The organism is Burkholderia sp. SCN-KJ, from assembly GCF_024656005.1.
GTDB lineage: Bacteria > Pseudomonadota > Gammaproteobacteria > Burkholderiales > Burkholderiaceae > Burkholderia.
Window position 1 is genome coordinate 621573 of the sequence record NZ_JANKOG010000001.1, and the last position, 56705, is coordinate 678277.

The 56705-nt window shown below is 67.3% G+C and carries 55 protein-coding genes (1 of these 55 only partly in view); 21 read left to right on the top strand and 34 right to left on the bottom strand.

What is annotated here, in order from left to right:
- Positions 1–171: 171 nt before the first annotated feature.
- Positions 172–945 carry an SDR family NAD(P)-dependent oxidoreductase gene (locus NQV17_RS02855; RefSeq protein ID WP_257768613.1) on the bottom strand — a complete coding sequence of 258 codons (774 nt, stop codon included), beginning with the start codon at positions 943–945 and terminating at the stop codon, positions 172–174.
- A gap of 162 nt (positions 946–1107) precedes the next feature.
- Between NQV17_RS02855 and NQV17_RS02860 the strand changes: the two genes are divergently transcribed.
- The gene (locus NQV17_RS02860) at positions 1108–1998 is read left to right on the top strand and encodes a LysR family transcriptional regulator (protein ID WP_257768615.1); all 891 of its coding nucleotides are present in this window, start codon (positions 1108–1110) and stop codon (positions 1996–1998) included.
- A gap of 79 nt (positions 1999–2077) precedes the next feature.
- Here NQV17_RS02860 and gap read toward each other — a convergent pair whose 3' ends face one another.
- Together gap and tkt are read right to left on the bottom strand one after the other, a co-directional pair.
- Positions 2078–3088: a type I glyceraldehyde-3-phosphate dehydrogenase gene (gap, locus tag NQV17_RS02865; protein ID WP_044844172.1), complete on the bottom strand. Its 1011-nt coding sequence runs from the start codon at positions 3086–3088 to the stop codon at positions 2078–2080.
- 87 nt (positions 3089–3175) lie between these two features.
- Positions 3176–5248: a transketolase gene (gene tkt / locus NQV17_RS02870; RefSeq protein ID WP_257768618.1), complete on the bottom strand. Its 2073-nt coding sequence runs from the start codon at positions 5246–5248 to the stop codon at positions 3176–3178.
- Positions 5249–5463: 215 nt separating this feature from the next.
- On the opposite strand from tkt, the gene speE reads away from it, so the two are divergent.
- The 3 genes from speE to NQV17_RS02885 all read left to right on the top strand — a co-directional run bounded on the left by speE (position 5464) and on the right by NQV17_RS02885 (position 7737).
- A complete protein-coding gene (speE, locus tag NQV17_RS02875; RefSeq protein WP_257768620.1) occupies positions 5464–6321 on the top strand; it encodes a polyamine aminopropyltransferase in 858 nt (285 codons plus the stop codon).
- 214 nt (positions 6322–6535) lie between these two features.
- The gene (locus tag NQV17_RS02880; protein ID WP_257768622.1) at positions 6536–6952 is read left to right on the top strand and encodes a glyoxalase/bleomycin resistance/extradiol dioxygenase family protein; all 417 of its coding nucleotides are present in this window, start codon (positions 6536–6538) and stop codon (positions 6950–6952) included.
- A gap of 17 nt (positions 6953–6969) precedes the next feature.
- Complete coding sequence (locus NQV17_RS02885) at positions 6970–7737, top strand: 16S rRNA (uracil(1498)-N(3))-methyltransferase (protein WP_257768624.1); 768 nt, start codon at positions 6970–6972, stop codon at positions 7735–7737.
- Between the two features lie 206 nt (positions 7738–7943).
- Here the strand turns inward: NQV17_RS02885 and NQV17_RS02890 are convergent, their stop codons facing one another.
- From NQV17_RS02890 to NQV17_RS02900, 3 genes are all read right to left on the bottom strand, one after another.
- On the bottom strand, positions 7944–8507 hold the full coding sequence (locus NQV17_RS02890) for a barstar family protein (RefSeq protein WP_044844247.1): 564 nt from the start codon (positions 8505–8507) through the stop codon (positions 7944–7946).
- 16 nt (positions 8508–8523) lie between these two features.
- Entirely contained in the window at positions 8524–8955 is a 432-nt protein-coding gene (locus tag NQV17_RS02895) for a ribonuclease (protein WP_006760307.1), read from the bottom strand.
- A gap of 375 nt (positions 8956–9330) precedes the next feature.
- On the bottom strand, positions 9331–11673 hold the full coding sequence (locus NQV17_RS02900; protein WP_308235092.1) for an NADP-dependent malic enzyme: 2343 nt from the start codon (positions 11671–11673) through the stop codon (positions 9331–9333).
- Positions 11674–11773: 100 nt separating this feature from the next.
- Here NQV17_RS02900 and thiL point away from each other — a divergent pair, with 100 nt between their 5' ends.
- From thiL to NQV17_RS02915, 3 genes are read left to right on the top strand one after another with little or no spacing between them, the layout of a single operon-like run.
- A complete protein-coding gene (thiL, locus tag NQV17_RS02905; RefSeq protein WP_257768629.1) occupies positions 11774–12808 on the top strand; it encodes a thiamine-phosphate kinase in 1035 nt (344 codons plus the stop codon).
- Positions 12798–13343 (top strand): phosphatidylglycerophosphatase A, encoded by a 546-nt coding sequence (locus NQV17_RS02910; protein WP_257768631.1) that lies wholly within the window; start codon positions 12798–12800, stop codon positions 13341–13343. The genes thiL and NQV17_RS02910 overlap by 11 nt, the downstream gene beginning before the upstream one ends.
- Before the next feature lie 31 nt (positions 13344–13374).
- Positions 13375–13875, top strand: a complete 501-nt coding sequence (locus NQV17_RS02915; RefSeq protein ID WP_257768633.1) for a CinA family protein — start codon at positions 13375–13377, stop codon at positions 13873–13875.
- Positions 13876–13917: 42 nt separating this feature from the next.
- Here NQV17_RS02915 and NQV17_RS02920 read toward each other — a convergent pair whose 3' ends face one another.
- The 18 genes from NQV17_RS02920 to mpl form a co-directional block, all read right to left on the bottom strand.
- On the bottom strand, positions 13918–14976 hold the full coding sequence (locus NQV17_RS02920) for a hypothetical protein (protein WP_044844181.1): 1059 nt from the start codon (positions 14974–14976) through the stop codon (positions 13918–13920).
- Positions 14977–15184: 208 nt separating this feature from the next.
- Complete coding sequence (pyrF, locus tag NQV17_RS02925; RefSeq protein WP_257768636.1) at positions 15185–16012, bottom strand: orotidine-5'-phosphate decarboxylase; 828 nt, start codon at positions 16010–16012, stop codon at positions 15185–15187.
- A 39-nt stretch (positions 16013–16051) separates the two neighbouring features.
- Positions 16052–17116, bottom strand: a complete 1065-nt coding sequence (locus NQV17_RS02930; RefSeq protein WP_257768638.1) for an aldose 1-epimerase — start codon at positions 17114–17116, stop codon at positions 16052–16054.
- A gap of 74 nt (positions 17117–17190) precedes the next feature.
- Positions 17191–18006: an SDR family NAD(P)-dependent oxidoreductase gene (locus NQV17_RS02935; protein WP_257768640.1), complete on the bottom strand. Its 816-nt coding sequence runs from the start codon at positions 18004–18006 to the stop codon at positions 17191–17193.
- Between the two features lie 23 nt (positions 18007–18029).
- Positions 18030–19046, bottom strand: coding sequence for an L-arabinose ABC transporter permease AraH (gene araH, locus NQV17_RS02940; protein WP_257768642.1), 1017 nt, complete (start codon positions 19044–19046; stop codon positions 18030–18032).
- Positions 19047–19126: 80 nt separating this feature from the next.
- The gene (gene araG / locus NQV17_RS02945) at positions 19127–20647 is read right to left on the bottom strand and encodes an L-arabinose ABC transporter ATP-binding protein AraG (protein WP_257768644.1); all 1521 of its coding nucleotides are present in this window, start codon (positions 20645–20647) and stop codon (positions 19127–19129) included.
- 67 nt (positions 20648–20714) lie between these two features.
- The gene (locus NQV17_RS02950; RefSeq protein WP_257768646.1) at positions 20715–21710 is read right to left on the bottom strand and encodes an arabinose ABC transporter substrate-binding protein; all 996 of its coding nucleotides are present in this window, start codon (positions 21708–21710) and stop codon (positions 20715–20717) included.
- Positions 21711–21812: 102 nt separating this feature from the next.
- Positions 21813–22592, bottom strand: coding sequence for an SDR family oxidoreductase (locus NQV17_RS02955; RefSeq protein ID WP_124520043.1), 780 nt, complete (start codon positions 22590–22592; stop codon positions 21813–21815).
- Positions 22592–23269: a 2-dehydro-3-deoxy-6-phosphogalactonate aldolase gene (locus NQV17_RS02960; protein WP_257768648.1), complete on the bottom strand. Its 678-nt coding sequence runs from the start codon at positions 23267–23269 to the stop codon at positions 22592–22594. Before NQV17_RS02960 ends, NQV17_RS02955 begins: the two co-directional genes overlap by 1 nt.
- Before the next feature lie 22 nt (positions 23270–23291).
- Positions 23292–24317 (bottom strand): 2-dehydro-3-deoxygalactonokinase, encoded by a 1026-nt coding sequence (locus tag NQV17_RS02965; protein WP_257768676.1) that lies wholly within the window; start codon positions 24315–24317, stop codon positions 23292–23294.
- A complete protein-coding gene (locus tag NQV17_RS02970) occupies positions 24314–25213 on the bottom strand; it encodes an IclR family transcriptional regulator (protein ID WP_044844190.1) in 900 nt (299 codons plus the stop codon). Before NQV17_RS02970 ends, NQV17_RS02965 begins: the two co-directional genes overlap by 4 nt.
- Positions 25214–25560: 347 nt before the next feature.
- The gene (locus NQV17_RS02975) at positions 25561–25965 is read right to left on the bottom strand and encodes a hypothetical protein (protein WP_044844191.1); all 405 of its coding nucleotides are present in this window, start codon (positions 25963–25965) and stop codon (positions 25561–25563) included.
- Between the two features lie 84 nt (positions 25966–26049).
- Complete coding sequence (locus NQV17_RS02980; RefSeq protein ID WP_257768678.1) at positions 26050–27660, bottom strand: S10 family peptidase; 1611 nt, start codon at positions 27658–27660, stop codon at positions 26050–26052.
- A 429-nt stretch (positions 27661–28089) separates the two neighbouring features.
- Entirely contained in the window at positions 28090–28827 is a 738-nt protein-coding gene (mtgA, locus tag NQV17_RS02985; protein WP_257768680.1) for a monofunctional biosynthetic peptidoglycan transglycosylase, read from the bottom strand.
- Positions 28828–28841: 14 nt separating this feature from the next.
- On the bottom strand, positions 28842–29708 hold the full coding sequence (aroE, locus tag NQV17_RS02990; RefSeq protein ID WP_257768682.1) for a shikimate dehydrogenase: 867 nt from the start codon (positions 29706–29708) through the stop codon (positions 28842–28844).
- Entirely contained in the window at positions 29705–31795 is a 2091-nt protein-coding gene (locus tag NQV17_RS02995; protein ID WP_257768684.1) for an RNB domain-containing ribonuclease, read from the bottom strand. The genes aroE and NQV17_RS02995 overlap by 4 nt, the downstream gene beginning before the upstream one ends.
- Positions 31796–31876: 81 nt before the next feature.
- Complete coding sequence (locus NQV17_RS03000; RefSeq protein ID WP_257768692.1) at positions 31877–32446, bottom strand: YqiA/YcfP family alpha/beta fold hydrolase; 570 nt, start codon at positions 32444–32446, stop codon at positions 31877–31879.
- Positions 32443–33828 (bottom strand): UDP-N-acetylmuramate:L-alanyl-gamma-D-glutamyl-meso-diaminopimelate ligase, encoded by a 1386-nt coding sequence (gene mpl, locus NQV17_RS03005; RefSeq protein WP_308235103.1) that lies wholly within the window; start codon positions 33826–33828, stop codon positions 32443–32445. Before mpl ends, NQV17_RS03000 begins: the two co-directional genes overlap by 4 nt.
- 233 nt (positions 33829–34061) lie before the next feature.
- On the opposite strand from mpl, the gene NQV17_RS03010 reads away from it, so the two are divergent.
- The 10 genes from NQV17_RS03010 to NQV17_RS03055 all read left to right on the top strand — a co-directional run bounded on the left by NQV17_RS03010 (position 34062) and on the right by NQV17_RS03055 (position 42338).
- Positions 34062–34706 (top strand): UDP-N-acetylmuramate--alanine ligase, encoded by a 645-nt coding sequence (locus tag NQV17_RS03010; protein WP_124488239.1) that lies wholly within the window; start codon positions 34062–34064, stop codon positions 34704–34706.
- Positions 34707–34713: 7 nt separating this feature from the next.
- Positions 34714–35268: a TlpA disulfide reductase family protein gene (locus tag NQV17_RS03015; RefSeq protein ID WP_124488238.1), complete on the top strand. Its 555-nt coding sequence runs from the start codon at positions 34714–34716 to the stop codon at positions 35266–35268.
- 194 nt (positions 35269–35462) lie between these two features.
- Complete coding sequence (gene aroQ / locus NQV17_RS03020) at positions 35463–35915, top strand: type II 3-dehydroquinate dehydratase (RefSeq protein ID WP_040143361.1); 453 nt, start codon at positions 35463–35465, stop codon at positions 35913–35915.
- Positions 35916–35979: 64 nt separating this feature from the next.
- Positions 35980–36453, top strand: a complete 474-nt coding sequence (accB, locus tag NQV17_RS03025; protein WP_044844199.1) for an acetyl-CoA carboxylase biotin carboxyl carrier protein — start codon at positions 35980–35982, stop codon at positions 36451–36453.
- A gap of 85 nt (positions 36454–36538) precedes the next feature.
- Positions 36539–37906, top strand: a complete 1368-nt coding sequence (accC, locus tag NQV17_RS03030) for an acetyl-CoA carboxylase biotin carboxylase subunit (RefSeq protein ID WP_044844200.1) — start codon at positions 36539–36541, stop codon at positions 37904–37906.
- A gap of 2 nt (positions 37907–37908) precedes the next feature.
- A complete protein-coding gene (gene prmA / locus NQV17_RS03035) occupies positions 37909–38811 on the top strand; it encodes a 50S ribosomal protein L11 methyltransferase (protein WP_257768705.1) in 903 nt (300 codons plus the stop codon).
- A gap of 45 nt (positions 38812–38856) precedes the next feature.
- On the top strand, positions 38857–40236 hold the full coding sequence (locus tag NQV17_RS03040) for a DUF3426 domain-containing protein (RefSeq protein ID WP_257768707.1): 1380 nt from the start codon (positions 38857–38859) through the stop codon (positions 40234–40236).
- Positions 40237–40308: 72 nt separating this feature from the next.
- Positions 40309–40812: a thiol peroxidase gene (tpx, locus tag NQV17_RS03045; RefSeq protein ID WP_044844203.1), complete on the top strand. Its 504-nt coding sequence runs from the start codon at positions 40309–40311 to the stop codon at positions 40810–40812.
- A 94-nt stretch (positions 40813–40906) separates the two neighbouring features.
- Positions 40907–41845 carry a carbohydrate kinase family protein gene (locus NQV17_RS03050; RefSeq protein WP_257768710.1) on the top strand — a complete coding sequence of 313 codons (939 nt, stop codon included), beginning with the start codon at positions 40907–40909 and terminating at the stop codon, positions 41843–41845.
- Between the two features lie 19 nt (positions 41846–41864).
- Entirely contained in the window at positions 41865–42338 is a 474-nt protein-coding gene (locus NQV17_RS03055) for a glycine zipper 2TM domain-containing protein (protein WP_257768712.1), read from the top strand.
- 215 nt (positions 42339–42553) lie between these two features.
- On the opposite strand, the gene NQV17_RS03060 is transcribed toward NQV17_RS03055, so the two are convergent.
- The 7 genes from NQV17_RS03060 to NQV17_RS03090 form a co-directional block, all read right to left on the bottom strand.
- On the bottom strand, positions 42554–43243 hold the full coding sequence (locus NQV17_RS03060; RefSeq protein WP_257768714.1) for a histone H1-like DNA-binding protein: 690 nt from the start codon (positions 43241–43243) through the stop codon (positions 42554–42556).
- A 28-nt stretch (positions 43244–43271) separates the two neighbouring features.
- Entirely contained in the window at positions 43272–43598 is a 327-nt protein-coding gene (locus tag NQV17_RS03065) for a hypothetical protein (protein WP_082088468.1), read from the bottom strand.
- Between the two features lie 83 nt (positions 43599–43681).
- Complete coding sequence (locus tag NQV17_RS03070) at positions 43682–44893, bottom strand: ribonucleotide-diphosphate reductase subunit beta (RefSeq protein WP_044844206.1); 1212 nt, start codon at positions 44891–44893, stop codon at positions 43682–43684.
- A gap of 363 nt (positions 44894–45256) precedes the next feature.
- Entirely contained in the window at positions 45257–48253 is a 2997-nt protein-coding gene (locus tag NQV17_RS03075; protein ID WP_257768718.1) for a ribonucleoside-diphosphate reductase subunit alpha, read from the bottom strand.
- 463 nt (positions 48254–48716) lie between these two features.
- On the bottom strand, positions 48717–49307 hold the full coding sequence (gene ampD, locus NQV17_RS03080; protein WP_124488232.1) for a 1,6-anhydro-N-acetylmuramyl-L-alanine amidase AmpD: 591 nt from the start codon (positions 49305–49307) through the stop codon (positions 48717–48719).
- Positions 49304–49612: a PP0621 family protein gene (locus NQV17_RS03085; RefSeq protein ID WP_257768722.1), complete on the bottom strand. Its 309-nt coding sequence runs from the start codon at positions 49610–49612 to the stop codon at positions 49304–49306. The genes ampD and NQV17_RS03085 overlap by 4 nt, the downstream gene beginning before the upstream one ends.
- A gap of 13 nt (positions 49613–49625) precedes the next feature.
- Entirely contained in the window at positions 49626–50519 is an 894-nt protein-coding gene (locus NQV17_RS03090; protein ID WP_257768724.1) for an inner membrane protein YpjD, read from the bottom strand.
- Positions 50520–50609: 90 nt separating this feature from the next.
- Between NQV17_RS03090 and ffh the strand changes: the two genes are divergently transcribed.
- Both ffh and NQV17_RS03100 read left to right on the top strand, forming a co-directional pair.
- Positions 50610–51977, top strand: coding sequence for a signal recognition particle protein (ffh, locus tag NQV17_RS03095; RefSeq protein ID WP_039317379.1), 1368 nt, complete (start codon positions 50610–50612; stop codon positions 51975–51977).
- Between the two features lie 94 nt (positions 51978–52071).
- Positions 52072–52623, top strand: a complete 552-nt coding sequence (locus NQV17_RS03100) for a hypoxanthine-guanine phosphoribosyltransferase (protein ID WP_044844211.1) — start codon at positions 52072–52074, stop codon at positions 52621–52623.
- An 85-nt stretch (positions 52624–52708) separates the two neighbouring features.
- On the opposite strand, the gene NQV17_RS03105 is transcribed toward NQV17_RS03100, so the two are convergent.
- Together NQV17_RS03105 and NQV17_RS03110 are read right to left on the bottom strand one after the other, a co-directional pair.
- Positions 52709–53317 (bottom strand): MarC family protein, encoded by a 609-nt coding sequence (locus tag NQV17_RS03105; protein WP_257768728.1) that lies wholly within the window; start codon positions 53315–53317, stop codon positions 52709–52711.
- A 21-nt stretch (positions 53318–53338) separates the two neighbouring features.
- On the bottom strand, positions 53339–55075 hold the full coding sequence (locus NQV17_RS03110) for a proline--tRNA ligase (RefSeq protein ID WP_257768730.1): 1737 nt from the start codon (positions 55073–55075) through the stop codon (positions 53339–53341).
- 228 nt (positions 55076–55303) lie between these two features.
- Between NQV17_RS03110 and NQV17_RS03115 the strand changes: the two genes are divergently transcribed.
- Positions 55304–55951, top strand: coding sequence for an RNA pyrophosphohydrolase (locus NQV17_RS03115; RefSeq protein WP_044844214.1), 648 nt, complete (start codon positions 55304–55306; stop codon positions 55949–55951).
- Positions 55952–55964: 13 nt separating this feature from the next.
- Positions 55965–56573 carry a CNP1-like family protein gene (locus tag NQV17_RS03120; RefSeq protein ID WP_044844215.1) on the top strand — a complete coding sequence of 203 codons (609 nt, stop codon included), beginning with the start codon at positions 55965–55967 and terminating at the stop codon, positions 56571–56573.
- A gap of 102 nt (positions 56574–56675) precedes the next feature.
- On the opposite strand, the gene proB is transcribed toward NQV17_RS03120, so the two are convergent.
- Positions 56676–56705: the end of a glutamate 5-kinase gene (proB, locus tag NQV17_RS03125; RefSeq protein ID WP_044844216.1), read on the bottom strand. The gene runs 1089 nt beyond the window's last position; 30 of the gene's 1119 nt are visible here — the last part of the coding sequence; its start codon lies off the right edge, out of view — the gene reads right to left on this strand; it ends in the stop codon at positions 56676–56678.

Genomic DNA, 56705 nt, shown 5'->3' on the forward strand with positions numbered 1-56705 from the left:
CTGTCTCCTGCGTTCCGTTCCGGAACCCGGCGCGAGGCGCACCGGGACATCGGCCCGCTCGTGCGGCGGGCTCTTCTGGGCATTCGGATGCCGGCGCGAGCCGGCATTGGCCGGCATTGGCCGGCGCTCACCGGCGCAACGACGCTGCGCTCACGGCGCAAGCGCCGTCGCTCAGACGGCGCTGGTCAGCCCGCCGTCGACGAACAGCGTCTGGCCATTCACGAAATCGGATGCGGCCGACGCGAGGAAGATCGCCGCGCCGCACAGCTCGTCGACCTGCCCCCAGCGGCCGGCCGGCGTGCGCTTGCACAGCCAGTCGGAGAACGCCGCGTCGTCGACCAGCGCGCGATTCAGTTCGGTCTCGAAATAGCCGGGCGCGAGGCCGTTCGCCTGGATGCCGTGACGCGCCCAGTCGGCGCACATCCCTTTCGTCAGCATCCGCACCGCGCCCTTCGTCGCCGCATACGGCGCGATCGTCGGCCGGGCGAGCTCGCTTTGCACCGAGCAGATGTTGATGATCTTGCCGCGGCCGCGCGCGATCATGTGGCGCGCCACCGCCTGCGCGACGTTGAACACGCCGTCGAGGTTCACGCGCATCAGCGCGTGCCAGTCGTCCGGGTCGAATGCGTCGAGCGGCGCGCGGCGCTGGATGCCCGCGTTGTTCACGAGGATGTCGATCGCGCCGACGTGCGCCTCGAAATCGTCGATCGCCGCGCGCACCTGCGCGTGCTCGGCGACGTCGAACACCGCGTAGTCGGCCGCGAAGCCTTCCTCACGGAAATGGCGCGCGAGCGTCGCGGCCTTCTCCTCATTGCGATCGTTGATCACGATCGCCGCACCGGCCTCGGCGAGCCCGCGGGCGAGCGTCAGGCCGATCCCGCGTCCGGAACCCGTGATCAGTGCGCGGCGGCCGTCCAGGCGGAACCGGTCAAGCGCGTTGCTCATGCATGTCTCCTCGTGCCATCGAGCCGACCGCCGGTCGCGGCCGGTCTCGCGTCGAGGGTATCTTCGGCGCTCGGCCGGGCGTCGCGCCAATGGTCTTTTTTGATCCGGTTATCATGAAATCCGATCACCGTTCTCTTCACCGTTCGCTGCCGCCCGCCCGCCATGGAACTCAAGCAATTGCGCGCCTTCGTCACGCTCGCGGAAGAACTGCATTTCGGGCGCGCCGCGCAGCGCTTGTTCATCGTGCAGTCCGCGCTGAGCATGCAGATCAAGGCGCTCGAGGAGGATCTGGGCGCACGCCTGTTCGAGCGCGACCGTCACAAGGTCGAGCTCAGCGATACGGGGCGCGTGTTCCTGCCCGAAGCGCGGGCGACGCTGCAGCAGGCCGCGCGCGCGGAGCAGATGGCGCGGCTGTCGAGCCACGGCGAGATCGGCACGCTGCGCATCGCGTTCGTGTCGTCGGTGCTGCCGGCGCTGCTGCCGGCCGTGCTGCGCACGATGCGCGAGCGCTATCCGCTGATCACGCTCGAACTGAAGGACATGCCGACGCCCGACCAGATCGCCGCGCTGCGCGACCGGCGCATCGATTTCGGGATGATCCGGCTGCCGGCTGCGTATGCGGGCATCGACACGCGCGTGGTGCTCGAGGAAGGCTTCGTGGTCGCGCTGCCGCTCGACCATCCGCTCGCCGCGCACGACACGATTTCACCGTCCGCGTTGCGCGGCCAGCCCGCGTTCGTGCTCGCGCGCCGCTACGCGCCCGGCTTTCACGACGACATGCTGCTGGCACTGAGCCGCGCGGGCACGACGCTCGAGATCGCGCAGGAGTTCGGGGAATTCACGACGATGCTCGCGCTCGTCGCGGCCGGCATGGGGATCGGGCTGATCCCGGCGGAAGCCGCGAGCGCGCTGCCGCCGAACGTGCTCGCGCGGCCGCTCGACCTGGCCGGCCACCGGACCGGCATCGGCCTCGCGTGGACCGACCTCGACAGCCCGCTGAAGCGCGCGTTCGTCGACGCGCTCGAGCAGGTGACGGCGAACGCCGCGCAATAAAAAACCCGGCCGGGAAAAATTCCGGGCCGGGCTCGTTCGCCACGCAGGCCGCCGTGCGGCGGCCGCGCGACGTGCGGGATTACTTCGCGTTCGCGAATGCGACTGCCGTATCCAGCATGCGGTTCGAGAAACCCCACTCGTTGTCGTACCAGCTCGACACCTTGACGAGGCGGCCCGACACCTTGGTCAGCGTTGCGTCGAACGTCGACGAAGCCGGGTTGTGGTTGAAGTCGATCGACACCAGCGGTGCGTCGTTGTAGCCGAGGATGCCCTTCAGCGCGCCTTCCGATGCTTCCTTCATGATCGCGTTGACTTCCTCGACCGTCGTGTCGCGCTTCGCGATGAACGACAGGTCGACGATCGACACGTTGATCGTCGGGACGCGGATCGCGTAACCGTCGAGCTTGCCGTTCAGTTCCGGCAGCACGAGGCCGACGGCCGATGCAGCGCCCGTCTTCGTCGGGATCTGGCTGTGGGTAGCCGAACGCGCGCGACGCAGGTCTTCGTGATAGACGTCCGTCAGCACCTGGTCGTTCGTGTACGCGTGGATCGTCGTCATCAGGCCGGTTTCGAGGCCGATCTTGTCGTTCAGCGGCTTGACGAGCGGCGCGAGGCAGTTCGTCGTGCACGATGCGTTCGAGATGACGGTGTGCTCGGCCTTCAGCACGTCGTGGTTCACGCCGTAGACGATCGTCGCGTCGACGTCCTTGCCGCCCGGCGCCGAGATGATGACCTTCTTCGCGCCGCCCTTCAGGTGCGCGCTCGCCTTTTCCTTCGTCGTGAAGAAGCCCGTGCATTCCATCACGACGTCGACGCCGAGCTCGCCCCACGGCAGTTCTGCCGGGTTGCGGTTCGCGAGCACGCGGATCTTGTCGCCGTTCACGACGAGGAAGTCGCCGTCGACCGACACTTCGCCCGGGAACTTGCCGTGCGCGGTGTCGTACTGGGTCAGGTGCGCGTTGGTCTTCGCATCGCCCAGGTCGTTGATCGCGACGATCTCGAGATCGTGCTTCTTGCCGTTTTCATAGAACGCGCGCAGCGTGTTGCGGCCGATACGGCCGTAGCCGTTGATTGCGACGCGAATCGTCATGGTCTATCTCCTGATGGCTGAAAAAATTCGTTTCGTGCAGCTTCACGGTGCGACGCGCGCGAGGGGTGGCGCGCGTCGCGAATGCTTTTAGGCCAGCACGGCCTTCGCGGTCTCGACGACGCGCTCGACGGTGAAGCCGAAGTACTTGAACAGCACGCCGGCCGGCGCCGATTCGCCGAACGTGTCGATCCCGACGACGCCGCCTTCGCGGCCGACGTACTTGTGCCAGAACGCGGTCACGCCCGCTTCGATCGCGACGCGGCGCACGCCGTGCGGCAGCACGCGTTCGCGGTATTCGGCGTCCTGGCGGTCGAACACGTTGGTCGACGGCATCGACACGACGCGGGCCGCGATGCCCTGCTGCGCGAGCGGCTCGACGGCCTTCATCGCGAGTTCGACTTCCGAGCCCGTCGCGATCAGGATGATCTTGCGCGCGACGATCTCTTCGTCCCAGTCCTTCAGCACGTAACCGCCCTTCTCGATGTTGGCGATCTGCGCGTCGGTGCGCGGGTTGAATGCGAGGTTCTGGCGGCTGAAGATCAGGCTCGACGGACGGTCTGCGGCGACCGCGTGGGTCCACGCGACGGCCGTCTCGACCGTGTCGGCCGGACGCCAGACGTCGTGGTTCGGGATCAGGCGCAGGCTCGACACGTGCTCGATCGACTGGTGCGTCGGGCCGTCTTCACCGAGGCCGATCGAGTCGTGCGTGAATACGAAGATCGACGGGACCTTCATCAGCGACGCGACGCGCAGCGCGTTGCGGCTGTAGTCGGAGAACGTCAGGAACGTGCCGCCGAACGGCTTGTGGCCGCCGTGCAGCGCGAGGCCGTTGATCGCGGCGCTCATGCCGAATTCGCGCACGCCGTAGTTGATGTGGTTGCCGAGCAGCACGCCCGCGCCTTCCGGATTCGCGCGGACCGCCTTCGATGCCTTCCAGTTGGTCAGGTTCGAGCCGGTCAGGTCGGCCGAGCCGCCGAGCAGCTCCGGCAGTGCGGCGGCGAGCCCTTCGATCGCCTGCTGCGACGCCTTGCGGGTCGCGACCGTCTCGGCGCGCTCGTTCGCACCGGCGATGATCGCCGCAGCCTTCTCGGCCCAGTCGGCCGGCAGCTTGTTGGCCATCCGGCGCTCGAATTCGGCGGCTTCTGCCGGGAACTTCGCGCGATAGGCGGCGAACGTCGCGTCCCATTCGGACTCGGCGCGCTTGCCGGCTTCCTTCGCGTCCCATGCCGCATAGACTTCCTGCGGAATCACGAACGGCTCCCACTTCCAGCCGAGCGCTTCGCGCGTCTTCGCGATTTCTTCCGCGCCGAGCGCCGCGCCGTGCACGTCGTGGCCGCCCGCCTTGGTCGCCGCGCCCTTGCCGATCACCGTCTTGCAGCAGATCAGCGTCGGCTTGTCCGACAGCTTCGCCTTCGCGATCGCCGCGTCGACCGCGTCGACGTCATGGCCGTTCACGTTCGGGATCACGTTCCAGCCGTACGCTTCGAAGCGCTTCGGCGTGTCGTCGTGGAACCAGTTGACGACGTCGCCGTCGATCGAGATGCCGTTGTCGTCGTACAGCGCGATCAGCTTGTTCAGCTTCAGCGTGCCCGCGAGCGAGCAGGCCTCGTGCGAGATGCCTTCCATCAGGCAGCCGTCGCCGAGGAACACGTACGTGTGGTGATCGACGATCTTCGCGCCGTCACGGTTGAACTCGTCGGCCATCAGCGCTTCGCCGAGCGCCATGCCGACCGCGTTCGCGAGGCCCTGGCCGAGCGGGCCGGTGGTCGTCTCGACGCCCGGCGTGATGCCGTATTCCGGGTGGCCCGGCGTCTTCGAGTGCAGCTGGCGGAAGTTCTTCAGCTCTTCCATCGGCAGGTCGTAGCCGGTCAGGTGCAGCAGCGAGTACAGCAGCATCGAGCCATGGCCGTTCGACAGCACGAAGCGGTCGCGATCCGCCCAGTGCGGGTTCGTCGGGTTGTGCTTCAGGTGGCGCGACCAGAGCGCGACGCCGATTTCGGCCATGCCCATCGGCATGCCGGGGTGGCCGGAGTTCGCTTGCTGGACGGCGTCCATCGCGAGCGCACGGATCGCATTGGCCATCAGGGTGGTGGAGGCGGGAGACGAAGTCGTCATGTCGAGTCCGGAGAACGAGTCGAGGAAACGGGGGCACGGCGGCATCCGGAAGCTCGAGCGTCAATCGTTCCCGGCGCGCAGTGCGGCGCCTGACGGACGCGAAGCGGACGGAGCCTACGGACGGGGCTGCAAAGCTCGTCATTTTAACAGATGGGCTGACATTTCCCTTGTCGGCGCGTAGTGTTCCGGCACGGTTTTCCGCCAAACCGCCCGCCTCCTATAATTCAGACGTCGGAACTGCCTGCCCGAGCGGCCCGCCCGTGAACACGACCCTTCTCTTCCATCCCACGCCCGACGTCGCGTACGGCTTCCCGAACGCACGCCGGCTCGCGCACGTCGCGTCGCCGCACCAGCACATCGAGGTCTGGGAAACCCCGCAGCTCGGCCGCCTGTTCACGCTGGACGGCCGGCCGATGACGTCGGTCGGCGACGAATACGTGTACCACGAGTGCATGACGCACCCGGCCGCGCTCGCGCACCCGTGCCCGAGGAAGGCGCTCGTGCTCGGCGGGGGCGACGGCGGCGCCGCGCGCCAGTTGCTCAAGCACGCGTGCATCGAGCGGATTGTCGTCGCGGAGCTCGACGACGAGGTGATCGGCATGGCGCGCCGCTATCTCGACGACGTGCACCAGGGCGCGCTCGACGACCCGCGCGTCGCGGTCGTGATCGGCGACGCCGCGCATTTCGTCGCGTCGACCGTCGAGCATTTCGATCTCGTCGTGTTCGACCTCACGCCGCCCGACTCGCCGGCGGCCGGCCTCTATACGCGCGAGTTCTACGCGCGGCTCAAGCGGATCCTCACGCCGTGCGGTGCGATCTCGATGCATCTCGGCTCGCCGGTGTTCCACACGGCGCGCATCGCCGCGCTGCTCGACGACCTGCGCGCGAGCTTCGCGGTCGTTGATCCGCTGTCCGCGCACGTGCCGCTGTACGGATCCCAGTGGCTGATGGCGATTGCGAGCGACACGCTCGACGCGGCCGCGCTGTTCGCGCACGACATCGACGAACGGCTCGCCGCACGCCGCGTGCAGGGCTTGCGCTACTACGACGCGCGACTCCATGCGGCCCTCTTTGCCCTGCCGCGCGCGCTGCGCGATACACTGGGCGTTCGCCGCTGAGCTGCCGGGCGGAGCATCGCTTCGCGGGCGGGCCGCGCTTTCTCCGGCGCCCGACCCGTCACGCGCGGGCCCGGCGCGATGCAGGCGGCCCGCCTGCGTATCCTCTGCACGGCGCGGTGCCGCCCCGGGCCCCCGCGCGCCAATATCCGTTGGACTGCAAAGCATGGGACCGGAGTCACCGCTCAAGCGCCAACCCCGTTCGACAGGAGATTTCATGACCGATCCACGTCCGGCCAACGTGCCTTGGTTGACGCCTTACCTGGCCGTGCGCAATGCGCACGCGACCATCGAGTTCTTCCAGGCCGCATTCGGCTTCGAGCTGCGCGACGTCCTCGACGAGGACGGCGCGATCATGCACGTCGAGATGACCTACCGCGGGCAGCTGATCGTGATGTTCGCGCCCGAAGGCGCATTCGGCTCGATCGCGCTCACGCCGAAGAGTGCGCATGCAACCGCTCCGCAGTCTTTCTACCTGTATGTCGACGACGTCGACGCAACCTGGCAGCGCGCGCTCGACGCGGGCGCGAAATCGCTGACCTCGCCGCAAGATCAGTTCTGGGGCGACCGCTTCGCCCAGATCGAGGATCTCGACGGCTACCGCTGGGCGCTCGCGCGCCGCCTCGCCGCATGAACGGAGCCGCGATACGCATGAGTGAAGCGACCACCACCGCGGCCGTGCCGCGTTTCTTCGTCGAAGCGGCGCTGCGCGCCGATACGACGCTCCCGTTGCCGGCCGACGTCGCGCGGCACGCGCAAGTGCTGCGGCTGCAGCCCGGCGACGCGCTCGCGCTGTTCGACGGCAGCGGCGGCCAGTACCGCGCGCGGCTCGTCGAGATCGACAAGCGCGGCGCGCTCGCGCAGCTCGAAGCGTTCGATCCGGCCGAGGCCGAGCCGCCCTATCGCGTGACGCTGGCGCAAGGCATCGCCGGCGGCGACAAGATGGACTGGGTGATCGAGAAGGCCGTCGAGCTCGGCGTCGCGGCGGTCGTGCCGCTGTCGACGGCGCGCGGCGTCGTGAAACTGTCCGGCGAGCGCGCGGACAAGCGCGTCGCGCACTGGCGCGGCGTCGTGCGCGCGTCGTGCGAGCAATGCGGGCGCAACCGCGTGCCCGACGTCGCGCCGGTACGCGGCTTCGGCGCGTGGCTCGATACGCTGCCGGCCGTGCCGGCCGACGGCGAGCTGCGGCTGCTGCTGTCGCCGCGCGCGAGCATCCCGTTTTCGTCGCTGCCCGACGCGCCGCCCGCGGCGGCCGTCACGCTGCTGATCGGGCCCGAAGGCGGGCTGTCGCCGGACGAGGAACACGCGGCCCGCGCACACGGGTTCACCGCGTTGTCGCTCGGCCCGCGCGTGCTGCGCACCGAGACGGCCGGCGCGGCCGTGCTGGCGGCGCTGGCCGCGCGCTGGGGCGGGTGGTGATGCGTCGGGGCGCGGCCGGCGTGGCATGCGCCCGAAATGACCGACGCCGGCCCGATGCCTGACGCACGTTCGGACCGACGCCGCGTGACTTCCCGGCGCCCATCGGCCGGAACGCAGACGCAAAAAAGCCCGCGCGAGGCGGGCTTTTTGCCGAATCGGCCGCGCTCGGGCGGCGTGAAGGTCTTGCGGTCTTGCGGTCTCGCGCTTTACGCGAACGAATAGAACACGCGGAACGCGACCTTGCGCTCGGCCCAGAACTCGGCGGCTTCGCGGAACACGTCGAGCAGCGTCTCGCGCCCTTCCTTGTCGAATTTCTGCGCGATCGGCAACCCTTCGAGAACGATCACGAAACCGGGCTGCGCGCCGGCCTTCGCGACGAGGTCGGTCAGGCAGTCGTACAGCGCGTCGTAGTTCTTGCCGAAATGCTTCGGAAACAGGAACGACGTCGCGATCGTCTCCATCACTTCCTGCTTCGACTGCGCGGCACCGCAATACGCGTACAGGAAATGCTGGCCGAGCCGGCCGGCTTCGTCGGCGAGATCCTGCACGCGGAACGCGCGGATCGACTGCACGAGATTGGGTCGCACGGTCGTGAAAAGGCTCATAGGCTCCTCGTTCGATGAAAGCCCGGGCTCGGCTTCCTGTTGCTCCGCCGCGACGCCAGCCTGTGCCGCCGCGTGAAGTTGGATCACGCGCTGAAACAGGTTGCCGTCGCCGGCCGCGAACAGTTCCGCCGCCGCCGTATCGTGCGCGTAGATGGAGTCGCTCATGCCGTTCATCCCGAAGTCATTCAACAATACGTTTAAAACTGTTGTAGTGGTCGTCCGTGTAATAACAGTTGTCGATCCGGCGCAATGGCCCGCCACAGACGATCCGGCGCGCGCCGCGATTGCGCGCGCGCGGCGTCGGCACCGTGTACTCGTGGTAGTAGCCGCGCTTCGCCTTCGGCAGGATCCGCTCGCGGTTGCCGAAGACGACGCCGTCCTTCTCGTACGGATAGGGGCCACCGGCGCCGATCAGGCCAAGCGTGGTCACGGCCTCGCGCGGCAGACGGGCGGTCGGGATCGTATCGACCCCGCCGACGGCCAGGTCGGCCGAAACGGCCTGCCGTGCGTAAGCGGCGGAAACCAGACTGCCCGTCGGTGTACCGACGATACCCATCGCGAACATCGCGAAGACGGACGCGAGCGCGCCGTTGCGGAGCCACTTGCGTGCCATGAACCAGGGTTCCCGCTGTTAAATCAAGTAGTTGACGACCAACCAAAGGCGTTAGCGTAGCGCTATTGTCCGCGCGAATCAATGTTCGTTTGGGAACCGAAAGGCTGGCTCCGCCCCGAATCGCGCATTTTTTACCGAAACAAGACTACATTTATCTTACGTGAGATAAAATATCCGCAGCATCTCTCGCATGGCAAGACCTGCCTCCTTGCCACGCCCGCTAACCTGGGTGGAGAGATGCCGCTGTTGCTTATGGGAAGCGCGTTTGCGCCCTGCCCGCGGCGTGCCCATTGCGGGCACGCCTCTTTTTGCTTTTGTTTACAATTTCGCCCGCCGCGCGGCAGCGGTTCGACCGGCGCCGCGCGTTCATGCCGCTCAGCGTGCGGCGTTCACGTCGGCGACCAGCAGCGCCGCCATGTTGACGATGCGGCGAACGGTCGCCGATTCGGTCAGCACGTGCACCGGCTGGGCCGCGCCCAGCAGGATCGGCCCGATCGCGATGTTGTTGCCGGCCGCCGTCTTCAGCAGGTTGTACGCGATGTTCGCGGCATCGATGTTCGGCAGGATCAGCAGGTTCGCGTCGCCTTCCAGCGTCGATTCCGGCAGGATTTCCTTGCGCAGCGCCGCGTCGAGCGCGACGTCGCCGTGCATTTCGCCGTCGACCTTCAATTCCGGCGCACGTTCTTGCAGGATCGCGAGCGTATCGCGCATCTTCTGCGCCGAAGGCGCGTTGCTCGTGCCGAAGTTCGAGTGCGACAGCAGCGCGACCTTCGGTTCGATGCCGAAGCGGCGCACTTCCTCGGCGGCCATGATCGTGATCTCGGCGAGTTGCTCCGGGGTCGGATCGACGTTCACGTGCGTGTCGACCAGGAAGATCTGGCGGCCCGGCAGCACGAGGCCGTTCATCGCCGCGTACACGCTGCAGCCCGGGCGCTTGCCGATCACCTGGTCGATGAAGTGCAGGTGGCGGTGCGTGGTGCTGATCGTGCCGCAGATCATCCCGTCCGCCTCGCCCTTCTTCACCAGCATCGAGCCGATCAGCGTCGTGCGGCGGCGCATCTCGACGCGGGCCAGCTGCTCGCTGATGCCCTTGCGCGCCATCATCTTGTGGTACGTCTGCCAGAAATCGCGGTAGCGTTCGTCGTGCTCGGTGTTGACGACCGTGAAGTCGGTGCCCGGCGTGAGGCGCAGGCCGTAACGCTGGATACGGTGCTCGATCACCGACGGGCGGCCGATCAGGATCGGCTTCGCGAGTTTCTCGTCGACGATGATCTGGACGGCGCGCAGCACGCGCTCTTCCTCGCCTTCCGCGAACACGACGCGCTTCTTCTCCGCCGGGGCGCTGCGCGCGAGCTGGAAGATCGGCTTCATCGTCGTGCCGCTGTGATACACGAATTGCTGCAGGTGCTGCTTGTACGCTTCCATGTCCTCGATCGGGCGCGTCGCGACGCCGCCGTCCATCGCGGCCTGCGCGACGGCCGGCGCGATCTTGACGATCAGGCGCGGATCGAACGGCTTCGGAATCAGGTATTCGGGCCCGAACGACAGGTCCTGGATCCCGTAGGCGGTCGCGACGATGTCGCTCTGCTCGTGTTGCGCGAGTTCGGCGATCGCGTTGACGGCCGCGATTTCCATTTCACGCGTGATCGTCGTCGCGCCGACGTCGAGCGCGCCGCGGAAGATGAACGGGAAGCACAGGACGTTGTTGACCTGGTTCGGGTAGTCGGTGCGGCCGGTCGCGAGAATCGCGTCGGGGCGCACTTCGAGCGCCAGTTCCGGCAGGATTTCCGGCGTCGGGTTCGCGAGCGCGAGGATCAGCGGACGCTCGGCCATGCCCTTCACCATCTCCTGCTTCAGCACGCCGGCGGCCGACAGGCCGAGGAAGATGTCCGCGCCGTCGATCACCTCGGCCAGCGTGCGGGCTTCGGTTTCGCGGGCGAAACGCTCCTTGTCCGGATCCATCAGCTCGGTGCGGCCCTTGTAGACCACGCCGGCCAGGTCGGTCACCGTGATGTTCTCGAGCGGCAGGCCGATGTCGACCAGCAGGTCCAGGCACGCCAGCGCGGCCGCGCCCGCGCCCGACGCGACGAGCTTCACCTTCTTGATGTCCTTGCCGACGACCTTCAGGCCGTTCGTGACGGCCGCGGCCACGACGATCGCGGTGCCGTGCTGGTCGTCGTGGAACACCGGGATCTTCATCCGCTTGCGCGCTTCGCGCTCGACGATGAAGCAGTCCGGCGCCTTGATGTCTTCCAGGTTGATGCCGCCGAAGGTCGGCTCCAGCGCGGCGATCACGTCGACCAGCTTGTGCGGGTCCGACTCGTTCAGTTCGATGTCGAACACGTCGATGCCGGCGAACTTCTTGAACAGTACCGCCTTGCCTTCCATCACCGGCTTCGACGCGAGCGGGCCGATGTTACCGAGCCCGAGCACCGCCGTGCCGTTCGTGACGACGCCGACCAGGTTGCTGCGCGCGGTGAAGCGCGCGGCGTTCAGCGGGTTCTCGACGATCTCCTCGCACGCGTACGCCACACCCGGCGAATACGCGAGCGCGAGGTCGCGCTGGTTGATCATCTGCTTGGTCGGTGCGATCGCGATCTTCCCCGGGGTCGGGAATTCGTGATAGTCGAGAGCGGCTTCGCGGAGCTTGGCTTTGGAGGAGGCTTGGGTCGACATGTGTCTCGTGGCGGGCGGATTAGAATAACTGTTCGACGGCATTGTAGCGCCAATCGAAGGCCGTCAGACCGGCGATTCAGGTGCAACAGCCGCGACAAAAATGTACCGAACGGTGCAGGAACTGCCCCGCTCGCTGCGTACAATGCCGTTCCCTTCACCGCTTCCGGGTCCGTCCGCCGTGCCAGCCGCCTTGTCCGAGTTTTCGCTGATCGATCGCTTCTTCGCGCGCCGCGCGGCCCGCGGCCCGCGCGCGTCGACGCTCGGCATCGGCGACGATTGCGCACTGTTCGCGCCGCGATCCGGCAAATTGCTGGCCATTTCGACGGACATGCTCGTCGAAGGCCGCCACTTCTTCCCTGACGTCGCGCCCGACGCACTCGGCCACAAGACGCTCGCGGTCAACCTGTCGGATCTCGCGGCGATGGGCGCCGAGCCGCGCGCGTTCACGCTCGCGTGCGCGCTGCCGCGCGCCGACGCGGCGTGGCTCGAGGCGTTCAGCAACGGCCTGTTCGCGCTCGCCGAGCGGTTCGGCTGCGAGCTGATCGGCGGCGACACGACGAGCGGGCCGCTGAACCTGTGCGTGACCGTGTTCGGCGAAGTCGCGCCGGATGCGGCGCTGCGGCGCGACGCCGCGCGCGACGGCGACGACGTCTGGGTGTCCGGCACGCTCGGCGACGCGCGCGCGGGGCTCGGGCTCGCGCGCGGCGAATGGAGCGCCGGCGCGGCCGAAGCCGCCGCGTTCCGGCAAGCACTCGAGCGCCCGGAGCCGCGCATTGCGCTCGGGCTCGCGCTCGCGGGCGTCGCACATGCGGCGCTCGACATCTCGGACGGCCTCACCGGCGACCTGCGGCACATCCTGACCCGCTCGAACGTGCGCGCCGAGATCGACGCCGACGCGGTGCCGCGCTCGGCCGCGCTCGCGACGCTGCCGCCCGACGTGCAGCGACGCTGCACGCTGGCCGGCGGCGACGACTACGAACTGTGCTTCACCGCGCCGGCCACGGCCCGCGCGGCGGTCGAGGCAGCGGGCGCGAGCGCCGGGGTTCCGGTCACGCGAGTCGGTACAATACATGCGTTGTCCTCGCCGTCGGAGCAGCCCGCGATCGCGTGGCGCGACGCCGCCGGCGCGCCCCTGACTCTCACGTTGCACGGTTTCGACCACTTCCATGCAGACTGACCCGACGACCGCGCAATCCGCGGCCGCGCCCGGCGCCGCCCGGAACGCGCCGCGGCGCGCCACCGCGCGCTTCATGCTGTCGCACCCGGCGCACATCGTGTCGCTCGGCTTTGGCAGCGGGCTCGCGCCGTTCATGCCCGGCACGTTCGGCACGCTGTTCGGCTGGCTCGCGTTCGTCGTGCTCAACCGCTACCTGACGGTGCCCGAATGGTGGGCGCTGATCGCGGTCGGGTTCGTCGCCGGCACGTGGATCACCGGTTTCACCGCACGCAGGATGGGCACGAGCGATCCGGGCGCCGTCGTCTGGGACGAGATCGTCGCGATCTGGCTCGTGATGCTGTTCGTCACGCCCGCGACCTTCATCGGCCAGTTGTGGGCGTTCGTCGTGTTCCGCTGCTTCGACATGCTCAAGCCGCCGCCGATCCGCTATTTCGACCGTCGCGTGAAAGGCGGGCTCGGCATCATGGTCGACGACCTGGTCGCCGCGTTCATGACGCTGCTCGTGATCGCCTTCTGGCGCTCCGTCGTCGGCTGACCGATTTCCCGACTCCCGTTTCCCGACGCGCATGCCTACCGATTCCGTCGTCCATCAGCTTGCGATCCGCGCAGGCAACAAGCTGCGTGACGAGCACCTGTCGCTCGCCACCGCCGAATCCTGCACGGGCGGCATGATCGCCGCCGCGATCACCGACATCTCCGGCAGCAGCCAGTGGTTCGAGCGCGGCTTCGTCACCTACTCGAACCAGGCCAAGATCGACATGATCGGCGTGCCGCCCGACCTGATCGACAAGCACGGCGCCGTCAGCGAGCCGGTCGCGCGCGCGATGGCCGAAGGCGCGCTGCGCAACAGCCGCGCGCAGGTCGCGCTGTCGGTCACCGGCATCGCCGGCCCGGCGGGCGGCAGCGAGAAGAAGCCGGTCGGCACCGTGTCGTTCGCATGGAGCAACCGGCTGCATACCGACGTCGAAACGCTCGTGTTCAAGGGCGACCGCGAGCAGATCCGCACGCAGGCGGCCGCGCACGCGCTGCGCGGGCTGCTCAAGCTGCTCGACGAACGCGAAGGCTGATTCCCCCGCGCGACGGCAGGGGCGGCCGCCGCCCCTCGCCGCTTACTGGATCGCGTCGGGCTTCACGACGATCCAGTTCTTGTCCGCCGTGACCGGCTGGCCGAGCGCCTTCTGCTGCGCGGCCGATTCGTCCGACCATGCGCGGATCTGCGCCATCTGCTTGTCCTTCTTGTTCACCCACACGCGCACGCCGCCGCGCGCGACGTCGGTCGCGTTCAGCAGCATGTAGCCGTCGGATTTCGGCGTGTCGCCCGCGACGAGCACCGGCTTCTTCCACTGGTCGATCCAGCCGGCGATCGAGCCGAGCTTGCCTTCGTACCACGTCATCGGATTCATCAGGAACGGCGTGATCACGAGGTTGCGGTTCGCGGCCTCGTCGTACTTGCCGGCCTTGATCTGCAGCCGCGACGTGGTCAGCGCGCCCGTCGCCGGGTCGCGCAGCAGCGTCGTCACGCCGATCACGTTCTGCGGCTTCACGTTGTAGCCGTATTTCGGATCGGACAGCACGAGCCGCGCGAGTTCCTCGTGCGCGGCGGTCATCACGTACACCTCGATCCCGTTCTCACGCAGCGCGTTGTACAGCTCCTGCATGCCGCGGAAGAAGCGCGGCGGGTTCGCGGTGCCGTCGACGACCTTGTCGCCCTGCCAGTAGCGGATCGGCACCGGCTTGCCGTCGGCGAGCATCGCGTCGACGTGGCGCTTCAGGTCGGCCAGCGACAGCCCCGCGAACGCCTGCGCGATCCACGGGTAGCAGACCAGGTCGTCGATCTCGCAGAGCCGGTAGTAGTAGCTCGTCAGCGATTCCTTGTAGTCGGCGGAATCCTTGAACGGGATCAGCTTCAGCGACGGATCGAGCGAGTCGCGCGTCAGCACGCCGCGGTTCTCGAGATACGGCAGCAGCGACTCCTCGAGATCGTAGCGATAGGTCGTGTTGTCGGCGTCGAACACCGCGTAGTCGCCGCGGTTCGCGTGTGCGGCGATCATCGCGTTCAGCGCCTTCGCGCTGTCCGCCGGCCAGTGCGACAGGTCCGCCGCGTGGGCGAACGACATGCACAACGACGCGGCAAGCGCGCTCAGAAGACGTCGGGACAGCTTGGGCATGGCGCCGCTCCTTTTATGACATTCCGGTGACGGATCGATGACAAGCGGCAGCATCGCGCGATTGTGGCGCGAGCATGCGGTGCGCAAGCGACGGGAAGTTGTTCGCGTGCGCCAGGACGGCAAACACGCGAGGCAGGCGCGCGGCCCGCGGATGCGGGTTCGGCATTGAAAGGCCGCCCGGGCGGGCGGCCTGCGGCTCAGCGATATTTCAGCGATGCGCGTTGATCGTATCGCGCGTCTTCTGCGCGGCGAGCGCGGCGGCTTCGGCGAAATCCTCGCCCTTGCTCGCGTACAGGATCGCACGCGACGAGTTGATGATCATCCCGGTGCCGTCGGCGGTGCGGCCCGCGTTGACGGTCGCGTGCACGTCGCCGCCCTGCGCGCCGATGCCGGGGATCAGGAGCGGCATGTCGCCGACGATCCCGCGCACGATCTCGATCTCCTTCGGGAACGTCGCGCCGACCACGAGGCCGAGCTGGCCGTTCTTCGCATTCCACTTGTTCGCCGCGAGATCGGCCACGACCTGGTACAGCGGCCGGCCACCCGTTTCGAGGAACTGCAGGTCGGACCCGCCCGGGTTCGACGTGCGGCACAGCACGATCACGCCCTTGCCTTCATGCTCGAAGTACGGCTCGACCGAGTCGTAGCCCATGTACGGGTTCACGGTGACCGCGTCCGCGCGATAGCGCTCGAACGCCTCGCGCGCGTACTGCTCGGCGGTGCTGCCGATGTCGCCGCGCTTCGCGTCGAGGATCACTGGCAGGCCCGGGTGCTGGAGGTGGATGTGCGCGATCAGCCGCTCGAGCTGATCTTCCGCGCGATGCGCGGCGAAGTACGCGATCTGCGGCTTGAACGCGCTGGCGTACTGCGCGGTCGCGTCGACGATCTGCCGGCAGAATTCGAAGATCGCGTCGGGCTGGCCGTCGAACTGCACGGGAAAACGCGACGGCTCGGGATCGAGGCCGACGCACAGCAGCGAATTCGTGCGCTGCCACGCGGCGCGCAGCGATTCGATGAAAGTAAGCGGGGAAGACATGGCGGATACTCGCGGCAAACCGTTGATAGACCGCGTATTTTACCCGCGTCGCCGGCGGCCTTCGCGCACGGCGGCGTCGACCCGTGCATCGGCCCGCTCGACGGTGAACGCGAAACGCCGCGTGAGCCGCTCGCCCGGCGCGAGCAGCGTCATCCCGTGCGCGGCCGCGCCGCCCGGCAGGTTCACCGCATTGATCGGATGATCGACCGGCTCGAAGCAGAAGAACGGCTCGCCGGGCGGCGTATAGAGCACGTACGCATCGGCGTCGGCCGCGATCGTCAGCAACAGCCCGCGGCGCGGCCAGCTCACCGTCGCGTGGCCGCCCCAGCCGGTGAACGCGTGATTGACGAGCGTCGCCGGCAACGGATACGCGACGCCGAACTGCCAGGCCGGCGGCACGCACACGTGCCGCACCGGCAGGAAATCCGCGCTCGACAACCACAGGCCGCCCGCGGCCGCGGCCAGCTCGGTCGCGTCGTCGCGCACCAGGAACGGGTGCACGCCGAGCCCGAACGGCAGCCGTGCGCGCCCCGCATTCTCGATCGTCAGCGCGATCGACAGCGTCGTGTCGTCGAGCGCGAACGACTGGATCGCACGAAACGCGTACGGCGCGCCGCTCGCGCGATCGAGCGACAGCTGCAGCGTGGTATCGGTCGCGTCGTCCACCTGCCACGGCGCGAGCCAGCCGTCGCCGTGGATCGGCAGCGGCTCGTCGCGGCGATTGCGCGGCACCGCGACGCTGCGCCCGTCGCATTCGAAGCGGCCGTTGCCGATCCGATTCGAATACGGCAGCAGCGGATAGCACGCGAGTACGTTCGGGTCCGTCGCCGTCTCCGGGTGTTCGCAGCGTCGGAACACCGGCACCAGCGCACCGTGGTCGCCGCGCCAATCGAAGCGCGCGATGCCGCCGCCGAGGTGGGGCAGCACGTCGAGCCGCAGCGCCGCGTTCGACAGCGTGACGGCCGCCGCATGCGCGGCGCCGACGCCCTGCGCGAACGTGGCGGTCTGCGGGCCGGCGCTGACCGGCTGCGCGGCGGCAGCCAGGCGCGCACGGCGCGACTGGCTCGTGGACGACGACGCTGCGTGCGAGGACGTGGCGGTCATGGTGAACTCCTTGGCTTCGTCGATGAAACGATACGGATCGTCGCGCGCTGCCGCGCGAACACGGACATCGGCAATCAGGCCCAGCCGCCGTCGACCACCACGTCCTGCGCGGTGATCATCCGGCTGTCGTCGGCCGCGAGAAACAGCGCCATCCGGGCGAGATCGTCCGGCAGCAGCTCGGCGTCGATGCACTGGCCGGCCTTGATCGCCGCCCGGCCCGCGTCGTCGAGCCACAGCCTGCGCTGCTTGTCGGTCATCACCCAGCCGGGCACCAGCGAATTCACGCGGATCCCGAACGGGCCGAGATCGCGCGCGAGCCCGCGGGTGAGGCCCTGCACGGCCGCCTTCGCCATCACGTAGACGGGATAGCCGCCGTTCTTCAGCATCCAGCTGATCGAGCCGAGATTGATGATCGCGCCGCCGCCGCGCTGCTTCATGTCGTCGATCACCGCCTGCGCGGCGAAGAACTGGTGGCGCAGGTTCACCGCGATGCCCGCATCGAACGACACGGGCGTCACGTCGCCGATCGCGTGGCGCGCGTCGTTCGCCGCGTTGTTCACGAGCACCGCGATCGCGCCGATCCGTGCGCGGATCGCGTCGATCGCATGGCGCAGCGCGTCGATGTCGGTGAGGTCGCACGCGAGGAACAGCGGCGCGTGACGTACGTCCGGCGCCTGCGCGAGGCTTTCCGCGAGCGCCTGGCCCGCGGGCGCGTCGAGATCGACGAACGCCACGCGCGCGCCCTGCCGCGCGAAGTGCTCGACGAACGCCGCGCCGATACCGGTCGCGCCGCCGGTGATCAGCACCGCGCGATCCTCGAGGCTCGGGTAACGCGCATAACGCGCGTCGCTCGCGGCGCGCGGATCCGGCGCGGAAGTTTCGATGGTCATGCGAATCGTCTCCGTGGAATCGGTCAGTCGCGTACGCCGCGGTTCTTCAGCTGGTCGAGCAGCACGGCCGCGAGCAGGATCGCGCCGCGCACCAGGTACTGGTAGAACGCATCGATGTTCAGCAGGTTCATCACGTTCTCGACGGTGCCCATGATCAGCACGCCGATCACGACGCCCGAGATCGTCGCGCGGCCGCCCATCAGCGACACGCCGCCGAGCACGCACGCGGAGATCACGTTCAGCTCGAAGCCCTGCGCGGCGTTCGGCTGGCCCGACGTGATGCGCGATGCGAGGATCACGCCGGCGAGCGCCGTCACCGCGCCCTGGATCAGGAAGATGTACACGCGCGTGCGTTCGACGTTGATCCCCGCGAGACGCGACGCCTCGGGGTTGCCGCCGATCGCGAGCGTGTTGCGGCCGTACACGGTCTGATTCAGCAGCACGCCGAACACGATGAAGCACAGCAGCGTGACCCAGATCGGCAGCGACACGCCGAAGAGGGTGAGCCCGCCGAGCGCGATGAAGGTATCCCACGACACGCCGACCGCCTGCCCCTTCGACACGATGAAGCCGAGCCCGCGCACGATTTCCATCGTCGCGAGCGTCGTGATCAGCGCGTTGATGCGCAGGTACGCGATCACCGCGCCGTTCACGAAGCCGATCGCGGCGCCTGCCGCGACCGCCGCGACGATCGCGACGAACGTGTTGTCGGTCGCGTTCAGCACCATCGCGCACAGCACGCCCGAGAATGCGACGGTCGAGCCGATCGACAGGTCGAAGTCGCGCGACGCCAGACAGAACATCATCGTGCACGCGACCATCCCGATCTGCGAGATCGACAGCGCGAGGCCGAGCATGTTGTCGATCGAGAAGAAGTGATCGACCGTCAGCGACATCGTCAAGAACATCACCGCGAAGATCGCAATGAGGCTGTATTCGGTGAGGTGCTGCCACCATTTCTGGCGGTCGCTCTGCTGCGGTACCAGCGCGTCGGCCGACGGCTTCACGGCTGCGCTGGCGAGGTTTTCCCTGACTTGCATGGTTGTGTCTCCTGCTCCTGCATCGCGCGGCCCGCGCCGCGCGTGATCGATTCGAATGTCCTGCGTCGCCCGCGGCGACCTCACACTGCGTCAGCCGCCTCGACGACGCTCGTCTGCGGCAGCGCGAGGCTCAGCACCGCATGCTCGTTCGCCTGTTCGCGCGGCAGCTCGCCCGCGATGCGGCCTTCGCGCATCACGACGATGCGGTCGGACACGCCGAGCACTTCCGGCAGCTCCGACGACACCATCACGATCGCGCAGCCGCGCTCCGCGAGCCGGTAGATCACGTCGTAGATCTCGTGCTTCGCGCCGACGTCGATGCCGCGCGTCGGCTCGTCGAGGATCACGACCTTCAGGTCGGGCTCCGCGAGCCAGCGCGACAGGATCGCCTTCTGCTGGTTGCCGCCCGACAGGAAGCGGATCTTCTGCCGCCGGTTCGGCGTCTTGATCTTCAGCCGCTGGATGAAACGGTCGGCCGTTTCGCTTTCGGTCTTGCGGTCGATGAACAGGCCTGCGCGCAGCGAATGACGGCGGCAGCTGATGTTGATGTTCTCCGCGACCGACGCCATCGCGATGATCCCTTCCTCCTTGCGGTCTTCCGGGCACAGCACGATGCCGTGACGGATCGCGTCGCCGGTGCGCTTCACGTCGATACGCCGGCCGTCGAGCGTCAGCACGCCCGCGCGCCGGCGGTCGGCGCCGTATACGAGCCGCATCAGCTCGCTGCGTCCCGCGCCGACGAGGCCGAAGAACCCGACGATCTCGCCCGCGCGCACCGAGAAGCTCGCGGGTTCGCGCAGCGCCGGGCCGTCGACGCCTTCCGCCGACAACCGCACGTCGCCGAGCGCGCGCGGCGCGTAATGGTAGATATCCGAAATTTCGCGCCCGACCATCTCGGCGACCAGCCACTCGCGCGGAACGTCGGCGAGCGATTCGTGCGACGCGATCTTGCGCCCGTCGCGAAAGATCGTGCACGCATCGCACAGCCGGTAGATCTCGTCCATCCGGTGCGAGATGTAGATCAGCGCGCGGCCCTGCGCGCGCAGGTCGTCGACGAGCTTGAACAGCACCTCGGTCTCGCGATGCGACAGCGAGCTCGTCGGCTCGTCGAGCGCGATCACGCGCGCATTGCGCATCAGCGCCTTGCAGATCTCGACCATCTGCCGCTGCGCGATCGACAGCCGGCCGAGCTTCGCATCCGGATCGAGATCGACGCCCATCGCCGCGAGCCGCTCGCGCACGTGGCGCTTCGCCTCGCCCTTCCTCACCCAGCCGAGCGCATTCGGCAGGCGGCCGAGCAGCAGGTTCTCCGCGACCGTCAGGTCGGGCACGTACTGCAGCTCCTGGTGAATCACCGCAATGCCGGCCGCGATCGACGCGGCCGCACTCGAGAAATGCACGGGCTGGCCGTCGACCAGCACGCTGCCCGCATCGGGCTGGTATTCGCCGCCGAGAATCTTCAGCAGCGTCGACTTGCCCGCGCCGTTCTCGCCCATCAGGCCATGCACCTCGCCCGCGTGCACGTCGAACGAGATGCCGTCCAGTGCGCGCACGCCGGGAAATACCTTGCCGATATTGTCAAAACGCAGTGCCGCAGACACGTCGTCTCCCCACTTGCAGATCCATCGATCGCCGGTCGCCGCATCGCCGCGGCGGCCGGCGTGCCGCTTACTTCGAGGCAAGCCCCATCTCCTCGCGCACCTTCGACACGTTGTCGCGCGTCGCGAGCATGCCGGTGGTCAGCGTGAGCGGCGCCGGCGCCTTGCCCTGCGTGATCCACGTGTACATCAGCTCGGAGGTTTCCTCGCCGTGGCGCTTCGGGCTGATGATCACGGTGCCGTAGAAGCCCGTCGGCTGCGGCTTCTTGAACTCGTTCAGCGCCGAATCGGAACCGCCGATGCCGATGCCGATCATGTTGTCCGCCTTGAAGCCGCGCCCTTCGGCCGCGCGCACCGCGCCGAGCACGGCCTCGTCGTTCAGGCCGTAGGCGACCCAGTGCTTGAACTGCGGGTTCTTGGTGAGCGCGATGTTTGCCGCGTTGAACGCATTCTCGGTATCGGTCTTCGCCTGCGGCGCCGCGATCACGTTCGCCTTCGGAAAGCCGGCGGCCACCAGCGCATCGGTCGCGCCGCTCGTGCGGTCGTGCGCGGTCGGCAGCTGCTCGTAGGTGATGTCGATCGCGCCGACCTCCTTCATGTTCCAGCCGCGCTTCTTGATCTCGGCCGCGATGCCGTCGCCGACCTGCTTGCCGATGTTGTACGCGGAGATCCCCATGTGCGGCACCGCCTCGATCGGCTTGCCCGCACCGTCGACGAGGCGGTCGTCGACCGTCATCATCTTCAGGTTGTGCGACTTCGCCTTCGCGACGATGCCCGGCCCGAGCTTCACGTCGGGCGTGCAGATGATGAAGCCCTGCGCCTTCTGCGCGGACAGGTTGTCGATCGCGCTCATCACCTTCTCGCCCGACGGCGCGCCGATCTTCACGAGCGTGAAGCCCTTGTCCTTCGCGGCGATCTCGGCGAACTTCCATTCGTCCTGGAACCACGGCTCTTCCGGCTGCTTCACGAGGAAGCCGATCTTGACCGGGTCGGCCGCGTGCGCCACCGGGCTTCCCATCACCACCGCGGCCGCGGCGGCCAGCGTTACGAACGTTCTGCGTTTCATCTCCAGTGTCTCCTTGTCTTCATCGAACGGAATGCAGCCGCTTGTTGGTTTCGACGCAGCGTGCGCGCGGCCGTCGCACGTGCGGTCTGTCGAATCGTTGCGTCAGTCGTGGTACAGCGCCGCGCGCCCGCCGTCGACGGTGATGCACGCGGCATTGATGAACGGCGCCTCGTCGGACGCGAGGAACACGGCCGTCATCGCGACTTCCTCCGGTTTGCCGATCCGCTTCATCGGCTGCAGCGCGAGCGTCTCGGCGCGCGCCGCGGCCGGGTCGGCCTGCGCATCCCACCAGTCGCGCGTGAGCTGCGTCTCGATGTAGCCGGGCGCGATCGCGTTCACGCGCACGTTGCGCGCCGCGTATTCGATGCCGAGCGCACGCGTGAGGCCCAGCACGCCGTGCTTCGCGACCGGATACGGAAAGCAGCCCGGGATGATCCGGAACGCATGCGTCGACGCGATGTTGACGATGCTGCCGCGGCCGCGCTCGACCATGCCCGGCAGCGCCGCGCGGCAGCCGTGCCACACGCCGTCGAGGTCGACCGCGAAGCAGCGGCGCCAGTCGTCGTCCGTCATCGTCAGCGGATCGGCGAACACGTTGATGCCCGCGTTGTTCACCAGCACGTCGAGCGGGCCGAAAGCCGCTTCGGTCTGCGCGAGCGCGTCGCGTACCGAGTCCTGCCGCGCGACGTCCGCATGCAGCGCCAGCACGCGCGCGCCGTCGATGTCGTCGGTGATCGCCGCGGCCGTGCGCTGCGCCTGCGCGAAGTCGAGGTCGACGAGCGCGACGGCCGCGCCCTCGCGCGCGAACGCCTGCGCGATCGCGGCGCCGATCCCGCGGCCCGCGCCCGTCACCATCGCGACCTTGCCCGCGAGGCGTTCCATCATGCGGCTCCGCCGCGCGCCGCGCGCAGGCCGGCCTGGAACGCGCGTGCGTTCGCCGCGGTCGTGTCCGCCGACTGGCCGGGCCGGTACAGCGCCGAACCCAGGCCGAAGCCGTTGGCGCCTGCCGCGAGGAACGGCTGCATGTTGTCCGGCGTAATCCCGCCGACCGGAAGCAGCGGCACCGCGCGGTCGATCACCGCGCGCCACGCCTTCACGACGGGCACGCCGAGCTGCTCGGCCGGGAACATCTTCAGCACGTCGGCGCCGTTCGCGAGCGCGGCGAACGCCTCGGTCGGCGTCGCGACGCCCGGTGCGCTCGCGAGCCCGCGCTCGCGCGCGCGGCGGATCACCGCCGCGTCGCTGTGCGGCATCACGATCAGCGTGCCGCCCGCGTCCTGCACGCGGTCGACGAATTCGGCGCGCAGCACGGTGCCCGCGCCGACGATCATGTCGTCGGGCAGCGCGCGGCGCAGCGCCGCGATGCTGCCGAACGGATCGGGCGAGTTGAGCGGCACCTCGACGATCCGGAAGCCGGCATCATGCAGCGCAAGGCCGTGGTCGACAGCTTCCGCGGGCGCGATGCCGCGCATGATCGCGATCAGCGGGCACGCGTCGAACGCGCGCATCAGCGCGGCGTGCGGCGTGTACGGCGCGGGCAGCGTAAGGTCGGACGACATCGGCGGTTCCTCTTCAATCGGTTCATTGGTCGGCGCAGACGGGTTCGCCGTCCGCGCGCACGAGTCCGGCACGCGACGCGATCCACCACAAGCCGCGCTCGGTCGCCTGTGCGACGACGCGTGCATGCGTGCAGCCGAATACGCTCAGCGCGTCGACGTAGCGCGTGCACAATCCGTCGTCGCCGATCAGCAGCAGCGGCTGGTTCGCGAGCGCGACACCGCGCTCCGCGAGCATCGCGTCGAGCGCGTTCAGCTCATGGCCGATCAGCAGCCCGGACAGATAGTCGCCCTGCGCATCGGGCGCGAGCCGGTCGGTCAGGCCGAGCGTGCGCGTGCTGAAGATCGTCGCGAGCAGCCCCGCGCGCTGCGCGCCGCGGGCCACCGCGACACCGCGCGCGAACGCCGCGCGGTCGGGCGACGCGCTCGCGCGCATCGTGCGGCCGAGGATCGTGTGATCGCGCAGCGCCGCGAACAGCTCGCCCGTCATGAAGGTCTGGAAGCGCTCGATGAGCCCGTCCTTCACCCATGCCCACTTCGCATGCGTGCCCGGCAAGCCGATCAGTACCCCTGAACGATCGGCATCAAGCATGGGATCGTTCGCGAGTGCGCCGAATATCTGCGTTTCTTCGCCGCGCATCACGTCGGGCAATTCGCCCGTCGCGATCACGCCCGGCACGATCGACACCGTCGTGCCGCGCGCCGTCGTCACCGTGACGAGCCCCGCGACGAGCGCGTCGGCGCCGGCCGGCACGGCGACGTACGGCGCCTCGCGCCAGCCCTGCGCGCTGCCGACCATCCCGGCCGCCAGCACCGGCACGCCCGGCGCGCGGTCGAGCCAGTCGCCGCACGCTTCCTCGAACACGACGTCGAAGGCACGCGCGCCGCCGGCCGGCACGTGCATCACGCCTGCCGCGCGGCTGCGCGTGTCGAGCAGCGCGCCGTGCGCGTCGAACAGATACGCGCGCAGCGACGTCGTGCCCCAGTCGAGCGCGATCAGCGACGGGGCGGCGGCGTTGGCGTCCGCAGCGGTCCGGGTCGAATGGGTCATCGTTTGATCCTGCGGGTACCCTGCGGCGGGCTCCAGCCCAGTTCCGCGGAAATGGCTCGCGCTTCGCGCTGCACGAGCGGAATCAGTTCGTCCATCCGGTCGTGCGGCATGTACGGAATCGTGCTCGCGACCGATACGGCGGCGACGATCGCGCCCGACGCATCGCGGATCGGCGCGGCCACGCAGCGGATCGACGCTTCGTTTTCCTCGAGGTCGAACGTGTAGCCGCCGGCCGCGTAATGCGCCATGCGCTGCAGGAACGCGCTCGTCTCGGGCCGGTTGTCCGGCTTGAAATTCACGCCAGCCAGCGCGCGCCGCGCGGCTTCGAACAGCGAGCGCCACCGGTCCGGATCGAGGTCGAGCATCATCGCCTTGCCGATGCCGGTCGACGCGAGCGGCATCCGGTGGCCGACGCGCGAACGCATCTCGAGGCCGCGCGTGCCGGGAATCTTGTCGATGTACAGCACGTCGTCGCCATCGCGCACGCCGAGGTGGATCGTGTCGAGCGTCGCTTCGGCGAGCGCCTCGAGGTGCGGCCGCGCGACCGCCGTGAGCGGCATCTGCTCGAGCGCGATCGTGCCGAGTTCGATCAGCTTCGGGCCGAGCAGGTAGCCGCCCTGCACCTGGCGCAGGTAGCGTGCCTGCACGAGGCTGCTGACGAGACGGTGCGTCGTGCTGCGCGTCGTGCCGAGCGCGGCGCCGATCGCACGCATGTCGCGCGCGCCGTTCGCGATCGCTTCGAGGATCGCGAGGCCGCGCAGCAGCGTCTGCGTGCCGGCCTGCTGCGCGGCGAGGTCGAGCGGCGTGCTGGTCGCGCCGATGCTGTCGGTCAGCGGCGCATCGTCCGGCGTCGCGCGCCGGGCGTCGAGAGCAAGGGTATCGGGCATCTTGGTCATGGAACGGGCTTCTTCAGCGGAATCGGTATAGCCGCTGTCGCGAGCCCGGAACGAAGTCGGGCGTCGCGGCAACGCGGCGGTCGATGCACCGAGGAAAGCGCCCGGCGAACGTCATGGAAGGTGTCTCCGTGTGCGTCGGGCGCCGCGCGATGCGTGGGTCCGAAGCTGTCGATGTGCTTCGGATTGTAGGAGCGCACGCACTCGCCTCCAATATTTGAGTGCGTTGTCCAGATAATGAGAAAAGCGACGGAAGCCGCGGCATTCGGCGCGGAACCGCCGCGCCATGCGCACGGGGGCGGAACCCGACACGTTGCGGGTCCCGCCCCCGTTATCCGCGCGCGGCGCGCTTACTGCTGGTTCGTGCTGCGCGCCTGCATGTAGCGCTGCACGTCGGAGAATGACACGCGGCCGCTACCGTTCGCGTCGATCTGCCGGAAGTGGTTCGCGACGTAGCCGAGGCCGGCCGCGCGCGCCTGCGCTTCGGTGATCGAGCCAGTGTTCTGCGTGTCGGCCGCGCCGAACTGCCGCGCGAGCTTGCGCACCACCTGCGCGTGCAGCGCAGCGCCCGTCGTCTGCGTGCCGGCGGTCGGCTTGCGCGCGGCCGGCGGCACGTATGGATCGCCGAGCTGCGCCTGGCGCGCGCGCGCCGGGGTGGCTGCGTCGCTCGCCTGCGCGAACGCGGACACCGATGCGGATGCTGCAACCCCGGCGCATGCGAGCGCCGCGGCAACGACGATGAAACGTTTCTTCATGTCAGGCTCCAGTCTGGAATGAGGTCGTCGACGGCCGGCGAACGGCGCCGCCGCGGGCGCGCGTCGCCAGGCCCGCACATCGCATCAGTGCGCGGCCGCGTTGTAGAAAGTCACGAGGTCGGCTTTCTCCTGCGGACGCGACGTATCGTCGAGATAGACCATGTGTCCACCCTGATAGTCCTTGATCGTCAGGTTCGGTTGCGTGCCCAGCCGCGCGAGGTCGAGCTCGGTCTGGTAGAACGGCGTCGCGATGTCGTGATACCCGTTCAGCGACAGCACCTTCAGCGACGGATTCAGCGTCAGCGCAGCCGCGAGATCGGGAATCGTGTCGGGCATCGCGAGGCCGTCGTGCGTCCAGTCCCAGGTCTCGATCGCATTGCTGCTGAGCGAATACGCCGACTGCGCGCTGTACTTCAGCACGTTCGGCAGGTAGCTGCCGATCGTGTCGGTGAACGGCTTCGTGATGAACGTGCTCGACGGGTCCCCGTCTGCCGCGAGCGGGCTCGACGACGGCACGTTCACGCGTGCGTCGTAGCGGCCGATCAGCGTGCCCGGGATCAGCGCCACCTGGAAGCTGTTGTCGAAGAAGGTCGGGACCACGTTGAAGTCAGCATTCCAAAGCGACTGCTTCACGCCGGTCGAATTCACCATCGTCGTGACGAGCGCAGGCGGAGGCGGCGTGTGGCTCGCGAGATAGGCGTTCACGGCGGGCGTGTAGCTGCCGGCCGTCAACTGGCGCATCTGGTCCGCGTACTGCGGCAGGCTCGACGGGTTCGGATTGTCGAGCTGGTAGTACGCGCCGACGGTGCCGTAGGACGGCACGAAGCCCGCGCAGCTCACCGGGCTCGCCCCGTTGTTCGAGTTGCCGACATAGTCGCTCGCCATGTCGCAGTTCGCGTTGTAGTTCAGGATCGACGACTGCAGCACGATGCCGTCGAGCTTCACGCCGGCCGTCTCGAGCAGGTTCGCGAGCACGTCGGTGCGCGGCGTGCCGTACGACTCGCCGAACAGGTATTTCGGCGAATCGTTGCGCTGGTTCACCGCGATGTAGCGCATCACGAAGTCGCGGAACGCGCCGCCGTCCTGGTCGACACCCCAGAACGTCTGGTTCGTGTTCGGCGCGATCGCCTCCGAGAAGCCGGTGCCGATCGCATCGACGAACACGAGGTCGGTCGTGTCGAGCAGGCTTTCCGCGTTGTCGACGAACGGGAACGTCGAGGTATTCGCGTTCGGGTCGCCCGTCTGGATCCGCTTCGGACCGAACGAGCCGAGATGCAGCCACACCGATGCGGAACCGGGGCCGCCGTTGTACAGGAACGTGACGGGCCGCTTCGCCGCGGGCTGGTTGTCCGCGGTGTACGCGATGTAGAAGAACGAGGCTTCGGGCGCGCCCGTCTGCGGATTGCGCGCGACGAGATGGCCGGCGGTGGCCGTGTAGCGAATCGTCTTGCCGTTCAGCGTGATCTGGTGATGGGTGACGGCGGCCTTTTCGACCGCGGCGGACGCGTCGAGCGATGCGGTCGCGCTCGATGAATAACTGTTGGGATCGTTGTACGGCCTGTCCATCTGAGCGGCGGGATCGGCTGAATTGGCGGTACCTGCTGCCGAGGACGGGGTCACGTCGTCGTTGCAGGCCGTCAGAATCAGCGAAGAGAACACAACTCCCAACCACAGCTTCGCTTTGCTCGCTGGCATCGTTGCTTTCCTTCTCTCGAATGTTTTTTTGTGTCGAGCAGCCGGGTGAGCCGCCCCCCGCCTCGATTGCGGCCGATAAGCCGAGGCGCCGGCCAATATACGCGAGCGGGTCGGCTTTGAAAAATCTGGAAATATTCGATCGGCGGGCGGTGCAGTGCACACCTTTCAGGAATGCTTCGATTCGCGAACCGTCGCTTTTCAGCCGCCTTTCGATTGCTTTCGTGTTTACTCCGGAGCACTAAAAATCACGCGGATTTCGTGCCATATCGGCAAACAAAATTCCCGCGCGTGCGGGCATTGCTCAGCAAAGCGAAATAGACGAATTCGTCTAATGGATGCGGCCCGAAATGCGGGCATCACGAATGCGCTGCGGTGCACCAATGGCGCACCGGCGACGGAACGGACAATGCGACGGCGCGGGTGCGCCGCTCACTGCGATTGCGGAAGTTCGGCCGCGCCCATCCGGCGGGCAATGACGGCCGCGCGCTGCGCCTGGTAGGCCGAGCCGCGGTGCGCGTCGAACCAGCGCGGCTTCGGCAGCATCACCGCGAGGCGTGCCGACTGCCACGCGCCGAGCCGGCTCGCGGGAATCCTGTAGTAATAGCGGGCGGCGGCCTCGGCGCCGTACACGCCGCGCCCCCATTCGACCGAATTCAGGTAGATCTCGAAGATCCGCTCCTTGTCGAGCACCGTCTCGAGCATCCACGTGATGATCAGCTCCTGCCCCTTGCGGATGTAGCTCTTCTCGCGCGACAGGAACAGGTTGCGCGCGAGCTGCTGGGTGATCGTCGAACCGCCCGCGACGATCCGGCCGCGCGCCTTGTTCTTCTCCCATGCCTGCAGGATCGCGTCGACGTCGTAGCCGTTGTTGGTCGCGAAGGTCGAATCCTCCGACGCGATCAGCGCGCGCTTCAGGTTGCGCGAGATCTGGTCGTACGGCACCCATTGATGCTGGATCCGCGCGGGCGGGTTGTCGTGCGACAGCCACCATGCGTCGGTCCGCATGAACGCGGTCGAGCCGGGATTGATGAACGACCACGCGGCGATCTGTACGAGATAGAACAGCTGCGTCGCGAGCCATGCGCCCGCGAACACCGAACCCGCATAGACGAGCCAGCGCGTCGCGCCGACCGTGCGCGTGCGCTGCGTGCCGCTGACCGCCACCACGTGCCGCGCTCCGCTCAGGCCGCCGCGAGCGCCTGGCGCAGCGCGGCCAGCACCGGTGCGCCGTCCGGCCGCACGCCGCGCCAGATGAAGAACGATTCGGCCGCCTGCTCGACCAGCATCCCGAGCCCGTCGGCCGTGCGCGCGCCGAGCGACGCCGCATGCTGCATGAACACCGTCGGCTGCGCGCCGTACATCATGTCGTACGCGAGCGTGCCCGCGCCGAACGCGGCCGCGTCGCACGCCGGCAGCGCCGCATCGAGGCTGCCTGCCGTCGCGTTGACGATCACGTCGTACGGCTCGGGCCGCACGGCGTCCGGGCCGCCGCCCGACAGTACGCAGCCCGCATCGTGCGCGGCCTGCGTGAACTGGCCGACGAGCGCCTCGGCCTTGCTCGCGGTGCGGTTCACGATCGTGATCGACAGCGGCGCGCGCTCGAGCATCGGCAGCACGACGCCACGCGCCGCGCCGCCCGCGCCGAGCAGCAGGATGCGCGCGCCCGCGAGCGACACGCCGAGATTCGATTCGATGTCGCGCACGAGGCCGACGCCGTCCGTGTTGTCGCCGTAGATGCCGCCGTCGGCATCGATGCGCAGCGTGTTCACCGCGCCCGCCGCCGCCGCGCGCGGCGACAGCGTGTCGGCGAGCGCATGCGCTTCGAGCTTGAACGGCACCGTCACGTTCGCACCGCGTCCGCCTTCGGCGATGAACGCACGCACGGCGGCCTCGAAGCCGTCGAGCGGCGCGAGACGGTGCTCGTAGACGATCGCCTCGCCCGTCTGCGCGGCGAACTGCGCGTGGATGAACGGCGACTTGCTGTGCGCCACCGGGTTGCCGAACACCACATAGCGGTCGGCGCCGCTCGTCGACGCGGCTGCGTTCACGATGCGCGCCCCTCTTCGCTATCCTGGCCGTTGGCGGTCGCGGCCGCGTCGCCTGCGGCCGTCGCGCCGTCCGCTTCGGCCAGTGCTTCGGCCTCGGCTTGCGCCGACGCGTCTTGCGCATCGACCAGCGTGTCGTCGCCGCCTTCGGTCTCGTCTTCGTCGTCGGCCGCGTCGCCGCTCGTCACGGTCGGCGCGTCGAGCACGTTAAGCAGCCGCACCGACGCCTCGATCGTCAGCTCGTCGAGCGACATCACGTCGAGCAGCACGCGCGTGCCGCGCGCATGCACGCCGAGCCCCGGCACGTGCAGCAGCAGCGGAATCTCCTCGAGGCGCACCAGATCGCCCTTCACCACGCTCGCGACGACCTGCTTCTTCTGCTCCTGCGCGAGCCAGCGCAGGCACCAGAAGTACTCCATCCGGCGCTGGTAGTCGGCGTACGCGGTATAGGTGTCGTCGAAGCCCTGCACGACCGCGTACAGGTCTGCGTCCTTCGGCTTGAACGGTGCGGCGAGCTTCGCGGTGACGCCGTGCTGCACGCATGCCAGCAGTTGCCACTGGTTCACGAGGTCGACGTAACGGCGCAGCGGCGACGTGCTCCACGCGTATTGCGCGACACCGAGGCCTTCGTGCGGCGCGGCCGTCGTCTGCATCCGCGTGCGCTTCGGGCCCGGCGCGCCGAAGCCGCGCTGCGAGCGATAGATGCCGGGCACCGTGTGATCGTGCAGGAACGCGCCCCACGTCGAGTTCGCGAGGATCGCGAGCTCCGACACGATCAGGTCGAGCGGGGAGCCGCGGCGGCGCGGCGTGATCGTCACGTGCTCGCCTTCGACGTAGAAGTTGTAGTCGGTGTTGCGCTGCACTTCGCGCTTCAGGCCGTAGCCCGCGCGCGCGACCTGGCGCTTCTCGAACAGCGCCTGCGCGAGCGGCCACAGCACGGCGATGTCGTCCTTGTGCGGATAGTCGCCGGTGCCGGCCGCGAGCGTCTCTTCGTTGACGAGCTCGTCGAGCGTGTTGTGGCGCAGGTTGTTCTTCACGAACACGAGTTCGGCGCGCGTCTCGTTCGCGACGATCTCCTGCGTCTCGCGGTTGACGATGATGTACAGCGACAGCGCCGGGCGATAGTCGCCTTCCTTCAGCGTGAACACGTCGACCACGTCGTCCGGCAGCATCGTGATCTTGTCGCCCGGCATGTAGACGGTCGACAGGCGCGCGCGCGCGATCGCGTCGACCGCGTCGCCGCGCACGATGCCGAGCGCCGGCGCCGCGATGTGCACGCCGATCCGCACGCGACCGTCGGACAGGTGCTCGACCGAGAACGCGTCGTCGATTTCGGTCGTCGTGATGTCGTCGATCGAGAACGCCTCGACGTCTGCGCGCGGCAGGTCGTCCGGCAGCGGGCCGACCGTGACGGCCGGGAAGCCCGTGCCGTGCGGAAAGAATTCCGCGAGGAAGCGCGCCTCGTGCAGCGCACGCGGCGACGCGATGCCGCCGCAGTCGAGCATCAGCCGCGCCGGCGATACGCCGCGCGCGCCGGCCGCCGCTTCCATCGCCTTGTATTCGATCGCATTCTTGTCCGGCCGCGTCAGCAGCCCGAGCACCTTCCCCGCGAACGCTTCCGGCAGCTTGCCGGCCTTCAGTTCCTCTTCATACTGCGCTTGCACCAGCGCCTGCTGGCGCTTGCGTTCGAGCGACGCGAGCGCCATCTTGAGCTGCTCTTCCGGCGCGCGCTGGTACTGGCCGCGCCCCTTGCGGCGGAAGTAGACGGGCGAGCCGTGCAGCCGCAGCACCAGCGCCGCGCGCTCGACCGGACCGTAGGTCGCGCCGAAGTATTCCGCGGCCAGCGCCGTATACGCGAATTCGTCGGCCGGCGCGCATTCCCACAGGAAATCCAGGTCGATCTGCTGCGCGGCCGTGTCGGCTTCCTGCATCAGCTCGCTCGCGGCCGGCTTCTCGAATTCGATCAGCACGTCTTTCGCGCGCACCTTCGCCCGCCGCCCGCCGGGCAACTCGACTTGAAACGCGTCGCCCTGGCGCGACAGCACGCTGCCCGCCTTGAAACTGCCCGATTCCTCGAAGAAAACGTTCACTCAGTACTCTCGTTCAGACTGCCGGGCGCCGCATCGGCGGCGCCGCATGATGATGGGAATTCGATCGGCATGACGCCGGGTTCATGACGTTCGGTCGTCGCAAAAGGCGAGAACGTCGTCGACATAGTCGGCAAATTCGCTGATTCCGTGGTCGCTGCCTTCGATCACGCGCGTTTTCGCGCCCGGGTAGTGGGCGAGCATCTCGCGGTAGTCGAGCACTTCGTCGCCCGTCGCCGCGAACAGATAGTAGCGTTCGGGCCGCGAAATCGCCGGCACGCGCAGCGCATCGAGCTCCTGCAGGTGCCGGCGTTCGACGACGATCGAGCCACCGCCGTGCCACAGCGGCTGTTCGCCCAGATATTGCTCGAGGTCGCGCTGCGGCACGATCGCCGGGTTCAGCAGCACCGCCTTCCAGCCGTGCTTTTCGGCGAGCCAGGTCGCGTAGTAGCCGCCGAGCGAGCTGCCGATCACCGTCACGTCGCGCACGCCGGCCACCGCGGCTTCCGCGACGGCGATCGCCTCGAGCGGCGACACCGACAGCGACGGGCAGCGCCATTCGGGCGTGCGGCCGAGCTCGGCCATGCGCGCGGCGAGGAGCCGCGACTTCTGCGACTCCGGCGACGACCGGAACCCGTGCAGGTACAGGATCACGCGCGGCTCCCGAGCGCGTCGAGCAGCTTCTGGTGCACGCCGCCGAAGCCGCCGTTGCTCATCACGAGCACGTGGTCGCCCGGGCGCGCGGCCTCGACGACCGACTTCACCAGCAGATGGAGATCGTCGAACGCGCGGGCCTTGCCGCCGAGCGGCGCGAGCGCGTCGCCGAGATTCCAGCCGAGCGCGTCGCGCCCGGTCGGCGCGCCGTAGCCGAACACCAGGTCGGCGTCGGCGAGACTGGCCGGCAGTTGCGCCTTCATCACGCCGAGCTTCATCGTGTTCGAACGCGGCTCGAGCACGGCGAGAATGCGGGAGTTTTGGCGGCCGATGCGCGCACGAAGGCCCGCGATCGTGGTTTCGATCGCGGTCGGATGGTGCGCGAAGTCGTCGTAGACGGTCACGCCGTCCACGCTGCCGCGCACTTCCATGCGCCGCTTCACGTTGCGGAACGATGCGAGCGATTCAGCGGCCTGCGCGGGCGGCACGCCGACGTGGCGGGCGGCGGCGATCGCCGCGAGCGCGTTCATCCGGTTGTGGTCGCCCTGCACCTGCCACGCGACTTCACCGACACGCTCGGCCTGCGAATACACCGCGAAGCGCTCGTCGACCGGCACGCCGTCCTCGGCCGGCAGCGCCTGCCAGCCGCCGTCGACGCCGAAGCGCTCGACCTCGCTCCAGCAGCCGCGCGCGAGCACGCGCTCGAGCGCGTCCGAGCGGCCGTTGGTCACGATCCGGCCGACGCCCGGCACAGTGCGCACGAGATGATGGAATTGCGTTTCGATCGCGGCGAGATCCGGGAAGATGTCGGCGTGATCGAATTCGAGATTGTTGAGCACCGCGGTGCGCGGCCGGTAATGGACGAACTTCGAGCGCTTGTCGAAGAACGCCGTGTCGTATTCGTCGGCCTCGATCACGAAGAAACTCGAATCGGTCAGCCGCGCCGACACGCCGAAGTTCAGCGGCACGCCGCCGATCAGGAAGCCCGGGTTCAGGCCGGCATCTTCCAGCAGCCACGCGAGCATCGACGACGTGGTCGTCTTGCCGTGCGTGCCCGCGACCGCCAGCACCCACTTGCCTGCCAGCACGTGCTCGCCGAGCCATTGCGGGCCGGATACATAAGGCAGGCCGCGATCGAGGATCGCCTCCATCAGCGGGTTGCCGCGCGTGACGACGTTGCCGATCACGAACAGGTCGGGCTTCAGGTCGATCTGCTCGGCGCCGTAGCCCTCGATCAGCGTGATGCCCTGCGCCTCGAGCTGCGTGCTCATCGGCGGATAGACGCCCGCGTCGCAACCCGTCACCGTGTGGCCGGCCTCGCGCGCGAGCACGGCGAGACCGCCCATGAAGGTGCCGCAGATGCCAAGAATGTGGATGTGCATAGATGAATGCTTTCGCGCCGCCGGGCGCCGTCGATTCGGAAAGAATGGTCTGCGGCACGCCGGACGGGCCGCCCGGCCAACGACTTTCGCCGCGACACAAAGACCGTCATTGTAACTGACGGCCCGCCGTGCCCGGCGGCCCGAACGACGGATCCGGACGCCGCGCGGCACGGCAGGCGACGCGCGGCCGCACCGCGTTCGGCCGCCGCGCGATCGAGTATGATTGCCGGATCATGTCTCGCAAACCTCTTGTCGACCCGCGGCGCGCCCGCGAGGAAATCGCCCAGTCCGCCGCCCGCCTGATCGCGGAGGACGGCCTCGATTACGCCAGCGCGAAGCGCAAGGCCGCGCGCCAGCTGTTCGGCGATACGCGCGTTGCCGGCGAATGGCTGCCGGATAACGACCTGATCGAGGAAGAACTGCGCGAGTACCTCGCCCTGTTCCAGAGCGACACGCAGCCGGACGAACTGCGCCGCCTGCGCGAGATCGCGCTCGACTGGATGCGCCGGCTCGCCGAGTTCAATCCGTACGTGACGGGCGCGGTGCTGAACGGCACCGCGAACGCGCATTCGGACATCCATTTGCAGATCTTCACCGACAACCCGAAGGACGTCGCGATCTACCTGCTGAACCAGAACGTTCAGTACGACGTGTCCGAGACGCGGCATTTCGCCGGTCGCGCCGACGTCGAGACGCTCAGCTTCCTGTGGCGCCCGCGGCGCGACGTGGACGCGATCGGCATTCACGTCGCGCTCTACGCGAGCGACGACCTGCGCGGCGCGGTCAAGGCCGACGCGCGCGGCCGGGTCGCCCGCGCGGACGCCGCCGCATTGCGTGCGCTCGTAGAAGCCAGCAACGCCCCTTCCGAACCGGAATGATTCAACGATGATGATGAAACGCATGTTGCCGCTCGCGGTGGTCGCGGCCGCCGCCGTCGCCGGCGGGCTCGCCGCCGGCCACTGGTTCCGCGGCGGCAGCGCCGATGACGGCGTCGCCGTCGCCGCGCCCGCTGCGCAGGGCAGCCCGGTCGACCAGCTGTGGGCCGCGTCGCTGACCGGCGTCGACGGCAAGCCGGCGTCGCTCGCTTCCTTCAAGGGCCAGAAGGTCGTGGTCAATTTCTGGGCGTCGTGGTGCGGCCCGTGCGTCGAGGAGATGCCGGAGCTCGTCGCGCTGTCGCACCAATACAAGCAGAAAGGCATCCGCTTCATCGGGATCGGCGTCGATTCCGACCAGAACGTGAAGAACTTCCTGCAGAAGGTGAAGGTCGACTATCCGGTTTTCGTCAGCGGTTATGCGGGCGCCGATCTGGCCCGTAATTTCGGAAATACCGCCGGCGCGCTGCCGTTTACGGTCGTCATCGACGAAACCGGCAAGATTCGCGAGACAAAATTAGGACAAATCCAACCGGCCGAGCTGAAAAAGACCCTCGACGCATTGTGATCGCCCTGAACGCCTGCCCGCACGTTGGCGGCGATTTGTACGTCGATCGCCGCAATTTCACGTGAATTCGCTGATACTTCGCAGCCGCACCGGTAATTCTTGCAGGTCCGGCGCGCCCGGCCGTTCGGCAAAACTAGACAAATTTCTCTAAATAGCGCTAAAGTTCGCGCAATTCCGCAGAAATAGAAGCGACCATGACACGATTGCTGGTGCTGCACGGCCCCAACCTGAACCTTCTCGGCACCCGGGAACCGGAGGTGTACGGCCGCGTCACGCTCGCGCAGATCGATCAGGCGCTTGCCGCGCGAGCCCAGGAAGCCGGCGCCGAACTGTCGTCGTTCCAGAGCAACCATGAAGGCGCGCTCGTCGACCGCATTCAGGCCGCGCGGGAGGAACAGACCGATTTCATCCTGATCAATCCCGCCGCGTATACGCACACGAGCGTCGCGATCCGGGACGCGATCGCCGGCGTCGGCATCCCGTTCGTCGAGGTTCACCTGTCGAACGTGCACCGCCGCGAAGCGTTCAGGCATCACTCCTACTTTTCCGACCAGGCCGAAGGCGTGATCTGCGGGCTCGGCTGGAAAGGTTATCTGTACGCGCTCGAGTACGCGCTGGACAAGCTGCAAGGCGCGTCGCGCGGCTGATTTCGCGATCTAGATTCAGCGCCGGTCCCACCGGCGCTTTCACGTATTGAAAGGGGAATTCCCGATGGATCTTCGTAAGCTGAAAACTCTGATCGACCTCGTTTCCGAATCCGGCATTTCCGAGCTGGAAGTCACGGAAGGCGAAGGCAAGGTGCGTATCGTCAAGAACGCGCCGCCGGTCTACGTGCAGCCGACGGCTGGGTATGCCCCGCAAGTCAGCGCGCCCGCTCCGTCGGTCGCGCTGCCGACCGAAGGCGCTGCCGCACCGGCAGCAGGCGCCGCCGCCGCACCGGCCGCCCCGCAAGGCCACGTCGTGACGTCGCCGATGGTCGGCACGTTCTATCGCGCGCCGTCGCCGGGCGCGGACCCGTTCGTCCAGGTGGGCGACACGGTCAAGGAAGGCCAGACGATCTGCATCATCGAAGCGATGAAGCTGCTCAACGAGATCGAGTCGGACAAGGCCGGCGTGATCAAGGAAATCCTCGTCGAGAACGGCCAGGCCGTCGAATACGGCCAGCCGCTTTTCGTGATCGGCTAAGTCCGCCGCGCGGCCCGTCCGGCCGCGCGCCGCCGATGCTCGCCAGGCGCCGTTCGCGCGCCCCTCGAAGAGACGAATACTCGCTATGTTTGAAAAAATCCTCATTGCCAACCGCGGTGAAATCGCGCTGCGCATCCAGCGCGCGTGCCGCGAGCTCGGCGTCAAGACGGTGGTCGTCTACTCGGAAGCCGACAAGGAAGCCAAGTACGTGCGCCTCGCGGACGAAGCCGTCTGTATCGGCCCGGCCCCGTCGAACCTGAGCTACCTGAACATGCCGGCGCTGATCAGCGCCGCGGAAGTCACCGATGCCGAGGCGATCCACCCCGGCTACGGCTTCCTGTCCGAGAACGCCGATTTCGCGGAACGCGTCGAGCAGTCGGGCTTCACGTTCATCGGCCCGCGCCCGGAAACGATCCGCATGATGGGCGACAAGGTCACCGCGAAGCAGACCATGATCAAGACCGGCGTGCCGTGCGTGCCGGGTTCGGAGGGCGCGTTGCCCGACGATCCGAAGGAGATCGTCAAGATTGCGCGCGCGATCGGCTATCCGGTCATCATCAAGGCAGCGGGCGGCGGCGGCGGGCGCGGGATGCGCGTCGTGCACACCGAGGCCGCGCTCGTGAACGCGGTCAACATGACCCGCGAGGAAGCCGGCCGTGCGTTCGGCAACCCGCAGGTGTACATGGAGAAGTTCCTCGAGAACCCGCGCCACATCGAAATCCAGGTGCTGTCGGACGCGCACAAAAACGCGATCTGGCTCGGCGAGCGCGACTGCTCGATGCAGCGCCGTCACCAGAAGGTGATCGAGGAAGCGCCGGCGCCCGGCATTCCGCGCCGCCTGATCGAGCGCATCGGCGACCGCTGTGCGGACGCGTGCAAGAAGATGGGCTATCTCGGCGCGGGCACGTTCGAATTCCTGTACGAGAACAACGAGTTCTACTTCATCGAGATGAACACGCGCGTGCAGGTCGAGCACCCGGTGTCGGAGATGATCACGGGCGTCGACATCGTGCAGGAACAGATCCGCATCGCAGCCGGCGAGAAGCTCGCGCTGCGCCAGCGCGACATCGAGTTCCGCGGACATGCGATCGAATGCCGGATCAACGCGGAAGATCCGTTCAAGTTCACGCCGTCGCCGGGCCGGATCACGTCGTGGCATACGCCGGGCGGCCCCGGCGTGCGCGTCGACTCGCATGCGTACAATGGCTATTTCGTGCCGCCGAACTATGATTCGATGATCGGCAAGCTAATCACCTACGGCGCGACGCGCGACCAGGCGATCCGCCGGATGCGCATCGCGCTGTCGGAAATGGTCGTCGAAGGCATCCAGACCAACATCCCGCTGCACCGCGAGCTGATGATCGACTCGAAGTTCGTCGAAGGCGGCACCAGCATCCACTATCTCGAACACCGGCTCGCCCAGAAGCAGCAGGTCGCACCGGAAGAAGCGTAAGCATGAGCTATCGCGAACTCGTCGTCGAACTGGCCCGTGAGCATGCGGAGGCGCTGTCCGACGCGCTGCTCGACCTCGGCGCGCTGTCGGTGTCCGTCGAGGACGCCGACGCCGACACGCCCGACGAACAGCCGCTCTTCGGCGAGCCTGGCCTCGTTCCCGAACGCACCGCGTGGCAGCACTCGCGCGTGATCGCGCTGCTGTCGCCCGATCACGACCCGGCCGTGCTGCTCGCGGCGGCCGCGAACGAGATCGGCGTCGCCGACACGCCGAAGTTCGACGTGCGCGAAGTCGAGGAACAGGACTGGGTGCGGCTCACGCAGTCGCAGTTCGAGCCGATTCCGATCGGCGAGCGGATCTGGGTCGTGCCGTCGTGGCACGACGCGCCCGACCCCGACGCGCTGATCCTCGAACTCGACCCCGGTCTCGCATTCGGCACCGGCAGCCACCCGACCACGCGCCTGTGCATGGAATGGCTCGAACAGTCGGTGAAGCCTGGCCTGTCGGTGCTCGACTACGGCTGCGGCTCGGGCATTCTCGCGATCCTCGCGCGGAAATGCGGGGCGAACCCCGTGGTCGGCATCGACATCGATCCGCAGGCGGTCGAATCGGCGCGCCAGAACAGCGAACGCAACCATGCGGAAGTCACGTACGGGCTGCCCGATGCGTGCCCGGCCGGCGAATTCGACATCGTCGTCGCCAATATCCTGTCGAACCCGCTGAAACTGATGGCGTCGATGCTCGCATCGAAGGTGAAACCGGGCGGGCGCATCGCGCTGTCGGGCGTGCTCGCGCGCCAGGCGGACGAAGTCGCGGCCGTCTATGCGCGCTACGTCGACATCTCGGTCTGGCGCGAACACGAAGGTTGGGTATGCCTCGCCGGAACCCGGCGGGAAAGCCATTAGAATAGCGCTGTCCTTCACTCTGGCCAGCAGGCCGCCCGGCTCGACATGCTTCTTGCGACGCGCTGCCCTCATTGCGAAACCGTCTTCCGGCTGCAGCAGGAACAGCTCGCGCTGCATGACGGGCTCGTGCGTTGCGGACACTGTCAGCAGGTCTTCAACGCATCGCAGTCGCTCGTGCCTGATCCGGCACCGCCGGAATCCGCGCTGACCGAAGCGGCGCCGGTCGAGCCGGCCGCCGCCAACCCGCAACACGACGCCGCGCCCGCGCGGCTCTTCACCACCGACGCACCGGTCGAACCGGCGGCCGGTTCCGATTACCAGCCGGAAGGCTGGGACATGTGGGCGCCGTGGCTCGATGCCGGCGTCGACCCGTCCCTGCAGCACAGTGTCGAGACCGTGCGCGCCGAGCCGCTGATCCCGCTTGCGCTGCCGTCGACGGAGTCCGGTGTGGTTCACCTGTCCGGCACGCCGGCGCCGATCGCATCGCAGCCGGCCGAGTTGCACGCCGTCGCCGCGCGATCGGCCGGACCGGATGCAGTGCCGCCCGAAACCGACGAACCGCTCACGCCGCTCACGCCGCTCACCGAACCCGACCTGCGCGAACCGCGCTTCGTCGCGCCCGCGCCGTCGGTCGAACCCGCCGCAGCAGCGCCCGTCGAACCGGCCGGCAACGCGCGCTTCGCCGTGCCCGACGACGAGCACGCGCCACGCGAACCGCGCTTCGCGTTCAGGCCGGTACAAACCGAGCCCGGACTCGAGGCGACACCCGAACCCGACGCCCACGCCGAACGTGCCGCCGTACCAGCCGCAGCCGCCAGCGAACCGGGTGCCGAACCGGACGTACAACCGGTCGTCCAACCGGCCGTCCCCTTCCCCGCCGCACTGTCCGACGACGATCGCCCGCACTTCGCCGTGACGCGCGAGCCGCGCGCGCAGCAGCGACACGGAACGCTCGGCGGCTTTTTCGGCGGGCTCGTCGCGGCCGTGCTCGCGGTGCTGCTCGTCGCGCAGCTCGCGTGGTGGCAGCGTGAAACCGTGATGATCTACTGGCCCGTCACGCAGGGCTGGTTCCGGCAGGCGTGCGCGCCGCTCGGCTGCAAGGTGACGCCGCCGCGCGCGATCGACGGCCTGCGGCTCGACGCGGCCGACCTGCGCCAGATCGACGGCCCGCGCGTGCTGGAGTTGAAGGTGCCGCTGACGAACCGCTACCGCGTCGCGCTCGCCTACCCGTCGCTCGAACTGACGCTGCTCGACGACACGAATCACGTGACCGTGCGCCGCGTGCTCGCGCCGCGCGACTACGTGCGCCCGGGCATGCCGATCGACGCCGGGCTGCCGCCCGGCACGACGCAGACGATGGTCGTCCGTCTCGACACGAACGGCGCGCCCGCCTCGAATTTCCGCGTCCAGATCTTCTATCCGTGACGCCCCGCGGCGCGCGCATGCGCGCCGTCTCAACCCGCGCGCCGCTGCGGCGCGCTATTTCGGAGCACGAACATGAGCAAAGTTACGCTGGGTGGCAACCCGATCGATCTCGCCGGCACGTTCCCGGCCGTCGGCTCGCAAGCCCCCGACTTCAAGCTGGTCGGCAAGGACCTCGCCGACCTGTCGCTCGCCAGCTTCGCCGGCAAGCGCAAGGTGCTGAACATCGTCCCGAGCCTCGATACGCCCACCTGCGCGACGTCGACCCGCAAGTTCAACGAAGCCGCGTCGTCGCTCGACAACACGGTCGTGGTGGTCGTGTCCGGCGACCTGCCGTTCGCCGCCACGCGCTTCTGCACGACCGAAGGCCTCGCGAACGTCGTGACGGCTTCGACGTTCCGCGGCGGCCGCGCGTTCGCGAACGCATACGGCGTCGACGTGACGAGCGGCCCGCTGAACGGCCTGACGGCCCGCGCGGTCGTCGTGCTCGACGCGCAGGACAAGGTGCTCCACGCGGAACTCGTCGGCGAGATCAAGGACGAGCCGAACTACGACGCAGCGCTCGCCGCACTGAAGTAACCCGCAGCCGCCCGGCCCTGCCGCGCGAGGCCCGACGGCCTGCGCGCGCCGGCCGGGCAGCCGCCTCCCTTTGCTCTCTACAGGAACGCACGCCTTGACTACGCTGATTTGCGGCTCGCTCGCCTACGACAACATCATGACCTTCGAAGGCCGGTTTCGCGAGCACATCCTGCCCGACCAGGTTCACCTTCTGAACGTGAGCTTCCTCGTGCCGACGATGCGTCGCGAATTCGGCGGTTGCGCGGGGAACATCGCCTACGCGCTGCACATGCTCGGCGGCGACGCGCGCATCATGGCGACGGTCGGCGCGAACGACGCCGATCGCTATCTCGAGCGTCTCGACAGCCTCGGCCTGTCGAAGGCCAGCATACGCGTGGTGCCCGAAACGCACACCGCGCAGGCGATGATCACGACCGATCTCGAGAACAACCAGATCACCGCATTCCACCCGGGGGCGATGATGCAGTCGCACCTGAACCGCGCGGACGAAGTGTCGGGCGTGAAGCTCGGCATCGTCGCGCCGGACGGCTTCGACGGGATGGTCCAGCACGCCGAGCAATTCGCGAAGGCCGGCATCCCGTTCATCTTCGATCCTGGCCAGGGCCTGCCGCTGTTCGACGGTGCGACGCTGCGCCGCATCATTGAACTCGCCACCTTCGTTGCGGTCAACGACTACGAGGGCAAGCTCGTCAGCGACAAGACGGGCTGGTCCGAACAGGAAATCGCCAGCCGGGTTCAGGCGTTGATCATCACGCGCGGCGAGCACGGCGCAACCATTCTTCACAAAAACGGCGAAGAACAGATTCCGGTCGTGCAAGCCGAGCGTGTCGTCGATCCGACCGGCTGCGGCGACGCCTTCCGGGGCGGCCTGCTGTACGGCATCGAGAATGGCCTCGACTGGGCAACCACGGGCCGCCTCGCGAGCCTGATGGGCTCGATCAAGATCGCTCACCAGGGGCCTCAAACTTACGCACTGACGCGCGCCGAAATCGACGCGCGCTTCGAGGCTGCCTTCGGGTACAGTCTCAAATGAATATCGTGGGAGAGCAAAGATGTTGACCAGGAAAACCCTCACGCTCGCTGCCATGCTGACGGCCACGCTGACGCTCGCCGGCTGCTTCACGGCGCCGGGCTCGGCAGATGTCTATAGCGTCGGCCAGGCGCAGCGCGAACAAACCGTGCGCATGGGCACCGTCGAAAGCGTCCGTGCGGTGCGCATCCAGTCCGACGGCGGCGGCAGCGCGATCGGCACGCTCGGCGGCGGCGCGCTCGGCGCAGTCGCGGGCAGCGCGATCGGCGGCGGCAAGGGATCGATCCTGACGGCCATCGCGGGCGGTCTCGTCGGCGCGGTCGCAGGCAACGCGGTCGGCGAAAACCTCAGCACGGCGAACGGTGTCGAAATCACCGTGCGCCTCGACAACGGCGACCTGCGCTCGATCACGCAGGCGGCGAGCGGCGAAGTGTTCCGCGCCGGCGAACGGGTGCGACTGCTGTCGAGCGGCGGCGTCACGCGCGTCACGCACTAACGAGCATCCTCAGCACGCGGCGCGAGCCGCGGTCGAACGCATGTGCGAAGCTGCACATGCGTTTTTTTTCGTCCGTGCCCGGCAGCCAGCCGGCCCATCGATGCAGACGGACGAAAAAAATCCCGCCACCTGAGCCAGATGGCGGGATCGATTGAGTAGCGCTACTCAACCCGCGGACACCGCGTGAGTGTCCGGGTAGTGCTGGTCAGCCGCGATTACGGACGGCTGCCGGTCGGGAACGGCCATGCCGCTGCCGGGTTGAGCGCGGTCTTCACGCCCGATGCCGGCGCGACCGATGCGGTCGACGCGGTGGTTGCCGGTGCAGCCTTCTTCACGACGGTCTTCTTCGGAGCAGCAGCCTTCTTCGGAGCAGCGGCCTTCTTCGCCGGTGCGGCAGCCTTCGGAGCAGCGGCAGCCTTCGGTGCAGCAGCAGCCTTCTTCGCAGGGGCAGCCTTCTTGGCAGGCGCAGCCTTCTTCGCAGCAGCCTTCTTCGCAGGCGCAGCCTTCTTGGCGGCAGCCTTCTTCGCCGGCGCGGCCTTCTTGGCAGCAGCCTTCTTCGCCGGTGCTGCCTTCTTCGCAGCAACCTTCTTCACCGCGACTTTCTTGGCTGCAACCTTCTTCGCAGCGGCCTTCTTCGCCGGTGCTGCCTTCTTCGCGGCAACCTTCTTCACCGCGACTTTCTTCGCAGCAACCTTCTTCGTTGCGACCTTCTTTGCCGCGACCTTCTTCGCAGCAGCCTTCTTCGCCGGTGCTGCCTTCTTCGCGGCAACCTTCTTCACCGCGACCTTCTTCGCAGCAACCTTCTTCACCGCAGCGGCCTTCTTCGCCGGAGCAGCAGCCTTCTTCGCAACGGTCTTCTTGGCAGCAACCTTCTTAGCAGCCGGTTTCTTCTTGGCAGTAGCCATGTTGTTCTCCTTCAGGTTCAGATGAGAGTCAGTTCAAACTACACCCTTCGTCAAAACCCGCTTCCCGCGGACGCTGTTCAGGACGTGCGCTTCGAAGCGGGCTATTCATCGGCGTACGCGGATACCACGCGCTTACGCTAATGAATACGGTATGGCGCGCGTGACCCCATGGCCTCGCGCGCCAAATCAAGTCGGTAGCCGGCGCGCCTCGCGCCGCCACCCCTAATCGCTTGATCAAGCGGACCGCCACACGGCCGTCCGCTTTTTCCGGAGGGAAGTTTGCCCATCCCACTGAAGGGTTCGCAAAGTGCCGATCATGTCGTTGGGCCGTTAAGGCACCGGGCATGCTTTGCATCAGGCGTTCTTGCTCCTAAACCTTGGGCCGGGGCCGAGAGGCCGCCGGCTGCTCACATCATGTGACGGGTTCGCTGCTGCGGGTTATTCCCAGGACAGCGCGCCGCCCGTCTGATACTCGATCACACGCGTCTCGAAGAAGTTGCGTTCCTTCTTCAGGTCGATCATCTCGCTCATCCACGGGAACGGGTTTTCCTCGTTCGGGAACAGCGGGTCGAGGCCGATCTGCTGGCAACGGCGGTTGCTGATGAAGCGCAGATAGCTCTTGAACATCGACGCGTTCAGACCCAGCACGCCGCGCGGCATCGTGTCCTCGGCGTAGCGGTATTCGAGTTCGACAGCCTGCTTGAACAGCTCGCGGATCTCGGCGCGGAATTCCGCGGTCCAGAGATGCGGGTTCTCGAGCTTGATCTGGTTGATCAGGTCGATGCCGAAATTGCAGTGCATCGACTCGTCACGCAGGATGTACTGATATTGCTCTGCAGCACCCGTCATCTTGTTCTGGCGGCCGAGCGCGAGGATCTGCGTGAAGCCGACATAGAAGAACAGGCCTTCCATGATGCAGGCGAACACGATCAGCGACTTCAGCAGCTTCTGATCCGCTTCGAGCGTGCCGGTCTTGAAGGCCGGGTCCGTCAGCGTGTGGATGAACGGGATCAGGAATTCGTCCTTCGCGCGGATCGACGTGACCTCGTGGTACGCGTTGAAGATCTCGCCTTCGTCGAGACCGAGCGATTCGACGATGTATTGGTACGCGTGCGTGTGGATCGCCTCTTCGAACGCCTGGCGCAGCAGGAACTGCCGGCACTCGGGCGCCGTGATGTGGCGGTACGTGCCGAGCACGATGTTGTTCGCGGCGAGCGAATCGGCCGTCACGAAGAAGCCGAGGTTGCGCTTGACGATGCGGCGCTCGTCCTCGGTCAGACCGTTCGGATCCTTCCACAGGGCGATGTCGCGGGACATGTTGATTTCCTGCGGCATCCAGTGGTTCGCGCAACCCGCCAGATACTTTTCCCACGCCCACTTGTACTTGAACGGCACCAGCTGATTGACGTCAGTCTGGCCGTTGATGATGCGCTTGTCTGCAACGTTGACCCGCGCTTCCGAACCGCCGGCGGGAACAGCCGATGCTTGCGGCGGCACCGCAAGATCGCCTTCGAAAATGTCGCGGACCTGATGGGCGGCAGGCGTTGCAGCCTGCATTCCGACAGCCATCCCTGCGGAGGTGCGCAACGCGTTTTGCTGCGCTCCGCTCGCGGGGGTTACGGCAGTCTTCTCGTCATCCCAGTTGAGCATAAATTCTCACCATCAATTTAGAACGGTTTGTACCATCTTTTCCTGAGCGATAAAAGGGCTCGCTCACGAAAAATCCTTTTTTCGATTCGCGTTGCGACCTCGATACAACACTTTGAGCAACGCATCGTCGTTCATGCAGCGTGCGACGCGTGTCGCACGTGTATCGCGAGGTGCGCTCGACGCATCGAACGCTGATCGAAACGCGACGTCGTCGGGGATGTTTCGATCGCTTGTCACTGCCTGCAACGCGAGTGCCGCGTTACAGATTCCTTATCATTTTTTTAGTTGAGAGCGGCGCACACTTCAACCTCGATCGGTTGTCGTGCGCGCCGCCCGAACCTTCTTCAGGTCATGCGCGCCGCGTTACTGGCAGGCTTCGCACTCGTCGAAGCCGGGATCGCCCGGGCGCATCGTGCATACCGGACCGTCCGCTTCAACCGGCGCGAGTGCCGGTGCCGCGTCGACTGCGCCCGACGACGACGCTGCGCCGCCCGCTGCACCGAAGCCGCCTGCCGCGCCTTGCGCGCCGCCGCTGCTCGAGCCGCCGCTCGTCGGCACTGCGTTCAGCGCGCCGTGTGCGACCGTCGACTTCTCGACGTGCGTCGCCGCCATCGTGCGGAGGTAGTAGGTCGTCTTCAGACCGCGCAACCAGGCGAGCTTGTAGACCTCGTCGAGCTTCTTGCCCGACGCGCCGCCCATGTAGATGTTCAGCGACTGCGCCTGGTCGATCCACTTCTGGCGACGCGATGCCGCTTCGACCAGCCACGTCGGGTCGACTTCGAACGCGGTCGCGTAGATCGCGCGCAGGTCGGCCGGGATACGGTCGATGCGCGACAGCATGCCGTCGAAGTACTTCAGGTCGGCGACCATCACTTCGTCCCACAGGCCGCGTTCCTTCAGGTCGCGAACGAGGTACTCGTTGACCACCGTGAATTCGCCCGACAGGTTCGACTTCACGTACAGGTTCTGGAAGGTCGGCTCGATGCATGCCGACACGCCGATGATGTTCGAGATCGTCGCCGTCGGCGCGATCGCGACGCAGTTCGAGTTGCGCATGCCGTGTGCCGCGATCCGCGAACGCAGCGTCGTCCAGTCGAGCGACTCGGACGTGTCGACCTCGACGTAGCCGCCGCGCGCTTCCGTCAGCAGCTTCAGCGTGTCCTGCGGGAGGATGCCCCGATCCCACAGCGAGCCGCGGTAGCTCGAGTAGCGGCCGCGTTCCTCGGCCAGCTCGGTCGACGCGTAGTACGCGTAGTAGCAGACCGCTTCCATCGAACGATCGGCGAACTCGACCGCCGCTTCCGACGCGTACGGCGTGCGCAGCAGGTGCAGGCAGTCCTGGAAGCCCATGATGCCCATGCCGACCGGACGGTGCTTCAGGTTCGAGTTACGCGCCTTCGGCACCGCGTAGTAGTTGATGTCGATCACGTTGTCGAGCATGCGCATCGCGACGCTGATCGTGCGCTTCAGCTTGTCGTGGTCGAGCGCGTAGCTGCCGTCGGCCTGCTTCACCAGGTGGGCGACGAGGTTCACGGAGCCCAGGTTGCACACCGCGATTTCGGTGTCGCTCGTGTTCAGCGTGATTTCCGTGCACAGGTTCGACGAGTGGACGACGCCGACGTGCTGCTGCGGCGAGCGCACGTTGCACGGATCCTTGAACGTGATCCACGGGTGGCCCGTCTCGAACAGCATGCCGAGCATCTTGCGCCAGAGCTGCTGCGCCGGAATCTTCTTGAACAGCTTGATCTCGCCGCGCGCGACCTTCTCTTCGTAAGCCGTGTAAGCCTTCTCGAACTCCGCGCCGAACTTGTCGTGCAGGTCCGGGCAGGTCGACGGCGAGAACAGCGTCCAGTCGGCGCCTTCCATCACGCGCTTCATGAACAGGTCGGGAATCCAGTTCGCCGTGTTCATGTCGTGCGTACGGCGGCGATCGTCGCCGGTGTTCTTGCGCAGCTCGAGGAATTCCTCGATGTCGAGGTGCCACGATTCGAGGTACGCGCACACCGCGCCCTTGCGCTTGCCGCCCTGGTTGACCGCGACGGCCGTGTCGTTGACGACCTTCAGGAACGGGACCACGCCTTGCGACTTGCCGTTCGTGCCCTTGATATGCGAGCCGAGTGCGCGCACGCGGGTCCAGTCGTTGCCGAGACCGCCGGCGAACTTCGACAGCAGCGCGTTTTCCTTCAGCGCTTCATAGATGCCGTCGAGATCGTCCGCGACCGTCGTCAGGTAGCACGACGACAGCTGCGAGCGGTGCGTGCCCGAGTTGAACAACGTCGGCGTCGAGCTCATGAAGTCGAAGCTCGACAGCACGTTGTAGAACTCGATCGCGCGCGTTTCGCGGTCGATCTCGTTCAGCGACAGGCCCATCGCGACGCGCATGAAGAATGCCTGCGGCATTTCGATGCGGCTGCCGTCGACGTGCAGGAAGTAGCGGTCGTACAGCGTCTGCAGGCCGAGGTAGCCGAACTGCAGGTCGCGGTTCGCGTCGAGCGCTTCGCCGAGACGCTTCAGGTCGAACTGAAGCAGCTTGTCGTCGAGCAGGCCGGCGTCGACGCCGCGCTTCAGGAACTGCGGGAAGTATTCCGCGTAGCGGGCCGACATCTCGGCCTGGACCACTTCCTCGCCGAGGATCTCGCGACGGATCGTGTGCAGCAGGATGCGGGCCGTGACCTGGCTGTATGCCGGATCCTTTTCGATCATCGTGCGCGCAGCGAGGATCGCCGAGTCGTAGACCTGGCTCATCGGCACGCCGTCGTACAGGTTCTTCACCGTTTCCGCGACGATCGGGTCAGGGTTAACCGCAGCGCCGAGACCGTCGCATGCCGACACGATCAGCGCGCGCAGTGCGTTCAGGTCGAGCGGGCGCGTGACGCCGTTGTCGACGACGTTGATGCCGGTGCTCGACTCACCGCCCGCTGCCGCTGCTTCCTCGCCCGCATGCTGGCGCTCGAGGTGACGCTTCTCGCGATACAGCACGTACGCACGCGCGACGTTGTGCTCGCCGCCGCGCATCAGCGCGAGTTCGACCTGGTCCTGGATGTCTTCGATATGGAACGTACCGCCGTTCGGACGGCTGCGCACGAGCGCGCGCACGACGTTGTGCGTGAGCTGCTCGACGAGTTCGCGTACGCGTGCCGATGCCGCGCCCTGCCCGCCATTGACGGCCAGGAAAGCCTTGGTCACCGCAATCGCGATCTTCGAAGGCTCGAACGACACCACGCTGCCGTTGCGGCGGATCACCTTGTAGTCGGCGAACGTGGCCTGCGGCGCGAGCGCCTGCGCGCCCTGTTCGGTCCCGCCGAGCGGACGGCTCGAGGCGCTCTCGTACTGGGACGTCGCGTTGTCGGTGGTTTGCATGTGCAAAGCTCCTGGTGTTGGATGGTGCGGAGAGAACCGCGGATTAAAACGAACGCTGCGCTATCGGATGCGCGAGCGGTAAGAGGCGAGCGATGCGTCGGGGAAGCCGGTTCGGTCGATGCGCGACAACCGATCCGGTCGTGTGCTTCGTCATGTGTACGCTGCCCCGTCGAAGTTCGCTGCGCTTGATTGCGACGCCCGGACCGCCCGGCCTGGCGCGCCGCACTGAGAACCCTGGCCGCCGGCGTTGCCCGCCGGCCGGTGCCGCTCGGGTTTCCCCTGCGACACACACTATATCTAGTACAGAACCGCTCAACTGGCACCAAGTATAGTGGACATTCCGGCGACATCAAAACGGAGAATTTTCGCCGGAGGTATTGACATCAACCCGGCCGCCCGGACGGGCAGACGCGACAAGGCATTGGTCGGGAAAAAAAATTTCGCCGGCTCAAAAACCCTGCGCTCAGTGCTGACGGAAAGGAAAGTATTCGGCGGAAAACCCGGCATCGCTCGCGAAGCGTTGCCAATCGAAGTGCGGACCCGGGTCGGTCTTGCGGCCCGGCGCGACGTCGGAATGCCCGGCCACCGCATCGATCGGATAGCGCGCGGCGAGCGTGCGTGCGAGCACCCCGAGCGTCGCGTACTGCGCCGCGTCGAACGGCACGTCGTCCGCACCTTCGAGCTCGATGCCGATCGAGAAGTCGTTGCAGCGCGGCCGGCCGAAGAACTCGGACGCGCCCGCATGCCATGCACGCTCGTCGCACGACACGAACTGCACGAGTTCACCGTCGCGGCGAATCAGGAAGTGCGCGGACACGCGCACGTCGCGCAGGTGGCGCTGGTAATAGGGGTGCGTATCGCAATCGAGGCGATTCAGGAACAGCGCCTCGATCGCATCGCCGCCGAACTCGCCGGGCGGCAGGCTGATGTTGTGGACGACGACGAGCGTCGGCACCGCGCCCGCGGGCCGCGCCTCGAAATTCGGCGACGGCGCGTGGCGCGCTTCGCGCACCCAGCCGTTCGCGTCGACCGACAGCAGCGCTGCGTCGCTCATCGGGCGTCGTGGCCGCTCGCGTGTGCGCCGTGGCGCTGCGCGTGCTCGGTACTGCAGAAGTATTCGCCGCCCGCGGCGACGGCGTCGCCCTGCGGCGTATGCACGCCGCATTCGGCGCAACGCACCATCGGTTCGGGCAGCGAGCGCGCGTCGCCGTTCGGGCGTGCCGCCCCGGCGCCGGCACCCGGTGCGCCGTCGTAGCCGCGGCCGGTGCGCGCCTGCGCATGCTCCTGGGCCTGGCGCAGCTTGCGCGTGAGCCACGAGCCCGCGAAGAAGAGAAGAATCAGGAGAAGAATCTGTCGCATCGGAAACCTGCGTTCAAACCACGGAGCGGTGCAGCAGCACCTCGAGAACAAACCGGCTGCCGACATACGCGAGCAGCAGCGCGGCAAACGACACGAGCACCCAGCGCGCGGCGCCGCGCCCGCGCCAGCCCGACGTCTTGTGGGCGACCAGCAGGCCGCCGAACATCAGCCACGACAGCAACGCGAACACGGTCTTGTGATCGAGCCGCAGCGCGCGTGCATCGACCTGCTCGCTGAACAGGATCCCCGACGCGAGCGTCAGCGTCAGCAGCACGAAGCCGGCGCCGATCAGGCGGAACAGCAGCTTCTCGAGCGTGAGCAACGGCGGCAGCGTTTCGAGCCAGCTCGCGATCCAGCCGGTCGAGCCGTCGCGCCCGCCGCTCCTCAGCGACTGCAGGCGCCGCTCGACCATCAGCATCAGCACCGCATGCAGCGCGGCGATCGCGAAGAGGCCGTACGCGATGTTCGCGATCAGGAAGTGCATCTTGAACAGCGGCGCTGCGGCATAAGGCAGCACCCGCACGCCGCCGAACACGAGCGGCAGCAGCGACGCGCCGCACGCGAGCGGCAGCACGAGCAGGCGCAGGCTGTCGAGCGGGAAGAAGAAGCTCTCGATCCAGTAGATGCCGGCGCCGAGCCAGAACATCGCGGACAGCGCGAACGCGAAGCCGAAAACCATCGCGTCGTGCGGGAAGATCGTCGTGTGCAGCAGCACGCCGTGCGCGACGAGCGCCGCGAACAGCAGCGCGCGGCCGGCGCCGCTCATTCCCGACGCGGCGGACGCCGGCACCGGCACGGCCGGCACGCTCGCGACGAGCGGCGTCGCACCCTGACGGTGCGTGCGCCAGCCTGCGACGGCGAGGCCGCCGTACAGGAATGCGGTGAGGGCATACAGTACAATATCCATGTTCGAAGTTTACACTAGGCCCCCTTCCCGCGACGGCTCCCTTTTGTACGGTTCCGTTGCGCCTTCGGGCCCCACTGTCCATCGCTCCCCATGCTCGACAATCTCACTCAACGGATGGCGCGCGTCGTCAAGACGCTGCGCGGCGAGGCCCGGCTTACCGAGGCGAACACCCAGGAGATGCTCCGCGAGGTGCGTCTCGCGCTGCTGGAAGCCGACGTCGCGCTGCCGGTCGTCCGCGAATTCATCGCCAAGGTCAAGGAAAAGGCGCTCGGCGAGGAAGTGATCAGCAGCCTGTCGCCGGGCCAGGCGCTCGTCGGCGTGGTCCAGAAGGAACTGACCGCCGTGATCGGCGGCGACTACGAAGGCAAGGCCGCCGAGCTGAACCTCGCGGTCACGCCGCCCGCCGTGATCCTGATGGCCGGCCTGCAGGGTGCCGGCAAGACCACGACCGCCGGCAAGCTCGCGAAGCTCTTGCGCGAGAAGTACAAGAAGAAGGTGCTGACGGTGTCGTGCGACGTGTATCGCCCGGCCGCGATCATGCAGCTGAAAACGGTGAGCGAACAGGTCGGCGCCGATTTCTTCCCGTCCACGCCGGACCAGAAGCCCGTCGACATCGCACTCGCGGCCGTCGACTGGGCGAAGCGCCACTACCATGACGTGCTGATCGTCGACACGGCCGGCCGCCTCGGTATCGACGAGGCGATGATGCAGGAAATCGCCGCGCTGCACGGCACGCTGAAGCCGGCCGAAACGCTGTTCGTCGTCGACGCGATGCTCGGCCAGGACGCGGTCAACACCGCGAAGGCGTTCAACGACACGCTGCCGCTCACCGGCGTCGTGCTGACGAAGCTCGACGGCGATTCGCGCGGCGGTGCCGCGCTGTCGGTGCGCCACATCACGGGCAAGCCGATCAAGTTCGTCGGCGTCGCCGAGAAGCTCGACGGCCTCGAGGTGTTCCACCCGGACCGGATGGCGAACCGGATCCTCGGCATGGGCGACATCCTCGCGCTCGTCGAGGAAGCCCAGCGCGGCGTCGACGTGCAGGCTGCGCAGAAGCTCGCCGACAAGGTGAAGAAAGGCGGCGACTTCGACCTGAACGATTTCCGTGCGCAGATCTCGCAGATGAAGAACATGGGCGGCCTGTCGTCGCTGATGGACAAGCTGCCCGCGCAGTTCCAGCAGGCGGCGGCCGGCGCCGACATGGGCCAGGCCGAGAAGTCGATCCGCCGCATGGAAGGGATCATCAGCTCGATGACGCCCGCCGAGCGCGCCAAACCCGAAATCATCAAGGCGACGCGCAAGCGCCGCATTGCAGCCGGCGCGGGCGTGCCGGTGCAGGAAGTCAACCGGATGCTGAACCAGTACGACCAGATGCGTACGATGATGAAGAAGCTGAAGGGCGGCAACATGCAGAAGATGATGCGCGGCCTGAAGGGCATGATGCCCGGCATGCGCTGATTCCGCCCGTCGGCCGGCGCGCGGGTTTTTGCCGTAGCGCGCGCCGCCCGTTCTGCTTCATTCTTATTTGTATACCGACTGCCCGCCAGAACTCATGAACCGCGAAGAAGCCCTCCACATTTTCGAACACTCCGAAGAGATCGTCTCGGCGGACGCCGTCAACGCGTCGATCGCCCGGATGGCCGAAGCGATCCGCGCCGAGATCGGCGACGCGTTCCCGCTCGTCCTCTCGGTGATGGGCGGCGCCGCGGTGTTTACCGGGATGCTGCTGCCGCATCTCGATTTCCCGCTGGAATTCGACTACATCCACCTGACCCGCTACCGCAACACGACGCAGGGCAGCCCGGAGATGCACTGGCGCGTCGCGCCGCGCGAATCGGTGAAGGACCGCATCGTGCTCGTGCTCGACGACATCCTCGACGAAGGCGAGACGATGGCCGCGATCCGCGACCGCATCCTCGACATGGGCGCGAAGCGCTTCATGTCCGCCGTGCTGTGCGAGAAGACGCTCACGAAGGCGAAACCGCTGCATCCCGATTTCTGCGGCTTCTCGGTGCCGGACCGCTACGTGTTCGGCTGCGGGATGGACGCCAAGGGCTACTGGCGCAACCTGCCGACGATCCGTGCGCTGACCGCGAACGTCTGATCGCCGCCCTGCCCGCTATATAAATGGAAAGCGGCGCTCCGGTTACCCGGAGCGCCGCTTTTTTTCGTCGGTACGCACCAACGCGTTACATCTGCAGCTGGTGCACGAACGCCCGGATGCCGGCGAGCAGCATCTCGACGGAGATCGCGACGAGCACGAGACCCATCAGCCGCTCGAACGCGGCGACGGTCCGTTCGCCGAGCCACTGCTGGATCCGTTCGGCCAGCACCAGCGTGATCGCGCAGACGATCATCGTGACCGTCAGCGCGCCGACCCACTCGAACATCTTGCCCGGCGCCTGCGACGTCAGCAGCATCACCGTCGCGAGCGCGGACGGCCCGGCGAGCGCGGGAATCGCGAGCGGCACGATGAACGGTTCACCGCCGGCGCGCGGATCGCTGCCGAGCGCGCCGTCCGGATGCGGGAAGATCATCCGCAGCGCGATCAGGAACAGCACGATCCCGCCGCCGAGCCGCAGCGACAGGTCGGTGAGGTTCATCATCCGCAGGAAGCGGTCGCCGACCACCATGAAGAACAGCAGGATCACGAACGCGATCCCCACTTCACGCAGGATCAGCTTCACGCGTCGCTCGCGCGGCACGTCCCGCATCGCCGTGATGAACAGCGGGATGTTGCCGAGCGGATCCGTGATCAGCACGAGGAGCACGGTGGCCGACAGGAAGGTGTATTCCACCGTGTCCTCCGGTCGAAGCGCTTAGCGCGCGAGCGCGGCGCGGATCTTCTCCGTCACCGTCGCCGCGGCCGCGTCGGCCGGCAGCAGCGTCGCCTCGGCGTCGCGGCGGCCCTGATACTCGATCTTGCCTTCCTTCAGGCCGCGCTCGCCGATCACCAGGCGATGCGGCACGCCGATCAGTTCCCAGTCGGCAAACATCACGCCCGGGCGCTCGCCGCGATCGTCGAGGATCACGTCGATGCCGGCCGCGGCCAGTTCCGCGTACAGCTTGTCGGCGGCCTCGCGGACCATGTCGCTGCGATCGTAGCCCATCGGGCACAGCACGACTTCGAACGGCGCGATCGACTCGGGCCAGATGATGCCGCGCTCGTCGAAGTTCTGTTCGATCGCCGCGCCGAGAATGCGCGTGACGCCGACGCCGTAGCAGCCCATCAGCATCGGCTGCGGCTTGCCCGACTCGTCGAGGAACGTCGCGCCCATCGCTTCCGAGTACTTCGTGCCGAGCTGGAACACGTGGCCGACTTCGATGCCGCGGCAGATGTCGATCTCACCCTTGCCGTCCGGCGACGGATCGCCCTTCTTCACGTTGCGCACGTCGGCGACGTCCGGCTCCGGCAGGTCGCGGCCCCAGTTCACGCCCGCGATGTGATAGTCGACCTCGTTCGCGCCGACGACGAAGTCGCTCATGTTCGCGACCGTGCGATCGGCGATCACCTTCACCGGCTTCTTCGTGCCGACCGGGCCGAGGTAGCCCGGCGGCGTGCCGAACCACTCGACGATTTCCTGCTCGGTCGCGAAGCGGTGGTTCTTCAGCCCCGGCAGCTTCGACACCTTGATCTCGTTCAGGTCGTGGTCGCCGCGCAGCATCACGAGCCAGATGGTCGGCTCGGCGCCTTCGTTGTCGGTGGCAAGCACGATCGACTTGATCGTGCGCGCGAGCGGGATCGACAGCAGCTCGGCGACGGCCTCGCACTTCGCCTTGCCGGGCGTCGCGACCTTTTCCATCGCTTCGGCGGGTGCCGCGCGTTCGGCGATCAGCGGCAGCGCTTCGGCCGCTTCGACGTTCGCCGCGAAGTCGGACGTCGGGCAGTAGGCGATCGCGTCCTCGCCGGTATCGGCGATCACGTGGAACTCGTGCGAGAAGTTGCCGCCGATCGAGCCGCTGTCGGCCGCAACCGCGCGGAACTCGAGGCCCAGGCGCGTGAAGATGCGCACGTATGCGTCGTACATCTTGCGATACGACTCGTTCAGGCCGGCCGCGTCCTTGTCGAACGAGTACGCGTCCTTCATGATGAACTCGCGGCCGCGCATCACGCCGAAGCGCGGACGGATCTCGTCGCGGAACTTCGTCTGGATCTGGTAGAAGTTCACCGGCATCTGCCGGTAGCTCTTGATCTGGTTGCGCGCGATGTCGGTGATGACTTCCTCGTGCGTCGGCCCGATCACGAAGTCGTTGTCCTTGCGGTCCTTGAAGCGCAGCAGCTCGGGGCCGTACTGCTCCCAGCGGCCCGATTCCTGCCACAGCTCGGCCGGTTGCACGGCCGGCATCAGCAGCTCGATGGCGCCTGCCCGGTTCATTTCCTCGCGCACGATCGCCTCGACCTTGCGAATCGAACGCAGGCCGACCGGCAGGTAGTTGTAGATGCCGCCGGCGACGCGACGGATCATGCCGGCGCGCACCATCAGCTTGTGGCTGACGATCTCTGCGTCGGCCGGTGCTTCTTTGAGGGTGCCGATAAAGAAACGGGAAGCTTTCATGCGGACGGTTCCAAATACGGCGCCCCCAGGCGGGGCGCCCGAAAAAGTTTCAAGGTGAAAAAGCTGCGCGCGGCGAACGACGAGGGACGACGATGGCGCAGATGACTTAGCAGACAAATCAGGGACAATTCAGCCGGTGTACCCCGTGCGGTTTCGCTCCGTCACGGTGCGCAGCGCCCGTTATCTGTTTATAATCAAAGCAATTTTAAAGGATTCGAAGGTGGTTGTATGCTGGATCGTGAAGGCTTTCGCCCGAACGTCGGCATCATCCTCTTGAACGCGCGCAACGAGGTGTTTTGGGGCAAGCGGCTCCGCGAGCATTCCTGGCAGTTTCCTCAAGGTGGGATCAAGTACGGCGAGACCCCCATGCAGGCGATGTACCGGGAACTGCACGAGGAGACGGGCCTGCACCCGGAACACGTCAAGATAATCGGCCGCACTCGCGACTGGTTGCGTTACGAGGTGCCTGACAAGTTCATCAAACGCGAAGTACGCGGACATTACCGCGGCCAGAAGCAGATCTGGTTCCTTCTGCGGATGGTCGGACGCGATTGCGACATTTGCTTGCGCGCGACCGATCACCCGGAGTTCGATGCGTGGCGCTGGAACGAGTACTGGGTGCCGCTCGATGCGGTGATCGAGTTCAAGCGGGATGTCTATCAGTTGGCGCTGACGGAACTGTCGCGCTTCCTGCGCCGCCCGGCGCAGCGAGCCGAAAAGCCGCGTGGGCCGCGTCTGTCGCGCTATCCGCGCGTCATCGGCGCGCAGGCCCAGCAGACGCTGACGATTGTCGACACATCGGTGGTCTGTTCGGAGATCGAAGTGGAGGCGAGCACGCTCGACGAGATGCCGCCCCGCGTGATCGTCGGCAAATGACGAGTCGGACTGCATGACCGGGCGCGACCTTGGTGTCGCGCCCTTTTTTTACGAGGAATGCATATTGAAAGCGATTGCTCTCGCGCTCGCATCGATCGTCGCGGCGGCCACGCTGGCCGGTTGCGCGAATTCGAAGACGCCGACCAACAAGGATGACAGCGAGTTCGTGTATCTGCTGGACCGCCAGGGCAACTGGAAGGAAAACCCGGTCGACACGCTGCCGCCGCTGCCGCAAGCGGGCGACCTGCTGCCGTTCAACGTGTCGCAGAACACGCCGCTCAAGTTCTCCGTCGATGCGAAGTCGCTCGCGGTCGGCAGCGACGGCGTCGTGCGCTACGCAGTCGTCATCACGAGCCCGGCCGGCGCGCGCAACGTGAACTACGAAGGCATCCGCTGCGACACCTACGAATGGCGTCAGTATGCAGGCCTGAATTCGGATCACGACGGCTGGGACCGCACGGTCGAGAACGACTGGCGTCGCATCGAGAACGGCGAGCTGAACGCGTACCACTCGGCGCTGTACCAGGACTATTTCTGCGCGAACAAGATGCCGCAGGGCACGACCCAGCAGATCCTCGAGAACATCAAGTTCCATCGCACCGCGATGAGCCAGCTGCGCTGACCGCGCAACCGAGGCCGGCTGCCCGGCCTCGTTTCGCTTCGTCACAACAAAAAGCCCGCGCGATGCGGGCTTTTTGCTGTCTCGCGACGCCTGGCCGAACGGTTACACGAGCACGAGGTTGTCGCGGTGAAT

Coding starts and splice junctions, on each gene's coding strand:
- NQV17_RS02960 (WP_257768648.1), bottom strand. CDS start 23,269: ATGTCGTCCGACCTTACGCTGCCCGCGCCGTACACGCCGCACGCCGCG.
- NQV17_RS03065 (WP_082088468.1), bottom strand. CDS start 43,598: ATGCAAAGCATGCCCGGTGCCTTAACGGCCCAACGACATGATCGGCAC.
- NQV17_RS03070 (WP_044844206.1), bottom strand. CDS start 44,893: ATGCTCAACTGGGATGACGAGAAGACTGCCGTAACCCCCGCGAGCGGA.
- NQV17_RS02935 (WP_257768640.1), bottom strand. CDS start 18,006: ATGACCATCGAAACTTCCGCGCCGGATCCGCGCGCCGCGAGCGACGCG.
- NQV17_RS02910 (WP_257768631.1), top strand. CDS start 12,798: ATGCAGACTGACCCGACGACCGCGCAATCCGCGGCCGCGCCCGGCGCC.
- NQV17_RS02895 (WP_006760307.1), bottom strand. CDS start 8,955: ATGGCACGCAAGTGGCTCCGCAACGGCGCGCTCGCGTCCGTCTTCGCG.
- accB (WP_044844199.1), top strand. CDS start 35,980: ATGGATCTTCGTAAGCTGAAAACTCTGATCGACCTCGTTTCCGAATCC.
- NQV17_RS03110 (WP_257768730.1), bottom strand. CDS start 55,075: ATGAAAGCTTCCCGTTTCTTTATCGGCACCCTCAAAGAAGCACCGGCC.
- NQV17_RS02885 (WP_257768624.1), top strand. CDS start 6,970: ATGAGTGAAGCGACCACCACCGCGGCCGTGCCGCGTTTCTTCGTCGAA.
- NQV17_RS02970 (WP_044844190.1), bottom strand. CDS start 25,213: ATGACCAAGATGCCCGATACCCTTGCTCTCGACGCCCGGCGCGCGACG.
- NQV17_RS02930 (WP_257768638.1), bottom strand. CDS start 17,116: ATGACCGCCACGTCCTCGCACGCAGCGTCGTCGTCCACGAGCCAGTCG.
- tkt (WP_257768618.1), bottom strand. CDS start 5,248: ATGCCGCCGTGCCCCCGTTTCCTCGACTCGTTCTCCGGACTCGACATG.
- NQV17_RS02965 (WP_257768676.1), bottom strand. CDS start 24,317: ATGACCCATTCGACCCGGACCGCTGCGGACGCCAACGCCGCCGCCCCG.
- pyrF (WP_257768636.1), bottom strand. CDS start 16,012: ATGTCTTCCCCGCTTACTTTCATCGAATCGCTGCGCGCCGCGTGGCAG.
- ampD (WP_124488232.1), bottom strand. CDS start 49,307: ATGAGCGACGCAGCGCTGCTGTCGGTCGACGCGAACGGCTGGGTGCGC.
- NQV17_RS02900 (WP_308235092.1), bottom strand. CDS start 11,673: ATGCCGTCGAACAGTTATTCTAATCCGCCCGCCACGAGACACATGTCG.
- aroQ (WP_040143361.1), top strand. CDS start 35,463: ATGACACGATTGCTGGTGCTGCACGGCCCCAACCTGAACCTTCTCGGC.
- NQV17_RS02860 (WP_257768615.1), top strand. CDS start 1,108: ATGGAACTCAAGCAATTGCGCGCCTTCGTCACGCTCGCGGAAGAACTG.
- NQV17_RS02955 (WP_124520043.1), bottom strand. CDS start 22,592: ATGGAACGCCTCGCGGGCAAGGTCGCGATGGTGACGGGCGCGGGCCGC.
- gap (WP_044844172.1), bottom strand. CDS start 3,088: ATGACGATTCGCGTCGCAATCAACGGCTACGGCCGTATCGGCCGCAAC.
- NQV17_RS02880 (WP_257768622.1), top strand. CDS start 6,536: ATGACCGATCCACGTCCGGCCAACGTGCCTTGGTTGACGCCTTACCTG.
- tpx (WP_044844203.1), top strand. CDS start 40,309: ATGAGCAAAGTTACGCTGGGTGGCAACCCGATCGATCTCGCCGGCACG.
- accC (WP_044844200.1), top strand. CDS start 36,539: ATGTTTGAAAAAATCCTCATTGCCAACCGCGGTGAAATCGCGCTGCGC.
- NQV17_RS02920 (WP_044844181.1), bottom strand. CDS start 14,976: ATGCCCAAGCTGTCCCGACGTCTTCTGAGCGCGCTTGCCGCGTCGTTG.
- NQV17_RS02915 (WP_257768633.1), top strand. CDS start 13,375: ATGCCTACCGATTCCGTCGTCCATCAGCTTGCGATCCGCGCAGGCAAC.
- NQV17_RS02975 (WP_044844191.1), bottom strand. CDS start 25,965: ATGAAGAAACGTTTCATCGTCGTTGCCGCGGCGCTCGCATGCGCCGGG.
- NQV17_RS03090 (WP_257768724.1), bottom strand. CDS start 50,519: ATGGATATTGTACTGTATGCCCTCACCGCATTCCTGTACGGCGGCCTC.
- NQV17_RS02950 (WP_257768646.1), bottom strand. CDS start 21,710: ATGAAACGCAGAACGTTCGTAACGCTGGCCGCCGCGGCCGCGGTGGTG.
- NQV17_RS03120 (WP_044844215.1), top strand. CDS start 55,965: ATGACCGGGCGCGACCTTGGTGTCGCGCCCTTTTTTTACGAGGAATGC.
- NQV17_RS03015 (WP_124488238.1), top strand. CDS start 34,714: ATGATGATGAAACGCATGTTGCCGCTCGCGGTGGTCGCGGCCGCCGCC.
- NQV17_RS03075 (WP_257768718.1), bottom strand. CDS start 48,253: ATGCAAACCACCGACAACGCGACGTCCCAGTACGAGAGCGCCTCGAGC.
- araH (WP_257768642.1), bottom strand. CDS start 19,046: ATGCAAGTCAGGGAAAACCTCGCCAGCGCAGCCGTGAAGCCGTCGGCC.
- mpl (WP_308235103.1), bottom strand. CDS start 33,828: ATGCACATCCACATTCTTGGCATCTGCGGCACCTTCATGGGCGGTCTC.
- NQV17_RS03115 (WP_044844214.1), top strand. CDS start 55,304: ATGCTGGATCGTGAAGGCTTTCGCCCGAACGTCGGCATCATCCTCTTG.
- NQV17_RS03040 (WP_257768707.1), top strand. CDS start 38,857: ATGCTTCTTGCGACGCGCTGCCCTCATTGCGAAACCGTCTTCCGGCTG.
- NQV17_RS02890 (WP_044844247.1), bottom strand. CDS start 8,507: ATGAGCGACTCCATCTACGCGCACGATACGGCGGCGGCGGAACTGTTC.
- NQV17_RS03055 (WP_257768712.1), top strand. CDS start 41,865: ATGTTGACCAGGAAAACCCTCACGCTCGCTGCCATGCTGACGGCCACG.
- NQV17_RS03085 (WP_257768722.1), bottom strand. CDS start 49,612: ATGCGACAGATTCTTCTCCTGATTCTTCTCTTCTTCGCGGGCTCGTGG.
- NQV17_RS02980 (WP_257768678.1), bottom strand. CDS start 27,660: ATGCCAGCGAGCAAAGCGAAGCTGTGGTTGGGAGTTGTGTTCTCTTCG.
- NQV17_RS03010 (WP_124488239.1), top strand. CDS start 34,062: ATGTCTCGCAAACCTCTTGTCGACCCGCGGCGCGCCCGCGAGGAAATC.
- prmA (WP_257768705.1), top strand. CDS start 37,909: ATGAGCTATCGCGAACTCGTCGTCGAACTGGCCCGTGAGCATGCGGAG.
- NQV17_RS02855 (WP_257768613.1), bottom strand. CDS start 945: ATGAGCAACGCGCTTGACCGGTTCCGCCTGGACGGCCGCCGCGCACTG.
- NQV17_RS03100 (WP_044844211.1), top strand. CDS start 52,072: ATGAACCGCGAAGAAGCCCTCCACATTTTCGAACACTCCGAAGAGATC.
- NQV17_RS03060 (WP_257768714.1), bottom strand. CDS start 43,243: ATGGCTACTGCCAAGAAGAAACCGGCTGCTAAGAAGGTTGCTGCCAAG.
- thiL (WP_257768629.1), top strand. CDS start 11,774: ATGCCGTTCCCTTCACCGCTTCCGGGTCCGTCCGCCGTGCCAGCCGCC.
- ffh (WP_039317379.1), top strand. CDS start 50,610: ATGCTCGACAATCTCACTCAACGGATGGCGCGCGTCGTCAAGACGCTG.